Below are 57671 nucleotides of genomic sequence, written 5' to 3'. Positions count from 1 at the left end.
AATGACCGCGAGCGGAATTGTCGCCAGCACGATGGTCGGGAGAATGAGGTAACTGACGGCCGAGGCGAAAGCCCCCTTCTGGCCCGACAGCAGGCTGTCGACGAGCATGAACCCGGTGACCGGCTTGAAGAAATACATCAGCGAGATGCGGCCGGAAACCGGCGTCCAGCCGAGATAGCCGGAGAAGAAGATGATGAGCAGCAGGCCCCACCAGAAGATCGGCATGGAATAACCGATGAGCGCGACACCCATCACGCTCTGATCGAACCACGTGCCTCGCTTGACGGCCGCAAAGACGCCGGCGGGCACGCCAAGACAGACAGCGATGATGATGGCACAGAGCGAAAGCTCCAGCGTTGCCGGGAACAATGTAAAGAACTCGCCGAGAACGGGCCGCTTGGTGACGATCGAAGTGCCGAGATCGCCGTGCAGCACTTTTACGAGATAATCGAAATACTGCACATATATGGGCCGGTCGAAACCGAGATCATGCATGATCTGGGCGTGACGTTCCGGCGCCATCACACGTTCACCCGACAAAAGCATGACGGGGTCGCCGGGGATCATGCGGATGAACGAGAAGGCTATAAGCGAAACGCCAAGGAATGTCGGGATCAGCACCGCGAAGCGGCCGATGAAAAAACGCAACATAGCAGGTTTTCCAATAGTTTCCGGCGGTCAGGGGAACCTGACCGCCGGCCGCACCCGGCGTTGACCGGGTAGTTTACAGATTTTTTATTATTCGGAAATGTCCACACCGTCGAAGCGGTGAATTCCGAGCGGATCCATGAAGAAGCCCGAGACCTTCTTGCTCATCGGAACGAAGACCAACGAGTGGTCGAGTGTATTCCAGGGAGCTTCCTTCTTGAAGATCAGCTGAGCCTGCTCATAGGCCTTCGTGCGCTCGGCGACGTCGGCCGTCAGCTTGGCCTTCGTCATCAGATCGTCGAATTCCTTGTTGCACCACTGAGCGCGGTTGTTGCCGCCGACAGCATCACAGCCAAGCAACGTATCCATGAAGTTGTCAGGGTCGCCGTTGTCGCCGGTCCAGCCAAGGATCACGGCACCGTCGCGTTTCTTGTCGGAGGAGAGCTTCAGATATTCGGCCCATTCATGGGTGACGATTTCCGCATCGACGCCGACCTTGGCCAAGTCGGCCTGCATCAATTCTGCGGCGCGGCGCGCGTTCAACATGTACGGACGCGAAACCGGCATCGCCCAGATCTTCATCTTCAGATCCTTGACGCCGGCATCTGCCAGCATCTTCTTCGACGCATCGGGATCGTACTTGTCGTCTACGACGGCATCGTTATAGGACCACATCGTCGGCGGGATCGGGTTCTTGGCAACGGCCGCGGCACCCTGGAAGACGGCGTCGACGATCGCCTGCTTGTTGATCGCCATGTTCAGCGCTTTGCGGACTTCGGCCTTGTCGAAGGGAGAAATCAAGGTGTTGTAGGCAAGATACGAAACGTTCAGGCCGGCCTGCTCGAGCACGGTCAGGTTCTCGTCCTTCTTGAGTTCGGAGACGTCGGCCGCATTCGGATAAGGAATGAGGTGGCATTCGCCAGCCTTCAGCTTCTGCGCGCGCACAGCAGCATCAGAGGTGATCGCGAAAACCAGATCGTCGATCTTTTCCTTGCCCTTGAAATAGGTTTCGTTCGCCTTGTAGCGGATGACGGCATCCGGCTGGTAGGCGACGAAGGTGAACGGGCCGGTGCCGAGCGGCTGCTGGTTCATCTGCGCCATCTTGCCGTCGGCAGCAAGCTTGTCGGCATATTCCTTGGAGACGATCGAGGCGAAGTCCATGGCGAGATCGGCGAGGAACGGCGCTTCGGGATGATTGAGGACAAACTTGACTGTGAGGTCATCGACCTTCTCGATCGACTTGATCAGCTCCGGGAAGCCCATGCCGGCGGCGTATTCGTAAGAGCCGCCCTCGACATACTTGTTCCACGGATTGTCAGCCTTAAGCTGACGCTCGAACGAGAAGATGACGTCGTCAGCATTGAAATCGCGCGTCGGCGTGAAGAAGTCGGTGGTCTGGTACTTGACGCCAGGATGAAGCTTGAAGGTGTATTCCGTGCCGTCGGCCGAAACGCTCCAGCTGTCGGCCAGGCCCGGCTCGATCTCAGTCCCGCCATGCTTGAATTCGACGAGGCGGCTATAGACCGTGCGCGACGACGCGTCGAAGGTCGTGCCTGCCGTATAGAGGCTCGGGTCGAAGCCTTCCGGCGAGCCCTCGGAGCAATAAACAAGGGTCTTGGACCAGGCCGACGTCGCCATGACGGAAATCAGGGCCGTCGCTGCCAGCAGGACAGAGATCTTTTTCATAATATTGTTTCCCGGTTGTTCTTTTTTGATGTTTGGAGACCGTAGATTGGCATCCCGGTCGACGCTCGATGGAACGATATTTATTTACTGAAAGCAACGGGCTACGCAGAAAATTTTTCCACCTGGACAATTTTAGAAATTTTCCGTCAAAAATCAGCCTCATTCGGAAATTTTCGCACAAAAAAGACCGAAATTTTGTCGCATTTGGTATAAAAACGCGCCCATCGCGACATGCCGACGGCATTTCCCCGTATGCCGGAGACCAACTAGACACCCACAAAAACAAAAACCGCGGTTGCAGGGGCAACCGCGGTTCAGAAGCATATTCTGCTCTTTAATTCAGGCGGCGGGGGCAACGATCGCGGGTTTGCGATATGCTGGCTCGCCGGTGATTCCGAGAAGGAAATTGATCTGCGGACGCGCCTTGACGAGGTCGTCGATGGAATATTCCGACAGCACGGCGAAGAAGGCGTTGAGCGCCTTGCGCAGCGCCGAATTCAGACCGCAACTGTCGACCAGCGGGCATTCGACCTCACCGTCATCCTCGAAGCATTCGGCCATGGCGAAGCTGTCTTCCGTCACCCGAACGACGTCGAAAAGACTAATGTCGGCGGCCGGTTTGCCCAAGCGCACGCCGCCGTTGCGACCGCGCACGGTTTCGACCAGACCCGCCTTGTTCAGCGGCTGAAGGATCTTGAAAAGAAAGAGCTCGGAAACGCCATAGGCCCTGGCGATTTCCGGAATCCGGCTCAAGTGCCCGTCGTTGGCAGCACAATACATCAACATGCGAACCGCATAGTTCGTCTGCTTCGTCAACCGCATGCCGATCTCCTGACTCGTGCCTGTTCAGACCTATATAGGCGGTTTGCTAGTTTTGAACAATTCCAAAATATGAAATTCGCATTCAGCTTATGAGGCCATTTGCCGCGACGTCAATCCCGCTCCAGGATCCCAACGTCATCGAGGATCGCCCGCCTGCGCTCGGGCGTACCTTGCACATCAGTTTGACCTCGGCACTGGGAAATAGGAGATGGCGAGCAGACCGCGCCCTTGTCTCAGGACATCCTCGACGCCGGAGCGATATCGCCGGCAATCAGCATGACGAGGAAAAATTCGGGAGCCAAATGGCCCCCGAATTACAGATTTCAGATCGGAATGTCGTGACGATCACTTCATCGTCGGCATGACGAATTCGGCGCCGCTCTTGATACCGGAGGGCCAGCGGGCGGTGACGGTCTTGGTCTTCGTCCAGAACTTGATCGAATCCGTGCCGTGCTGGTTGAGGTCGCCGAAGCTCGATGCCTTCCAGCCGCCGAAGGAGTGGTAGGCGAGCGGAACCGGGATCGGAACGTTGATGCCGATCATGCCGATATTGATGCGCGAGGCAAAATCGCGGGCGGCATCGCCGTCGCGGGTGTAGATCGCAACGCCGTTGCCGTATTCGTGCTTCATCGGCAACGACAGCGCTTCCTCATAGTTGTTGGCGCGAACGACGGAGAGCACAGGTCCGAAGATCTCGGTCTTGTAGATATCCATCTCCGGCGTGACGTGATCGAACAGGCAACCCCCAACGAAATAGCCGTCTTCATAGCCCTGGAGCTTGAAATCGCGGCCGTCGACGACGAGCTTGGCGCCTTCCTCGATGCCGCGGTCGATCAGGCCGCGAACACGGGTATAGGCTTCCTTGGTGACGAGCGGGCCCATGTCTGCCTTGTCGTCGGTATAGGGGCCGATGCGCAGAGATTCGATCTTCGGCGTCAGTTTCTCGACGAGGCGGTTGGCGGTCTCCTCGCCGACCGGAACGGCAACCGAGATCGCCATACAGCGCTCGCCAGCCGAACCGTAGCCTGCGCCCATCAGCGCGTTGACGGCCTGATCAAGGTCTGCATCCGGCATGATGATCATGTGGTTCTTGGCGCCGCCGAAGCACTGGGCGCGCTTGCCGTTCATCGCCGCGGTGCCATAGACGTAGCGGGCGATCGGCGTCGAGCCGACGAAGGAGACGGCGCCGATATCGGGATCGGTGAGGATCGCGTCGACGGCACCCTTGTCACCATTGACGACGTTGAGGATGCCGGCGGGCAGACCGGCCTCGATCATCAGTTCGGCGAGGCGTATCGGCAGGGAGGGATCACGCTCGGAGGGCTTCAGGATAAAGGCGTTGCCGCAGGCGATCGCCGGAGCAAACATCCACATCGGGATCATGCCGGGGAAATTGAAGGGGGTGATGCCGGCGCCGATGCCGACCGGCTGGCGGATCGAATACATGTCGATCGCAGGCCCGGCGCCCTCGGTGAACTCGCCTTTGGCGAGATGGGGAATGCCGCAGACGAATTCGCAGACTTCGAGGCCGCGAATGACGTCGCCCTTGGCATCCTCGATCGTCTTGCCGTGCTCCTTGGAGAGGATTTCGGCAAGCTCGTCCATGTGCTTGTTCAGGAGTTCGACGAACTTGAAGAAGACGCGGGCGCGGCGCTGCGGATTGGTGGCAGCCCATTTCGGCTGAGCAGCCTTGGCGTTTTCTACGGCGGCGCGCAGTTCCTCAACGCTTGCGAGTGCGACCGTCGCCTGCACTTCGCCCGTCGCCGGATTGTAGACGTTGCTCACGCGGCCGCTGGTGCCGGCAACCTGCTTGCCGCCGATGAAATGACCGATCTCACGCATGGGATGTTCCTCCTGTTTTTCGATGGCCGACAATCGCACTTCAATTTGCACAAATCAATGCGCTGATATAAGCAACCGTTGTGCGTAAATTATAGCCATACCATTGCATCAGGCGCTGTGGCTGCTTCCAAACTTGGCACCGCACGCCAACAAGTCAAACCCCAAGGGGAGGTCAAACCGATGAGCCGAAAACCCATCGTCAGAATGGCGGAGCTGGAGATCGATCCGGACACGCTTGAAACCTATCGCGCATTGCTCACGGAAGAAATCGAAGCATCCATAGCGCTGGAAGATGGCGTCCATTCCCTGAGCGCTGTTTCCATCAGAGACAACCCAAACCGGATCCGTATCCTTGAAGTCTATGCCGACCAAGAAGCATACGAGGCCCATCTGCGAACACCACATTTCCTTAAGTACAAGAACCAGACGGCGCACATGGTGACATCGCTGACCCTTATCGAGGTCGATCCGATCGCAATGCGTGCCAAGCTATGAACTGGGACGATGTTCGTATTTTCCTCGCCGTCGCCCGCACCGGGCAGATCCTTGCCGCCTCGAAGCGGCTGGGGCTCAATCACGCCACGCTCTCACGTCGGCTGACTTCGCTGGAAGAGGCGCTGAAGACGCGGCTTTTCATCCGTCGCACGAATGGCTGCGAGCTGACGGCCGAAGGCGAAGTGTTCCTGGCATCCGCAGAGCGGATGGAAACGGAAATGCTCGCAGCACAGGCCAGCCTCGGCCACACAGATACGGCAATTGCCGGGACTGTGCGCGTCGGCGCGCCCGACGGCTTCGGTGTTTCCTTTCTTGCGCCGCGCATGGGCAGGTTGATCGAGCGCCATCCGGAGCTGAAGATCCAGCTCGTACCGGTGCCGCGCTCTTTCTCGCTGTCGCAGCGCGAGGCGGATATCGCCATCACGCTGGAGCGACCCGAACAAGGCCGGCTCGTCTCCTCCAAGCTCACCGACTACACGCTCGGTCTCTATGCCTCACGCGACTACCTCGCCTCCCACGGCACGCCAAGCGATATCGAGGCGCTGAAGGCGCATCCGCGCATCGGTTACGTCGAAGACCTGATCTTCACCGCCTCGCTGAATTTCTCCGGCGAGGTCATGCGGAGCTGGGATGCCAGCTTCGAAATTTCGACGGCGATCGGGCAGACTGAAGCGGTACGATCAGGCGCCGGAATCGGCATCCTGCATGATTATATTGCCCGGCAGTATCCGGAACTTCAGCGCATCCTGCCCGAGGTTTCGATCCGCCGCGCCTACTGGACGACCTATCACGAAACGGCGCGCGACCTCATGCGCGTCAGGAGCGTTGCCGATTTTCTTCAGGAGCTCGTCAGCGCTGAACGGCACATCTTTTTTTAAGTCTCGAAAGTGTGTTTTGCCGGTTCGTCGTTCTCGTCAGGATTCGGAACCGGCGCCTCGTCGGGCAGCCTGTCCGGCTCCGGTTCCTTAATCGGAGGCACCGGCTTCCAGCCGGGCGCGGGCATCGGCGGCTGGTCGGGAATGGGTTCGTTGGGCACGGACATGACCGCCTCCCTTTCATGATCTTGGTTCTACACAACGTTCGGAGTTATTTGTCCGGCTTCAGCGATTCGGCAGCGCGCATCGGCATGCTGTCGATAATGGCGAAGAGCTCACCATTGGTGATCGGCTCGCTGAGCTTGAGCTTGACGGTGCCGTCCTTGCCGAGAAGGAAGGCGGCGAATTCGCCCACCTCCGGGGCCTCGAGATCGCGGCGGATCGCTTCGCCGTCGAGGCCATCAGCCGCACCGAACAACGGTCGAACGCCGGCGCCGGAAATCTTCAGCACCACCAGGTCGCGCTCATCGAGGGCCGAGCGATCGGCCAGCAGGTGATTTTCCTGGTGGGCGGCGCGAGAATTATCCCTGTCGGCGAAAACCACGAAGACGCGGTTCCTCCACTGGAACTGGGCGAGGCTTTCGACCGGCGCATAAGCGCTGTTTGTCTCGTCGATCTTCGTCGCACCGTAGAGAAGGGTTTTCGACATGCGTATTCTCCCGTTAACATGCAGAACGACCCGGTGCGGCATGGGTTCCATCGAAACTTCAGGAACCGAACTTTTGGTCTCGCGTCCCAAATTCATCAGTTCGTTTGGCACTACGGAGGCTTTCGTGAGCGTGGAATTCTCCTTCAACGATTGCCAGGTGACGCCTGGACTCACTAGAGGGGTTGGCTTGTCGGTATCAGGTCGGCGCCGTTCTTGCCGTTCGGACGATCAGGGGTGACGATCCGCAAGGGAGCGCCGCCTTCGCTGGTGACCCACCTTCTTGCGTCCAAACCCCTCCTCCGTCAGTGGTCTTTGCGTGGTCATCAGATGGATATGCGGATTACCGTCTTTGTCGTGATAGACCCAATCCGCGACCATTCCCTTCGAAGTGAGATTGTCACGCACGAACTCCCGCACCAGCGCGATGTTCTCGGCCCGCGTCAGTTCCTCCGGCAGCGCGATGATAAGCTCACGCGCCAGCTGCGCGTCTGCCCGTTTCTCAAAGGCGTCGACCGCATTCCACAGCACTTCGCTGGCGCCGGCAACGGAACGACCGTCGATCGCCGTCCGCAGTCAGGTCGGCATATAGTCCGGCAGAGCCAGTTCCTCATGGACGAGTTCGGAGGCCCCGCCCCTGTAGCTGAAGGACGTACCGGCCTGTTCGTCCATCATCCGGGCGCGATGACGATAGGCGGCGGCCGAGACGATGCTCCGTCCAGCCCCCGCTGATCAACTGCGCTCTGACGAACATGATCGCCACTGCCGTCTCCAGATCATCCGAACACATCGCGATAGCGACGTATATTGCGCCGTCAAACCGATCGGACCGCAGGGCCGATGCCGCTTTTCCGGAAGACGGCCATCGGCCGAAATTCCGTCTCAACGTTTTGGGCTTCTGCAAAATGGCGCATTTTACTATCGTTTTTTAGTTAGTATAATCGTCGTCGTTGCGACCGCACCAAATAGGGAAGGAAATAGAAATGGCTGTAAAATCATCGATTTCTGATCTCGATGCGCAGATGGAGAAGCTGCGAGAACGTCGGCGACTTCTGATAGTCAAATCGGCCGAGCGGTTTGCCCGCGCGGCGACGAAGTCCGGGCTGGCGGAAATGGAGATCGCCGACGAGGAGGTCGAGCGGATCTTCGAAGAGATCGCCGCGCGATTTCGCAAAGAGGAGAAGAAAGGGGCTAGTGCCGCATCTCCTCAAACGCGTCGACCAGCAGTTGGTGGCGCTGGATCGACGTCGGAGGTTTCACATGACGGCTGACCGCAAGAAAGAAGCACGCGAGAAATTCCTGCTCGGCGGCATCGTCATGAAGGCTGGCCTGTCGACGGCCGACCGGGCTTTTCTGCTCGGTGGCCTCATCGAATTGGCGAGGGTGATAGCGGGATCGGCCGAACATAAGCGGTTGCGCGATATCGGCAAAGAGGCGTTCAGGGCCCCTTCGCTCGATCCTTCTTCGCCGCGCGTCGAGGAGAACGCCGCATGGCGCTGAAGAGTCGATTGCATCCGAGCCTGCTGCTGGTCTTCGTGCCGGTCGTCGTCACGGCCGTCACCGCCTACGTCGTCGGTTGGCGATGGACGGGACTGGCCCACGGCCTATCCGGCAAGACCGAATATTGGTTCCTGCGAGTAGCCCCCGTGCCGGCGCTGCTGTTCGGGCCACTCGCCGGACTTCTGACCGTCTGGGCGTTGCCGCTGCATCGCCGGCGGCCGATCACCGTGGCCAGCCTCTTGTGCTTTCTTGTCGTCGCAGGGTTATACGCGTTGCGCGAATATGGACGCCTCGTCCCATCGGTGGAGCGCGGCATCGTTACCTGGGACCATGCGCTTTCCTACGTGGATTTCATTGCCGTCATCGGCGCCCTGGCGGGCTTTATGGCCGTGGCGGTCGGTGCCCGGATCTCCGTCGTCGTGCCCGAGGCGGTCAAACGGGCAAGGGGCGGAACCTTCGGCGATGCAGATTGGCTCTCAATGTCGGCGGCGGCAAAGCTCTTTCCACCCGACGGTGAGATCGTCGTCGGCGAGCGCTACCGCGTCGACAAGGAAACCGTCCACCAAGTGCCCTTCGATCCGAAGGATCGCAGCACGTGGGGACAGGGCGGCAAGGCGCCACTCCTCACCTACAGCCAAGACTTCGATTCCACCCATATGCTCTTCTTTGCCGGATCGGGTGGATACAAGACGACCAGCAACGTCCTGCCGACCGCACTGCGTTATACCGGCCCTTTGATCTGCCTCGATCCTTCCACCGAGGTCGCGCCGATGGTGGTCGAGCATCGCACCCGCGTTCTCGAACGCGAGGTCATGGTGCTCGATCCGGCCAACCCGATCATGGGCTTGAATGTCCTCGACGGAATCGAGCATTCGAAGCGAAAGGAGGAGGACATCGTCGGCATCGCCCACATGCTTCTATCCGAAAGCCTGCGTTTTGAATCCTCGACCGGCTCCTACTTCCAGAACCAGGCGCACAATCTCCTGACCGGACTGCTCGCCCATGTCATGCTGTCGCCGGAATATGCCGGCCGTCGGAACCTGCGCAGCCTGCGCCAGATCGTTTCCGAGCCGGAACCCTCTGTGCTCGCAATGCTGCGCGACATTCAGGAACACTCGGAAACTGTCTTTATTCGCGAAACGCTCGGTGTCTTCACCAACATGACCGAGCAAACCTTTTCTGGTGTCTATTCGACGGCGTCGAAGGATACGCAATGGCTCTCATTGGATAGTTACGCCGCGCTCGTCTGCGGCAACGCCTTCAGGTCGAGCGATATCGTCACCGGCAAGACGGACGTATTCCTCAATATCCCGGCGTCGATCCTGCGCTCCTATCCCGGCATCGGGCGTGTCATCATCGGCTCTCTGATCAACGCCATGGTCCAGGCCGATGGCGGCTTCAGCCGCCGAGCGCTTTTCATGCTCGATGAGGTCGACCTACTCGGCTACATGCGGGTGCTGGAAGAGGCGCGCGATCGCGGTCGCAAGTACGGGATCAGCATGATGCTGCTCTATCAATCGGTCGGGCAGCTGGAGCGGCACTTCGGCAAGGATGGCGCGACGTCATGGATCGATGGCTGCGCTTTCGCCTCCTACGCCGCAATCAAGGCGCTCGATACGGCGCGCAATGTTTCTGCCCAATGCGGGGAGATGACCGTCGAGGTTCAGGGGCGGTCGCGCAACATCGGCTGGGACACGAAAGGCGGCGGCACGCGCAAATCCGAGAGCGTCAATTTCCAGCGCCGGCCGCTGATCATGCCGCACGAAATCACCCAGTCGATGCGCAAGGACGAGCAGATCATCATCGTTCAAGGCCATAGCCCGATCCGCTGCGGCCGGGCGATCTATTTCCGACGGAAGGATATGGACGCACAAGCAAAGGCTAATCGCTTCGTGCGGACTTGACGATCTCACACGTCGCAAGGCTATCTTTCGGAAGCGTGCCGGCTCCTATTGGAAAGCTAGGATCGAAGCCTTGCTTGAGGAAGATCATACCTATCGCGAGGTTAAAGAGCTTAAGCCTTCTCCCCTTGATGAGAACCGGGTGGACCGATCGCTGCGGCCCGAAAATAGATCTCGGTCACCCGAAACCGACCATCGATGCGTTTGCACTGGACGATGACGTCGATCGCGATCTTCAGCATCTCGCGTATGTCGGTTCGCTCCAGGTCCCGCCCGCCTTCGGATTCCTTCACCAGCAGTGTCAGTTGTTCGAAGGCAAGCCTGGCCGAGTCGGCGTGGACGGTGGTGATCGAGCCCGGATGACCTGAGTTCACATTGCGAATGTAGTAGAACGCGGTGCCGTCGCGCAGCTCCTGCAGAAGAATGCGATCCGGTCGCATGCGTAGGCAGGATTCGAGCAGATCTTTTGCCCCGACTTTTGCCAGCCCTTGACCCCCCTTGGAGTAGAAGAGGCGGACATGGTTCGGCTGCGGGATGACGAGCTCGGGCGTGTCTTCGATGGAGATGATGCGTTCGCTGGAAGGAATATGGCGGATCAACGCCTTCGAAAGCGTCGTCTTGCCGGATCCTGTCGCCCCGGAGATGATGATGTTCTTGCGCGCATGGACAGCCTCTCGAAGAAATGCCTGGTATGACCCGGTTCGATGGAGGTCTAGGAGCGTACGGTCGATTGCAGAGACGTCCGCCTCTTCCCTTGCCACCTCGGCGAACAAGCCGCCTTGATCAAGATCGTTCAGGCTCAGAGACACCGACGACGGCTTTCTGATCGTGATGCTGACGGTTCCCTTTGTCGTCGCCGGCGGGATGACGATCTGGATCCGCTCGTCGCCCGGCAGCGTGGCCGAGAGGATGGGCCGGGTTTCGTCGATTGCCTGGTTGGAATAGCTGGCGACAGCCCGCGCGAGACGCATCAGCTTGTCGAACGACAGCTCCGGCAGATCGTGGGTTTGCCACCCGGCCGTGCCCTCGGTGACCACCTGAGTTGGCCAGTTGATGATGATCTCATAGAGAGACTTGTCACTCAGAAAGGGCGACAGCGGTACTAGCAGCTCGCGCACGACGCCGGAGTCGGCTCCCTCCTTCATGAGTGGGCCTATTTCGTGACCAGGGTCGAGGCTTGACGGAAGTCGCCAAGAACCGCCCGATCGTAGATGCGGTTGCGCGGTTCGGTCACGCGAAGCCGATAGACGCTAGAGAAATCGAGATCACGCGCCACGAAGATCGAGACCAACTCTCCTTGATGTTTCAACAGGGTCGGCGGAATATTGATCGACTGCTCGACGGCGATGGTCGCCGCCTGCTTTCCGGCACTCGTCGTGTTGTCTGCCTCGACATCGCTATCCTGCAGCTGGCTGTTGGCATAGGAGCTCGCATCGCCGACGATCGACAACAGGATCGCGCTGCCGAAACGCTCCCACCAATGGGTATCGACGTAACCGTCGACACCGGCACGCCCAAGGGCATCGGTTGCCGGTGACGCCAGGGTGATGATCACGCCAGTCGGTGTCTTTGCGCGGTTCCAGAGCACAAACAGGCGTTTCTGGCCGCGGCGAAGGCCGCCACGATATTCGCCGACGACCTGCGTGCCCTTGTCCATCAGCACGACGCGGCCGTTGTCCGACAGGACGTCGCGGTTGATGACACAGCTGGTGAAGCCGGGTTGGTCGGAGGACAGCGCCGTCTCCAGGACGCATGGAATGGAGGTCCCCATGGCGACGATGAAGTCGCGATTTCCAAGAGTTCCTGCACGCGAGCCCTGCAGCTGTGTCGGCGCCAGCATGCGATTGAAGCGCTGGTCCTCGTTTTCCGCCTCGGCACTGAGGCCGCCCGGCCTGTTTGCGAGCGGAACATAATTCGACGCGACATCGACGCTGGCATTCTGGTCTCGAGCATGAGGCTGGCGGGACTTTTCACCACCATAGGCGATGACCGGCGCGCGGCGGGCAGCGTCGAGAAGCTTCTCATCCTCGCCCGCCTGCTCGGGCAGTCCGGGCGTCGGCAGGATGGTTTCCGGCGGCGTGGCGACCGGTTGGGCCGGCTCCTTCGCCGGCTCGAAATCCGATGTCTGACGGATGACGACGCGTTCTGGCTGGACCCCGTCGGCTGGCTTCTCCTGGCCGCGCATCGACCAGAGCGCAAAGCCGACGAAGGCGATGATTGCCAGCGCCACCGCGCCACGTCTCACCGTCGGATTGTTGTCGAGACCGCGGCGGGTCGTCGTCTCGGCGCGCTCACCCGGAATGTGGGTGCTGTCTTCCCCGGCCATGACGTCCTCCTATTGTCCTGTCGCAGCCTGCGTCTTCACGACGCGCTCGACTGAGGGTGAGGTGGTGTTCGTATCGGGATTGATGCCGATACGATCATAGGCCTCGTTGAAGACGCAGAGGACGTCGCCTCCCCTGCGCAGGATAAACTTGCGGCTGATCGCGTGCACGAGCACCAGGTTGTTCTCGACGGACTTCGGCACCAGGCTCTCGCTGCCGTCGGAATTTTCCATGTAGATCGCCGGCATTTCCTGGTTGCCGGCAAAGACGAAGGTGGTGACCTTGCCGTTGTCGTAGACTGCCTGCGGTTCAAGTGACGCTGACCCTTGCGCCGAATAGCGCCAGTTGCGCGGCCCATAGGCTTCGTGAAGAGCAAGAACCTTGTCCGCTTCGCCGGCCTGGGCCGCCTGCGCACGAGCAGCGGCATCGAGCCTCCGGCGTTCGGCTTCGTCGGCAGGATAGCGATACTTCACATAGAAGTAGGTGTTCTGCCCGGCCTCGACGGTGCCGTCGCGAACCGTGAGTTCCATCTGATAGCTGCGTGTGGAGCCGTCCCGCCTGGTCGTGACGACCGAGATGTTGGTTACGGGCTGGTTTTCGCGGGGTTTCAGGAACAGGATATTGCCGGCAGGAGCCACTTCCCATGCGACGCTATTGCCGAGCGCGACGTGGGCAATTTCCTCATCGGCGGCAAACTCGATCTGCACCGAGGACCGCAAGGTGCCGACGATCTTCGTGATGTTATAAGGCTGGTAGTCGATGAAGCGGACGCGGGTATCCTGCGATGCACCGCGCGGAATATCGAGTGCGTACGCCGTCGTGGAGAGGCCGGCGACCATGGCCAGGGCGATCAGGACACTCTGCTTCAATTGATGGCCTCCGGATCGGCGCGATATTCGCTGACGGCGAAACCAAGCGGATTGGTCAGCCGGTCGGTCGAGGACATCGGCGCGTTGACATAGGAAAAGGTGAGCGTTGCCACCCAGTGGGTGGTCCTGACGTCGTCACCGCGGGTGACGGTCCTGGTATAGCGCACCGATACGACATTGGCGTTGATCAGGGAGATCGAGACGACGTTGATCCGCGACGTTGCACCGCGACCGTAGATATTCTGCGGAGAGTCCGGATTACCGCCCCGATAGATCGCCGCAAAACGCGTCTGCTCCGGCTGGGTCGACAGCAGGGCGACGGTGCGAAAATTCTCCTCGGCTTCGCTCCAGACGTAGGCTTCCCGCGCACGCACATATTTGGCCGCAAAATACTTGGTCACCGCCTCGTCATAGCTGCCGGCGGTCGAGGTCAGCGCCGAGACGACGTCGACGATGCCGGTCGAATTGTCGACCCGAACGACGAAAGGTTCGACCGTTTTCAAAGGCGTGAGGCCGGCAACGGCGACGATCGAGGCGGCGGCAAGCACGCTCGCGGCGATCGCGATGAACCAGGCGATGCGCGCCGACCGTTCCACCTGGACCAGCCGATCCTGATCGAAGCGGCGCGCTCTTTCGAAATAGCCCTTCATACTGTCCGTATTCACCATCTCACCCCTCCTGGCACGGCCGATAGGAACCCACGGCATCGAAATGCGAAAAGGCGGCCGGCTCCTCCGCCAACGGCTCTTCGCCATAGGAAGACACATGGCCGGTCGCCGTCGGCTGGACAGCGTCGGAACCGTCCTGCCCGGTGGGCTTGTTGTCCTCCCATTGCCACATGGAGCGGTTGAGCGGCCGGCGCGAATAGCCGTCGCATTTGGGCAAAGGGTGGGACATCGAAGCACAACCGGTGAGGTCCATGGCAAGGAGAAGCGAGACGATGATGCGGATCATTTGAACGCAAACCTCCGAAACGTTTTTCGTGGAGAAGGCATCGTCCGGCCCCTCAAGTTCTGAGGCGGCGGCTGACGAAACGGGCGCCTCGCCCAACCGCTCTGGTGCCATGCGAGGCGGCCCAGGCAAGCGTGCTTTCATGGGCGTCTCGGCTGGCACTATAGCCGTAGGTCAGCGATGCTCCGCCCGCCGCAAGGGCGGAGGCAATGCCGGGCAGCTGGTAGAAGACGTAAAGGGCGGCGAGGCAGATGGCGCAAAGAGCGACCGGACGCATCATGACGTCGGTATAGCTTTCGATTGCCGTGAAGGTCGTGTCGATACAGCTGATCAGCAATGAACCGATCGCAACGACCAGGACCTGGAGAATGACGAAATTGGCGAGCTGACCGATCCAGGATTCGGTGAAACGACGGGTGGACTGGAACATCGCGAGCGCGACGAAGATCGGGCCGATCGCCAGCACGATAGCGAGCGCCAGCCGGGCATAGAGCGAGACGATATAGCCGATCGCCGCCACGGTGAAGCTCGCGCCGATGGCCATCATTCCGCCAATGCCGGTGACGATGTCGGCGGGCCAAGTCGCCCGCGCCCAGATTTCGCGCGCGCATTCCTGGCCCTTGTCGAGGAGGCTGTCGAAGGTGGAAGCGCTGGGTGCCGTCCCCGAGTTCAACGCCTGCGAGATCTCGCGCGGCAGCGTCTCGAAGAAGATGTTGGTGACGTAGGTCTGATAGTCGCTGGCGTTGCGCACCAGCATGACGATGATGGCAAGCTTCATCGCCCGGAACGCGAATTCGAGAATGGGCTCCTGGACCGAGCCCCGCAGGACAAGGTAGCCATAGAGCACGACGTAGAGCGTCAGCGCCGCGGTGAGCGGGCCGCCGATCCAGCTGGCGATGTTCGAGGTGCCCGACGAGATGAAATTTTCCAGCGGTGCCTTGAACTGGCCGTCGACGAAGCTGAAGACCTGGTACATCACTCAGCCTCCTGGCGATTTACGCGGGAGATGAAGCCGAACCCGCCAGTCCGCCGCCTCGGCGTTTTGGCAATTGGGCGTCTGACGCAAGGCGCCGGGGTTGTTGCGGCATTCACTTGTGATCTTCGCCAGCAGGACCTCATCAGCCATCAGCTCGTCGACAGTGTAGATCCTGTCTTCCTCGCCGAAGCAGCCAGAAAGGGTGAGCATGACAATGCCAAGCAGGAGATGTTTCATTTGAGGGCCTCTCCCATGGCATCGAGGCGCTTGCGCCAATCCTCGGCCTTGCGCTGGTCGTCGACCTGAACCTCAGCCTGCTGGACCATCTGCAGGGCCTGCATGCGCAGCACGTCGGTTTGCAGAAAGGCGGTTTCGGCCTGCAGCCGTGCTTGAAGATCGGCGATATCCTTGGCATCTGCGGCACCCGAGATCTGCTGGCGCAGCTGATCGATGCCGTCAATGCGCTTGGTGGCGGCATCGTAGATCTGCTGGCCGAGGCTCATCTGGCCGGCATTCTGGTTCTGGGCGCGGGCCAGTTCCTGCGCATAGAAATCATTGGCGTTGGTGCGATAGGTCGAATTCTGTTCGAGGAATTTCGAGGCGGAATTGCCGAAGACACCGGTGCCCGCTCCCTTGAGCAACCCTTCGATGTCTTTGAAATCCTGCGGCAATGCCTTGCGGATTGAAGGGTCGTTCAGCACACCGGCGATATCGGCCATGTTGGTGATCTTGTTCAGCGATGCGTAAAGCTGCTGGGCCTGTTGGACCTGTTGATTGAGCGTGTCGAGCTGGGATTTAAGCTGGGTGATGCTCTCGATCTGCTTGGCGATCGCCGTCTCATCGATGACCGGAATGCCCTGTGCGAATGCCGTTCCTGCGGGCGACAGCGCAGCCATCATCGCCAGCGCAAACTCTATTCTGACCCTTTCCATCAATCCGTTCTCCTTCTTTGCTGAAACACCGGTAGCCAATCTTCGAGCCGATCGCCGACCTCCGCCCGGATCGCCTCGGCCAATTCGACGCTGGCGGTGCGGCCGGAGAGAATGTCGAGCTCGTCGTCGAAACCCCTGAGGTTCAGTTCGGCAACGACGCTGTTGTGCCCCTGTTTGACGATGAAGCGGCGGCTCTCCACCGGAAGCTCGCGGGAGAGAAGCTCGAACTCGCGCTCCGTCAGTTTGAACCCGTCGACATAATCGGCATGATCGCCGCGCGGATTGGGTAGGAAGATCTGCGTGGGGCACTGCTCGATGATCGTATGGGCGATCGGCGAGACGATCGCATCGCGCGGGCTTTGGGTCGCAAACAACATCAGCCCGTTCTGCTTGCGGATCGTTTTCAGCTTGTTCTGGGCGAGATCGCGAAAGCCTTCGTCCTGCAGGGCCTTCCAGAACTCGTCGATGACGATGATGATGCGGCGCCCATCGATCAACTGCTCGATGCGGAAGAACAGGTAGGCCATCAGCGGAGCGCGAATTTCCTCGTTGTCGAGGAAGTCGGTCATGTCGTAGCCGATGAACTTGGCACCGATCCCGATGTCGTCGGTCTCGTTGTCGAACACCCAGCCGAGCGGCCCTCCCCTTTCCCACCGCCTGAGCCGCGAGGCGATGCCTTCGGGGTCGGTGTTGTTGAGGAAGGTGCGCAAGGCGCCGATCGAGCGTCTTTCGACCGGAAGGTCGGCCAGGCCATCGATGGCCGAGGCGATGTCGCGCAGCTCCAACACGGTCAGCTCGCGCTTCGCCGACCCGACCAGCTGGCCGATCCAGCGGGCGAGGAACACCTTGTTCTCCGCGGTTGGTTCAAGCGCCTTCAACGGCGCGCAGCCGGTGGCAACACCGTTTCGAAGCGGCAGGTAAGTGCCGCCCGCAGCCCGGACGAACAGGTCGGCTCCCCGATCCTTGTCGAAGAAGACCATGTGGGGATCGTGTTTTTCGAGCTGGGAGAGCATGAAGTTCAACAGCACCGTCTTGCCGGTGCCCGACGGGCCGCAGACGAAGGTGTTGCCAAGGTCGCTGTGGTGGAAATTGAAATAGAAAGGCGAGCCGGAGGCAGTCTTCAGCATGGCGACGGCCGGTCCCCATTCATTTCCGTCCTTCTTGCCTGTGGGATAGGAATGATAGGGGGCGAGTGCCGCGAAATTTCGCGAGGTGATGGCGCCCGATCTTGCGCGATAGCGGAAATTGCCCGGCACCTGCCCCCACCAGGCCGCCTCGAGCCCGAGATCCTCGCGGGCGACGACCGCGCCGCCGTTGGTGACGAACGCCCGTGCTTTCGCCATATGATCGGTCAGCTCCTTCACCGAAGGCGCAAAGACCGACAGCGCCAGATGGTGCTCACCAAGCACAAAGCGGTTCGATTCCAGGTCGTCCATGGCATCGCCCAGTTCTTCTATCTGCGACGCCGCCTTGTCGCCGGCGCTCACCATCTGGTTCTGTTTGCGTCCCATGATCGTGCGCGCATCGGCTTTCGAGACGAAGGAGAAAGACTGCGTCAGGATGAGCTCGAACGGCGCCTTCAAAATGCCGTCGAGCATGCCGCTACGGGTGGTCGCCGGATATTCCTTGAACCCGAATATGCCGGCATAGCGACTTTCGGCCTCATGGCGGATCTCGATGGTCTCGCGCCCGAAGATCACCCGATCCGAATAGATCGCCGAGGAGATCCTGCCCCCCGTCAGTGGAATGCGCTCCCGCCGGCCGCCGACGATCTGATGCAGGACCTCGCTCGGTTCGGAAAAGAGGATGCCGTCTTGCTCGTAGAGGGAGAGCACCCGAGGCTCGAAGCGTTTCAGCCCTGCGGTCACGTCCGATACTTTGTCCTGCAGGTGCTTCAGGGCATCCTCGTCGACTTCGACGCCGGTGCGGCGCGCCTTGCGCAGGCGTGAAAGAAGGTTGGCCGCTTTTTCGGCGGGGCCCCGGCCCGGTTGCCAGACAAGCGAGAGGTACAGATCGTTTCGAAACAGATCCTCTGCGATCATGCGGTCGCGGTATCTTGCATTCAGCCCCTGCGAAAAACGATTGGCGAACTCTCCGTCCGGATAGTCGTTGTCGCGGCGGCGAATGACATGTGTCCAGAGCGCCAGGCGCTCGTCGGCGATGTTGCGGTAGAGCGTATTGAGGTCGCGGTGCAGACTGTTGAGATCCAGGACATCGGCGGTCTCGAAGGATATACCATCGAGCGCGAGCATCATCATCAGCGCCCTGGATTCGAGCGCGATCGTTGTCTCGTCGACGTGACGGACGTGCGGAATGAAGGTTTCCGGCCCGAGTTCACGCAAGCGAAGCGTTGCGATGCTAGGCAAGGCTCAAATCCCTTTCGTCATAGCGCCGGATGAGGATCAAGGGTGAGAGTGTGGCCCCACCCCAATAGGCGGCGTTACGCGACCGGCCGCGCGTCTCGATCCAGGCGATCAGGATCCGGAACATGTTATGGTCGTGTTTGACGAGCGTGCGGAATATGAAGTGGAAGACCACGCCGACCAGCGCGTAGGCGATTGATCCCGCGGTGATGTAGAGGATCGTCGTCAGCATGACGTTCACGCCCATCGCCTCCATCGTCACGCCGGCGATCATCGCCGGGCGGGTGCAGGCAAGGAACAGGATATCTTCCTCGATCGCGGCGGTGATCGGCATGATGATCAGCTTCCAACGATCGTATTGACGAGTTCCGTCGCGCCGAAAATCCCGCCGATGCCGATGATCCAGAAGCCGGCGCGGCGAAGATCCATGTAGCCGAACATCCAGGCAATGCAGATGATGATGACGGCGATGACCGCGAGCAGCCGGGCGATGTTGCCGGTCAGCATGTCGACGATGTTCTGCAGGACGGTTTCGATCCCGGCTGCCTGGGCGAAAGCCGGCTCCACCAGGCAGGCGACGATGGCTGCTGCCATCAGGAGAGAGGCCGCGACAGGGCGAAGGTTTATTTTTGAGATCATTCACTTTGCTCCGATTGATCATTCTGAAACACGAGAACCTTGGATGACCGCCGGGCGTTGAAGACGTCCCACGATGCGGCTTCAGCGGATTGCGGAAGGAACTGTTCGGCCGGGGATGTCTCCCGGCTGGCTGGCCGGTCCGCGCGAGGGGCATCTTCACGAGGCTCGGCGATAGCGAGAGACGCCAGGTCGGAAGGCAGGCGGACCATTTCCTGGCGGACCTGCTCGTCATATTTGATCATTTCGCCAACAGACGGATCGTCACGCCCGTAGTAGGACTGAAGCATGACGCTCTCGGCTTGCCTCGCGTCAGCGCCGGAGCCCAAGGCCAGGCGATAATAGCCGTCGAGCAGGGTGGCCGTGGCCTTGAGGTTCAGGCAGGGATCGAACGCATCCGAAATCGAAAGCTTGAGCCGGCGCAACTCCGCCTCGCCAATGCCGCCGAGGCCGATCTGGATGTCCTGCCGATCGGCAACAAGGGATGTCGCCAGTTCGATCGCTTCGGCCTTCGACGCGGGTTGGCGCTCGAGCGACGGGCCGCTGTTGATCCGAATGGCGAAGGGGCTGAAACCACTCTCGAGACTGATGACGGCGGCGAGCGTCCTGACGTCCACCATGGGTGCGCAGTGCTGGGCGAGGTCCATGAAAACGACGGCCATCGATCAGTACCAGACCCGCTGCGTCGCCGCCCCGTCGATCGTCACGTCGACATAATGCGGCTGCGATCTGACGTTCGGGCGGGCGGTCGGGTAGCCCATGCATTGGCGCCGTCCATCCAGCAGCTGCCATCGCGGGGACCGCACCGAACCGTTGCTGAAATTATACTCGTCCCCAACATGAGGGCAGAATGCATCGCTCACCGGCTGGAGGGCTGTCGACACGCAGGTTGTTTCCTGCCCGCGCGGACCATAATCGCTTTCCAGCCGATATCCGGTTTCGCAGTAATACGGCTCATAGCCCGGGCGCGAACTGTGGAAGGTGGCGCCACTGCATGTCGGGAACGAATGCCCCTCGGCAAGCTCGCGCCACAGCTTCTGGATCGGCGGCCGGCATTCCGCGAACTGCGTCGGGCCTCCAGGGTTGGAGAGGCACAGGATAACTTCGCAACCCCAATCATTTGCTTGCGCCCTGCCAGGTGAAGTAAGGTAGGGTGGCAATATGCAGCAGACCGCCACGACTGAGTTGAGCAGAAGGTTTTTCATGAGCACGACCCTTCAAAGGACATCCCATTGCGGAAGAAGTGGTTTGCCTGTAGAGCAATTTATACTGAATTATATAACACAGTAAAACAGCATGACAAGAGCACTCACGACCCAATGGCGGAATCTGGCCTTCTCAGGTCTCATCCTGCATGAGATCCTCGATCATCCCCTCGAAGACGAGACGCCTCAGGCAAGGCTGAAGCAGGTCGGCATGATGACGATCCTCTACAGCATGAACCAGGCGCATCAGAAGCTAACCCTTTCCAGTATCATGGAAATTACGGCTCTGACGCGCACTGGCGTCAAGGAGACGGTCGATCTCCTGGTCAAACGGGGGATGTTGGACGAGACGATCGTGAAGAACTCGATGGGTCGCGGAACGGCGCGTCAGTTCGAGATTTCGGAGGAGCTTCTAGAGAAGCTGAGCTCGTTCGGAGCTGCGTGACCAAGGAATTAAAGCGACGAATTTCCCGAGTCGTTGAATTGCAATAAACGGCCCCCCCCCCGCAAACCCGTCAGAGACCAGGATATGCGGCATCAATGGTCGTGGTAGTCAAGAACGTAACCCGCCCCATAAACGGTGCGAATCCTCAGATTGCGGAGTCCTGCAAACGCTTTTCGGAGCCGGCCGATATGCACGTCAACCGTCCGGCTTTCCACTGTGTGCGGATCGGGCCAAACCGCCTCAATGAGTTGCTCGCGGGTACTGATCTGGCCCTGCCTTTCTAATAGAAATCTAAGAATTTTCACCTCCATAGGCGCAAGCGTTATTATCTTGCCTGAAACCACGACGGCTTGCGGACCAAAGACAATGTCGGCGGCGGCAGCAAAGTTTGGCAGAGTCGAAGCCTCCGACCGCGGGCTTATGCCGTGGAGAAAGGCGAGAAGCTTTGAGGGCGACAAAGGACGCGTGATGCCTTCGTCCAGCCCGGCCTTGATCAATTGCAAGTGCTGTGCACGTGTGTCCTCGCTGACAAGTGCACCTACCGGAAGCCCTGAATCCTTCAAAAGAGCAAATAAGGGCGCAACATCACTCGGCCAGCCTGCACAATCCAGGACGACAGCGGAAAGCTCTGCTGATGCGCAGGCGTCCACGACATCGTCGTCATTTGCAGCAAGACGAGTCTCGAAACCCTCACCACGCAGAACGTGCGCGAGGAGCAGATAAAGCTCGGCGTCCTGCGAGCAAACCAGAATGATCGGAGCCATGTTTATCGCCCTTTCCCCCGTGACGAAACGGCAAGCTCAGCTCGGCACGAACTCGCCACCGTTGACATCTATGATGGCTCCGTTGACAAACCCGGCATCCTCCGATGCCAGGAACGCGATCACTGCGGCGACGTCGTCCGGAGCACCGAGCCTGCCGGACGGGATGCGGGCGAGCGCGTCGATGTTTATCTTGCTTTGCGGGGAGCCTGTCAGTGGCGTCACGATGCGACCTGGCGCCACGACATTCGACGTTATGCCATAGCGGCCGTATTGAGAGACCAGCACGCGGGACAATCCTGAAAGTGCGGCTTTGGACGTCGCATAGCTCGCGCCGGCGATCCGCGGTCTCGTCCGGCCCGCAAGAGACCCAACGAAGATGACGCGTCCATAGCCGCTTTCCTTCATGGCAGGCAGAACGGCCCGGCAGCACAACATCGTCCCTGTCAGGTTGACGGCGAGCACGTCGTTCCACTCTTCAAGGGTAAGGTCGGCGACGTGAAGAGGGCCATCGGGACCCTTCGGCGAGATCCCCGCGTTGCAGACGAGGATCCCAGGTGCGCCCAAGACACGGGCGACTTCGCCGAAAAAGGAAACGACTGCCGCCGGTTCGCGGAGATCAACTTTTCTCGCAAGCGAGCGCTCTGGTCCAAAAGCCTCGGCAAGCGCGGCGCCCGCGGCGATGACGCTTGCTTCGCCGTGGCTGAAGACGGCAACCCGATGACCCGCCTTCAGCAGGCGAAATGCGGTGGCAAGACCGATCCCGGTGGTGCCACCGCTGATGACCGCAACATGTGGGCTGCGGTCAGCACTCATGCCGCGTGATCCATAGCAGCAAACAGCGAAAGGGGTGGATGGGCGCCCGCCTCTGTCATGACCTCAATCAGCAAGGGCCCTTCTCCAGAGAGACCACGCTCGAGGTATCGAAGAAGATCGGCGGGATCGGAGATGCGGACTGCCGGGCAGCCGCAAGCTTCGGCAATCCGCCGATGATCGACGTCGGCGAAGCTGCAGGCAGTCGTGAAGCTGCCGAACTTCGCAGTTTCAGCATCACGTTGGAAGCCAAGGACCCCGTTGTTCAAAACGACGATGAGTATGGGTAGCTTGCTCCGCACCATGGTCTCCAACTCCGCCCAGCTATGCGCGAAGCCGCCATCCCCCACGATGGTGACAACTGGCTTGTCCGGCTTCGCCGCTTTTGCGCCGAGCGCAAGTGGTAAGCCCCACCCGAGTCCAGCAAGGCCGCGCGGCGACAGGAAGCGCATACCGGGGGAAAGAGCCCGCAACTGGCCGGCTATCCACATCGAAGAATAGCTCGCATCGGAAACAACGGTCGTATCTGCCGTCAGCACTTTTTGCAGGTCGGACATGACCCGCTCGGGACGGATCGGACTTTTCTCTGAACGAGCAACAGATTGGCGCTCCATGTCAAACGAGCGCCAAAATCCAGCGATACGAGCCGTCAACTTATCGCGCTGCGATGCGCGGTGCGACAGATCGCGTCGGGCAAGCGTGCTACGCAGCGCGCTTATAGTTTCGGCCGCATCGCCTGCCAATCTGATCGCTTCGTAGGTACGTCCGATTTCGGTGGGATCGACATCGATGTGGATGACTGACGCGGACCGAGGAATTTGGCGCCAACTATCGGTGCCATTCTGGTTGGTTCGCGTCCCGACCAGAATGACGAGATCGGCTTCCTCGACAAGGGCAAGCGTGTGCCGTCCAAGCGATCTCGGCCCGACGAGAGCGCCGAGAACGCCTGCTGACAGCGGGTGGTATTCGTCGACCGCGCCCTTTCCCATATTGGTCGTCAGGACGGCAAGCGAGGCTTCGTCCTGTAGTGCAGAAAGCTCGCCGGCGGCATGGCTTGCGTGGACGCCTCCTCCAGCGATAACGATGGGTGCGTGGGCTGCGGCGATCATCGAGGCCGCGCGCTCGATGTCGCTATCGCGCGGACGCAACCGATCGAGCGGCCAGTGGCCTAGCACAGCCTCACGACGAAAGGGCGAAGGGGCTATCTGCTCCCGCAAGAGGTCGGCGGGGAGCAGGAGAGCTGCCGGTCCTGGCCGGCCCGAGGCGGCTGCCGTGAAGGCCGCATCGACATAATCGTCGATGCGCTCCCCTACGAGCACCTTTCGCACCCACTTCGTGCAGGATTGGAATAGGGTAAGATGATCGAGTTCCTGGAATGCATTACGATCGGCCTGGTCTCGCTCGACATCCTGGACGAGAGCAACGAGCGGAACGCTAGCCTTCAGCGCTTCGGCCAGCGGCGGAACGAGAAGCGTTGCGGCTGGTCCGTTCTGCGCTGCTACCACACCGACCTTGCCGCATAGGCGAGCGTAGCCGTCAGCCATGGTCCCTCCCATGTTTTCCTGACGGTAGGCGACTTGACGGATGCCGATTGCTTCGGCCGCAAGGATAACCGCCGAAGGCAGGCTCTGAGCAAAGATATGGGTGACGTCGTGCCTTTTCAGGGAAAGAGCGATCCGCTCGGCGACGGTTGTATGATCAGTTGCCATGGTCACATGCCTGCTTCGGTTGGAGTTGCTTCGAGGATTGAAAGGAAGTCTGCGAAGACTGCGATGACCGCATCACCGTCAGCTGTCGTCATTGCCGTCGAAAGGCACGCCGCAGCGCCATTGGGAAGTAGGATGCCGCAATTGAGGAAATGTCTGGAGAGGCGGCCCATCAACTCGGCCTCGTCCGGCGCGAGATACGCTTCGCGGAAGTCCGTTGGCTGCTTTCCTTTCGGATGGATGCGAAATAAGGACGCCGCCCCCGTCACGCTGAAGGCTGCGCCGTGGCGCTCGATTTCCTTTCGAAGCCCAGCCCGGATACGGTCGCCGAGGCTCTCGAGTGAAGCGAATGCGCCATCCGTCATCGCTTCCATAGCGACCCGGCCTGCGACCATCGACACGGGGTTTGCCGAAAACGTGCCGCCTTGCGGCAGCAGCGGCTTGCCGCTGTCGCTTGCGAACACCCGCATCACGTCCTTGCGCCCGCCGATCGCCCCGACGGGAAAACCGCCGCCGATGATTTTGCCGGCGGCGACCAAATCGGGGTGAAGACCATAGCGCGCCGACGCCCCCACATATGACTGCCGCAGATTAAGGACCTCATCGGCCACGATGAGAATCCCGTATTGCTTCGCGATCGCCTCGACAGCGGCAAAAAAGCTCGGTTCGGGAGCTATCAGCCCGGCGCGGCTCGGCATCGGATCGATCAGGATACAGGCCAGTGAAGGGGCCGCCGAAGCAATCCGGCGCTCCAGATCCGCGATGTCGTTGAAGCGGATAACCGTCACCTCCTCACCTACCGAAGAGGGCATACCGCGATAGGCTGGTACGGCTGGCGACCGCAGCGGGTCATTCCATATTGCCGGCGACACTGCCTGCCCCGTTTCCGCCCAATCATAGGCGCCGTGATAGGCACCTTCTATCCGTGCGATGCCCGGCCGGCAGGTGAAGGCGCGGGCGGCCTTGATCGAAAACATTACCGCCTCGGTCCCGCTGTTGACGAAACGAATATGTTCGATCGCCGGAATGCGCTCGATCAACAGCTCGGCCAGAGTGATCTCGTGCTCAGTCGGGTTGGAGAAACACGTTCCGCGATGAAGCAGATCCGCAACCGCGTCGGCAACGGGAAGGAAGCCGTGGCCGTGTATCAGCGTCGTGAAATTATTATTCAGGTCGAGGAGGCGATTGCCGTCGACATCGATGAGGTAGGCTCCCTCCCCGCGCGAAATGTAAAGCGGGCTGGGCTCGTGATCTACCGTGACCCGCGTGATCCCGGTCGGAAACACGCGGCGACCCTTTTTGAAGAAATGTTCGGACCGCGACCGGGGAAATCCCCGGCCATTGCGCAAGATATCAGGGTGAAACATTCGATCTTCTCCGGCAAACGGGTCGCGGCGCAACCCTTCATAATTTTGTTATAACAAAAATCATGAACCCGAAGAAGTTGCAACAAAAAAATCCGGCTGCGATGTTATTGCCGCTTGAGACGCTGCTGCGCTGCTTTCTTGAGGCGCCGATAGCCGTCTCGAATATCGTTTTCCATTGCGGCACGGACCGCAGAGGGGTCTCTATCCACCAGCCCTTCAATCGCGGCCAGGTGGTTGTGGACACCGTATTTTGCTTCCGCAAACTCTGGATAGAGGTCGTGGAATGAAGCGCCGACCCTTAACCACAGAGCCTCAATGGTCGAAAGGAGGTGCGGCATCTCGCACAACCGGTAGATCGTAAAGTGGAATTCCTTATTATCGTGAAGAGCATCGCCGTAGCGCTTTTCGTCGAGCGACAGTGTGATTTTCTCCTGCAGCGCCAAGAGCTTGTCCGCTATATCATCGGTCGAGCGAAGCGCGCCTTTCTCCGTCGCCAACCCTTCGAGCGCAAGCCGCATCTGCGTGACTTCGTAAAGTGCCGCAAGATCGAGATGCGGAACGATGACGGTTTTAGGACCCACCATGACGAGCGCGCCCTCAAAGACCAGGCGGTTGATTGCCTCGCGCGCCGGTGTTGCACCAACGTTCAGCATTTCGGCAACCGAACGGATCGGTAACTTGTGACCGGGCTTGTAAGCACCCCGCGCGAGCTGCTCCTTGATGGATGAATAGGCGAAGTCGCTAAGGCGCCCAGACTGCAAATCCGACGCCGACAATTCCTGTCCAGTTGTATTTTCGTTCAAAATTGACCCCCACGCGTTGACACCTTCACATTTTTGTTGCAACAAAAATGAATTACACGAAAACTGATACCGTAATGTGACATCATAACGGTATCGTGAATATTAGCAACGCCTTGGCCCCGGACGGCCATGCCCGGAACAAGCTGCCGGTCTTGCCGGCATGACACTCACAGCACCTGGCGCCGCACGAGCGGAACCGGGAGGGTTCAATGCGTGGCAAAGCACGCAAATGAGGAGATATCATTTTGATTGGTGCGCCTGTTTTCATCGATCGCATAGGCAAGATCTACGGCAGCCAGACTGCCGTTGGCGCAGTGACCCTGGATGTTCCGGCAGGCGAATTCCTGTCGATCCTCGGTCCCTCCGGATCGGGCAAGACGACGCTTCTGACAATGATCGCCGGTTTCGAAAGCCCGTCTGCCGGACGCATCATCATCGACGGGCGCGATGTCACCGCCGTATCGCCCGATCGCCGCAATATTGGGATGGTCTTCCAGCGGTATGCCTTGTTCCCGCATTTGACCGTCGCCGAAAATATTGCCTTTCCCCTGAAGATGCGCGGCATCCGCAAGGACCTCAGAGCAGAACGGGTTGGCCGGGCGCTCGACCTCGTCCAACTCCCGGACTATGCCAAGCGCTATCCCCACGAACTTTCCGGCGGCCAGCAACAGCGGGTGGCGGTCGCGCGCGCAATCGTGTTCGAACCGCCTGTCCTCTTGATGGACGAGCCACTCGGGGCACTGGACAAGAAGCTGCGCGAATCCATGCAGATCGAGATCAAGCAGCTGCAGCGGCGCCTCGGTGCAACGGTCATCTACGTGACGCACGATCAGGAGGAGGCGTTGACGATGTCCGACCGGATCGCCGTTATGGCAAAGGGGCAGCTGGCGCAGCTCGGAACCCCGGCGGACCTTTACTGTAATCCGCAGAGCGCCTTTGTGGCCGATTTCATCGGCAAGATGAACTTCCTGACTGGAGAATTCCTGGGCGAGACCGCTGGCCGCCAGACGATCAGACTGGGTGACGACGTGGTCATTGATACACCCGGTGCTGCCCATGGCTTCGAGGGTTCGGCAAGGATAGGTGATCGCGTTCGGCTCGCGCTACGGCCCGAGCGCCTTGGCCTTGCAGCACGTGGCGCAGGGGGACAGAACGCCCTCCCCGGCCGGATCGAAACGTCGGTCTTTGCCGGCTCCTTCGACCTTCATCTCGTTCGCTCCGATTTCGGAAGCGGAGAGATCATTCAGGTCCAGATCCCTGCTGATGGAAAGAGGGTGCCCTTTGCAATGGGGGCACTCGTGGATGTCATCGCCGAACGCGACGGCCTACGGCTCTTTGCGATCGCGGAGGCATGAAATGACCATGGCCGTCGATAATCTACCCCTTGCACCAACCCGTCCAGCAAGCTGGATTTTCTCACGCTCGGCGCGCCAGTATTCGCACGCGCTGACGCTCCTGCTTATTGCACCGTTGATGCTCTTACTGGCCGGAGGCTTCATCTATCCAATTGGGCGGCTCGTCTCTTTGAGTCTAATGGCGCCAGGATTCACGCTAGAGCATTACGAGCGGATCGTCACCGAGCCACTCTACATAGAAGTCCTGCTTCGCACGTTGCAGACGGGTGCAATCGTAGCAGTGGCGAGCCTGCTGCTCGGATATCCGGTTGCCCTTCTCATGGCGCGTGCCAAAGGCAAGATTGCGATGATCGTATCGGCCGCGGTGTTCGTGCCACTATGGACCTCAGTGCTGGTGCGATCCTACGCCTGGATCGTGCTGCTGCAGCGAAACGGCATCGTTAACGGTCTGCTGATCGAGAGCGGCCTCATTAGCAGTCCGTTGAAGCTTATCTACACCGAAGGCGCGGTGATCCTTGCGATGACGCATGTTCTCATGCCCTTCATGATCCTGCCGGTCTACAACGTTCTTCGCACTATTCCTGCTGAGTACGCCCAGGCCGCCCGCAATCTCGGCGCCGGCCCGATCGGCGCGTTCCTGCGCGTGACCTTGCCGCTCAGCCTGCCCGGAATCTTTGCCGGATGCGTCATGTGCTTCATCCTCGCGATCGGTTTTTATATCACGCCGGCACTCGTCGGCGGGCCTGGAGCATTGATGATGGCAACACTCATCGGCCAGCAAACCACCGTTCTGCTTGACTGGCCGTTTGCCGCAGCGCTCGCGACCGTCCTTCTGACCACGACGCTGATCTTTGTCCTTGTGTTCCGCAAGGCGCTTTCCATTAGCAAAGGAATGAACAGTGTCAATTGAGCCCGCAGTCACCGCCTCATTCGCCCCCTCTCCCGTCAACAGCACCCATCGGCCTTACGGCAAAGCGGGATTGCGGCTCCTTGGGGGTTTCCTGATCGGAGCAATCCTGTTCTTCCTGGTCCTGCCGACGTTGCTCGTCATCCCGATTTCGCTGAACGACAGCAGCTATATCGAGTTCCCGCCGAAGGGCCTGACGCTTCGCTGGTATATCGACTTTCTATCTGATCCGGACTGGCGCGCGGCAACGATCTTCAGTCTGCAGATTGCGCTGGCGACGACGGTCGCTTCGACGGTTATCGGGACATTGGCCGCCATCGGGCTCGTTCGCGGCAATCTGCCGGGAAAGACCCTTCTGCAGGCGTTGTCGCTGGGGCCAATGATCGTTCCCCATGTCGTCTTTGGCGTCGCCCTTTATCTGGTTTTTTCCCCGCTCAGCCTGACCGGCAATTTCGCTGGTTTCTTGATCGCGCACACCGTGCTTGCTGTTCCCTACGTGATCATCACAGTGTCGGCAGCACTCGAGCGCTTCGACACATCCCTCGAGCTTGCCGCACTGAATTGCGGAGCAAGCCGGAGCCGGGCCTTTTTCAGCATTGTGCTTCCGAACATCGCGCCGGCGGTGGCTGCGGCTTCGGTCTTTGCGTTTCTGGCGTCGTTCGATGAGGCAACCGTCGCGTTCTTCATTTCCGACACCGGCGGAAAAACGATCAGCCGCAAGATGTTCGAGGACATCGATTTCAATCTCACCCCGGTGATCGCGGCAGTTTCGACGCTGCTCGTCGCGGTATCGCTGCTGCTCATGGGGACCATTCATCTCATTACAGGTCGCCGGGAGAATTAACGTGACCATATCAATCGGACAGAGGTAGAACCGATGAAAAAGCGAACGAAAACCAAGTCACTGCTTGCGGCTTGCCTCATGCTTGCTGGTGCGGGGTCGGCGCAAGCCGAGGAGCAGGTCATCATTGCGACCACTGGTGGCGCCTACGATGCGGCGCTACGAAAATTCTGGTTCGAACCGTTCACCGAAAAGACCGGCATCAAGGTTGTTTCGGTCGCGGCAACGAATGCCGAGATGCGGGCGAAAGCTGCGGCCATGGTCAAGACCGTCAACGTGACCTGGGACCTTTATCCGGACGGCGAGATCCAGGCGAGCGCTGAAGCGCATCGGCTGACATCTGAAGACTTGACCGAGTTTTGCAAGTCTTTCCAGGGTCGGCCAGACCTGGTCGAGGATGCCTGCGTCAGCGCCGGGGCCAGGCTTTTTTCGACCGCAACGCTGATGGCCTACGACCCGACTGCCTTCAAGGATGGGAATCCCTTGAGCTGGACCGATATGTGGAACCAGACAAAATTTCCCGGTGGTCGCTCGTTTCCAAATTTCGACGATCCGTGGCGGGTCATGGCTGCCGCGCTCCTCGCCGATGGTGTTCCGCGCGATAAACTCTTTCCGCTCGACGTCGATCGCGCCCTCAACAAGCTCGACGAGATTCGCCCGGCGATATCGCTCTGGTGGAAGACCGGTGATCAGAGCGTTCAGGGCTTTCGCAACGGCGACTACAGCATCGGGCAGATCTGGCTGACGCGCGCAAATACACTGAAGGCGGAAGGACGCCAGATCGCCTGGTCCAAGCAGGCGTCGTTCCTCGTCGGCGATCGCTTGACGATCATCAAGGATGCGCCGAACCGCGGAAATGCGTTGAAGTTGATCGGCTACTGGCTTGATCATCCGGAGGCGCAGGCCGGGGTGTGCGACGAACTCCTTTGCACGCCGCCGAGCCGCAAGGCGATCGATTTGATGTCGCCGGCCGCACGCGCGGCACTGCCGAGCGACGAGGACGTCCGGGATTACATCGTCATCCCTGACGCCCAATGGATCAACGACAATGCCGCGATGATGCTCGAGCGTTGGAATGCCTGGATCCGATGACGATCCATCTCCGGGCGGCCTTGCCGCCCGGAGATGTTGAGACGGATCTTTATCCCTTGAGTGCACGGTTGATGGCAGTTGCGACGTCGCGCACTTCGGAAGCCGTGTGGCCGGCAGTCGGGCATATCCGCAGCCCTGCCCTTCCCTTGGCCACTGTCGGGAAAAAGATGGCCGACGTATAGTAACCGGAATCAAGCACCAGTCTGGCAGCGCCGATTGCCGCAAGCTCGTCACCGACGACGACGGTTCTGATCGGGAGTCGGGACCCTGCCTGTGCGGTCGGCACCAGTTCGTCGAAAAGAGAGATGTGTTCTGCGAGTGCCCTTTGCCGCACGCCGAGTTCCGATGTGCGATGGAGCGACTGAGAGGCGAGGGCTGCGCCGATCGCGGCAACATTGATGGAGGCCGAGAAGGCGTGCGCGAGAGCAAAGCGCCGGAAGATCTCTTCCTGGGACGCAGTTGCGAGCATCAGCATGCCGCCAGACGCTCCGAAGCCCTTCCCGAGCGAGGCTGCGATGATCGTGCGTTCACCGAGACCTTCTGGCATTTGCGAACGGGCAAATCCCTCGCCTCTTTCCCCGAAGATCGATATGCCGTGAGCATCATCGATGTAAAGGAAGAGGCCGTATCGCTCCTGAAGCTCCCGCAACTCCTTGATAGGGGCACAGCCGCCCATTGAATACACACCGTCGCAAACATAGGCGACCGTCTCGTTCTGGCGGCAAATTTCTTCGAGCGCCTGAAGATCGTTGTGGCCTATGGTTCGGACCTCACATTCTTCGGCAACGACGGGCTTATTGAAGGCGAGCGTTGCATGCGCGAGACGATCGAATACCATGACTGGTTTTTTGCCGCCCGTCAGAACGCCGGACGCAATCAGCGGAAGCGCGCTTACGTTGGCGGCAAGCACTGTTGTGTAGGTGATCACCCTCGCGCCGAAGAGATCAGAAAGAGCATCCTCGAGGTCTCCGAGGACTGCAAAATTGAGCCGCGTCCGGGCGCAGGACCAGTGCAGTGTTCCGTAGCGCCGAATGGTCTCGATTGCGCCTTCGATGATTGAGGGGTGATTGTCGAGGCCGAGATACGAGCAGCGGACGAAGTCGACGACGCGCTCCGATCGGTGCTCCGAAACCGGCAGCTCCACCGCTCGACCGTCAGAGGGATGGACATAGAGGGCCATCAAACCGTCGAGATGGGCGGCGGCAAAGTGGGGACTCGCGTGGCTGATCAGGCCCGCGGTGTTTCTGTGGGATGTTTTCGCCGATCCGGCACCCGAAACTGCCTCTTGCATGTTGTGCTCCCAAATGTTCAACGGAGTTCACGCTATGCGCGTGATCGTCGTTTATGCAACAAAGGCGACAGCAAATTTTCGAGACGTTTCGGTGAAGATGTGAACGTGGCGAAGTTCACATGCTTTAGGAGATGTCGAACGCGTATCCTTCCTTCGGCACGGTGCGGATCACATCGCGGCCAAGGACGCGCTTCAACGCACGCCGGAGGCGGCCGATATGAACATCGACTGTTCGCGGCTCGACGAATACCGGCTGTGGCCAGGCAGCGGCTATCAGTTCCGCACGGCTGAGAACGCGCCCCGCGTCACCCACAAGGGCACTCAATAGACGGAACTCGATCGGGCTCAGATTGACCGGCGTACCTCGCACCAGAACACGCCGGCTACTGACGTCCAGCTTCACATCGTCAAATATCGGAGTAAGGCGCCGAGCCGTATCGCCAGAGTAATTGCCTATTGCACCGTGAAGGTAAGACAGAAGCCGTTCTGGCGGCATTGGCCTTGTAAAGCTCTCATCTACGTTGGCTTTCAGGATGTCGAGATAGGCGGCCTTTTCGGCGACGAGCGCTATGAGCGTGACGTTGCTGGCAAGTCCCCTTCCCTTCAGACCCGACGCGATATCAGCCAGAATTTGTGAACCCGGCTGGCAGTCGACGATGATGGCTGCAGCGTCACGCTCCGCCGCGGTGGCCACGGCCTCGCTCGGAATATCGACGAGCATCGTCCGGTATCCGGCTCCCTTCAAGATGTATGACAGCATTAAATAATAGTCAGCGTCTTGGGATACGATCGCCAGAAGTTCGCTCATCGCCTCGCCTCACCAGTTGCTGACCTCACCGCGACTACTTTTGATACGACAAAACTCTCAGAGAAGTGGCTCATGTTGATTGGAACCTCACGCCATGGCTTGTACAAATGCGCAATAGAATCGTAAAATCGCTATCACTGCGGGTATTTTTATAGCTTGCCTTTCCTTTTTGTTACAACATAATGTAGAGAGCGCGAAGAATCTCGCGCAAGAGCGCATATTTGCCAGGGACGGCACGTGATCGTGGCCCACTCGGTGGGATCGACGTCCGGCACAATTTGATGGCCTGTTTCCGGACGGTAACGGGGCTTTTAATGCGCGAAATGATCAAAAGGTTCTCGACCGGCAGCGCTGCGGCGACACCGGATTTTTGGAGTGATGCAGATGTTGGGGACATAAGCACTGCTGCCCGATCGCTTTACGGACGACATGCGAAAACAGCGGCTGCCTGGTGCGCACTATGCGCGCGCTACGACGGCCGCTCAGGTGACTTCAAATTTTGGGTCCGAATTTTCCAACATTTGGAGACAGAGGAGGTTGTGGAAATTCGAAAACCAAGGTGTGGGTCATAGGCTATGAACGCTTTGTCGGACGCATATCTCGCAGCTCCTATAGGTCAGCCGGTTTCGCGCTGATCATGCACGCTCGAAGCCGATATCGAGGACGGGACGCATGGGCGTGGGGCAGACAGACAGAGGGGATCTCCGAAGCGAAGGATCATGATCCAAGCAGCAAGCGCAGGGGGACTGGTTTTCTTGGAATACGATGGCTAAAAGTTCTGTCATGAAAGATGCCCGCCTCCGATGAAATCCAGCCTCGACCATCTGCCCGAGCGTAAACAGCGCGAGTTGGCCCGCGTTGTCGATATCCTGCACTTCAGGACGCGCTGAGGTAGATCTGCTCGGCACCAACCCCCATTCGGCTCCTCGGCCCGGCCGGATCCTTCGGTTCTTCGATGGACTTCAAAGATCGATGCCACGGCCACGGCTGACAGCCCGCTGACGCCGTTCCGAAATGATCCGCTCACCGCTTTCCCTGCGGACGGCCTGTTGCAGGACCTTCAACTTTTCCTGCATCGCTTCGAAGGCATTGTGCTGTGCGTGTGGCACGCGGGTGATGGGATCCTTTTCGCCGCGAATGATGGCACCACGGCCGAAGCGCTCGTCGAGCGCGCTGCTGACTGCGGCGAACTCCCGGCGAATGCTCGGATCAAGAGAAGCGGCATATGCGCTCATCTTGCGGCCATCGTTCTTCGCCTCAGCGGTCAGCCGCATAAGCACGTCTTCCGCCGCCTTCGACAGACCGGGAATGGCGACTGCCATGCGCCGACGCTCCTCGGCAACAACCCGGCGTTCGGCATCGAGCACATTGACATAGGCCGAACCGAGCGCGCGCAGGCGAGCCCCGGCTTCAAGCACCCCCTGCGCCGCCGCCTTCCGTTCCCGGCCGGAAGCCAACAGCCGGTCCATCAGGCGATCGGAACCGCGCAATGCGCCGTAGGCGGCCGGATCGTTGGTCACCGCGGTCGCGATGCGCTCGCCAGCGAAACCTTTGGCAAGCAGGTCTTCGATCTTGCCGACGGCGCCGGCTGGATCGCGCCAGATCGTACTTGCCACTGCCGCCAGCGCGGCGCGCTGCTGGCGATAAAGAGGATCTGAGAGCACACGAGACCTCGCCTCCTCGTCGACAGGGGTCTTGAACTCGGTGACGGCGGCAAGCATGGGCAGCACGGCGGCATTCTCCTTGTCTGCCTCCATCCCCTGATCGGCACTCGCCGCCGCGACGATCTTCGAACGATCCCGCCGCTCGACAAGATGCTGCTCGTCGGCAAAGCGCTTCACGGCCCCGAACAGCCGGGTCAACTTCTCGCCTCTGATGCTCGCGAGGTCTTCCGGCATACGCTCGATCATCTTGCGTTCGGCAACCGCATCGGCCTTCGAGGTGAAAGCGCTCCAGCCGAAGCGGGCGCTCAGCGCCTCGCTGACCGCCTTGACCTCCTGGACGATCGAGCGGTCTAAGGCGGCAAGCGCAAAGGCGGTCTTGTAGGCATCATCCCCTCCTTGCCTGCGCACCGCCTCGATCTCCATGAGACGTGTCATCGCCTTTTCGGAGAGTGCCGGGATTGGCAATGACATATGGGAGCGGCGCTGCTGCTCGCGGCTTTCGAACCGCTCGGCGTTTCTTCGGAACTCCGTCGCATGGGCGCGGGCGAGCGGCAGCAGGTCCGCCAAGGCGGTGATCGCGGCATTTCGTTCGTCGCGTGCCGCACGACCATCGACGATGAGATCAGAACCACGCAGGCGGCCGAGCCGCTCCGGTGCTGCGGCGAGATCGTCGGCAAGCCTGCGCGGTTCGATGCTCGTATCCGATGCCAGGGCGTTCAGGGCGACAAGTGCTGCATCCGGGTCACGATAGATCTTTGCGAGCAGTGGCCGAAGTATTTCCTCCCGCTCCGTCCACGCTGGCGACGAACGCTGCGCCAGCCTCGCATCCTCCTCCACGCTCCTGGCGAAGCCTGTGGTGGATCGGATCAGATATCGGCCACGAACACCGTCTGCCTCCAAGACGGGTTGGGGTTCAGCCCGTTCCTCGCTGTAGGCGACCCGTCGTTCCCGCTCGATGATGAAGCCGAGCGCCACGCCCGCCCGCTCCCAGAGCTTTGCCAGCTGCTCGCGCCTCTCGGCAATCCCGGCCCACCGCCGGGAAAGGCTTTCCCCAACCCCGGCTGCGGCAAGCGAAAGATGATCGAGACCACGGCGCCGCGCGAAGTCGTCGGCATGCTGGCGATAACCAGCCTCGCTTTCAAAATCGAGCGTCGTGGTCTTGGCGCCGGAGCGTGACAGGCGTAGGGCGAGCTGCTTGAATAGGTCAGGCCGATGACTTTCCTGCTCGATGCGTTGCTGGCGAGCATCGGCGGTTTCGATCAGCTTGGCGGTCCAGACGTTGCGGTCGACCTCTCTTTCCTCGAACCGCTTCTGGCCAGTTTGTTCGTCGAGAATCACAACCTTGACTATGACCCGCTCCACTCCGTCCTTGCGCAGGGTCACCGTGTCGCCTTGCGAGATGCCACCTTCCTCGAGCGCCTTCGGCAAGCTGACGCCCCAAAGACGATGGACGGCTCTATCATCGGTCTTGACGTCGGCATAGGGACTATCGTCTGCATCCTCGTCATTCGGCCAGAACTTGGCTTGTCCCGTTTCCACGAGTGCGCCGGTGACGCCGGCAGCATGATCGACATGCGGCTTTAGTCCCCATTCCGGCTTCGCTTCGAAATCTTCCTTTGCCGCATAGAGATCGGCGCGGTCGCGATGCCGGGTCATCGACACATAGGTCAGGTGCTGGTCCATCATGCCGGTGGCGAGCACGAAGGTTCGGTCGACGGTAGCACCTTGTGATTTGTGGATGGTCACGGCATAGCCATGATCGACATTGCGATAGCTGTCCTCGCTGATGACGACATCACGGCCATTGTCGAGACGGACCGAAAGAAGTGTGTCGCCGCGTTTGTCGCCGGTGGAAACGACCGTGCCGAGCATGCCGTTCTTGACATGTTCCGGACCAAGACGGGGAGCACGTGGCTCGAGGAAACGGGCATTTGCGAGGAAGATGATGCGGTCACCGGCGGCGAAGTCCCGCGCACCACGTTCGGTTTGGAATGCGCGGCTCTCACCCAGCGCGCCCTCGCCTGTCATCACCGATCGCAGTGCTTCGTTCAGACGCGCGACATCCTCGTTGGTGTGGGCGAGTACAAGAAGCTCGTCGCCGCGAAGACGACCGTCATTGCCTTCGCGGACAGACGTTTCGATTGCCCGTTTGCGCGCTTGGCTCCAATCGGCGACGATCCGATCGATCGTTTCCGCTCGTGTCCCAGCCTCGACCAGGTGGCCATGTCGGGCATAGGCGTCGAGGCCTTGCTCCACCTCGCCGCGCGCAAAAAGCCGTGACGCCTCGCGCGCCCATTGCTGGTGCTGGCGGCGCACACCGGCAAGTTCGGCAAAACCGATGCGTTCGGTGATCGCCCGGAACGCTGCACCCGCCTGGATCGGCTGCAGCTGCATCGCATCGCCGACCAGCACGACTTTCGCCTGGGCTTGCTCTACGATGTCAAGCACGCGGGCCAACTGCTGTGACGACACCATGCCGGCCTCGTCGATGACAAGCACGTTGCCGCGTTCGGGCAACTCGCGTCCATTGGCCCAGGCGAGTTCCCAGGCGGCCAGTGTCCGCGACCTGATGCCAGAACTGTCTTCCAGCCCTTCGGCGGCTTTCCCGGCAAGGGCAGCACCGATCACCCGGCGGCCATCGTGTTCCCACGCGACACGGGCTGCGGCAAGCAGGGTCGATTTGCCGGCGCCGGCAAGACCGACGACGGCGGCAATGCCATTGTCCCGCGTGACATGATGGACGGCGTCGACCTGCTCCGGATCTAGCTTGAAGGGTTTTTCCGGATCGTCGGTTTCGACGTTCCTGATCGCGGCTGCAACCACCCGATCGGAAACGGCAAATCCGCGGCACTCCGCCAAAAGCTGCGCCGACCGCGCCATGTCATATTCGATGCGAAGGATCGCGCGCGTGGTGAAGACGGCGGGTTCGCTCGCCTTACCCGTTTCGGCATCGATCTGCTGCGGCTTCAGCATGATGAGATCGTCCGACGCCATCAGCCGCGCGCGGATATTGGCGAAGACGGCGGGATCATCGACGTATCGATGCAGCGCCTTGGCGATATCGCGCTCATCGAAGGTGGAGCGTTCATTGCTCAACTGCTTCAGCAGGAGCGCAGGATCGGCAAGCAGCCGGTCGGCCATCTTCTGGCGACGGGCAAGATCAGCCGGCGCAAAATACATCTCGGCACCCCTGCGGGAGAGTGCTGCCTTCTCCGGACCGAGATGTCTTTGCGCGATGCCATCAAGACCCTGTTCGGCATAGGAACGGCCGTCGAGCCGGATCTCGTGGCCGGCAAGCGCCAGATACCGGTTGGCCGTCTCCGCCCAGGCGATCTTCCACGCCTGCAAGGTTTCCTTGTCGCCGCCCCAGGACTTATAGACAATCCGACCTGTGGGCCGCAGGGGCGTGACAAAACGCAATGGCTCGCCATTCTCTCCCAAAACAGGAGCGTTTTTCGGCCCGAAGCCCTTCTCTGTCAGCGGTCTCACGGTCGTCAGTAGATGGATATGCGGGTTGCCGTCCTTGTCATGGTAGACCCAATCGGCGACCATTGCCTCGGAAGTGAAATTATCACGGACGAACTCGCGCGCCAGCGCGATGTTCTCGGCCCGCGTCAGCTCTTCCGGCAGCGCGATGATCAGCTCGCGCGCCAGCCGCGCGTTTGTCAGCTTCTCGAAAGCTTCAACAGCATTCCACAGCGCTTCACTGGCACCGGCAACGGAACGCCCCTCGACCGCCGACCGCAGCCAATCCGGCGTCTGATCCGGCAGGGCCAGTTCCTCGTGCACCAGCTCGGAGGCGCCGCGCCGATAGCTGAACGACGTGCCGGCCAGTTCGTCCATCATCCTCGTGCGATGACGATAGGCGGCGGCCGCGACGATGTTGCGTCCCGCTCCCCGGCTGATCACCTGTGCTCTGACGAACATGATCGCCATGATTGTCCTCGCATATTCGGAGAAGTGGCACCAACGAGCGACATCGCTCTTTCGCAGATAGTCGGACCGAACGACTGACGCGCTCCGCGCTTGTCTCCGGTCGTTTTCGCGCCGGTCCATATCCCTGCGACAAATAAGCGATTTAACTGATTTATTCAAGATAGTATAATTGAAAATCTCTTTCACGCTTTGTTCGCCGTGGGGCACAGCGTTCCAACTACTCAGAAATCAGACGATTTTTGTCGCTAAGCGCTTGAAGCTTTCCATCAATCCCCAGCGTGGGTTGGCAACCGGACGGGACGTAAGGGCAAAACGGGAGTCGAGCAGTGCTAAAATTGCCAGTAGACGATATTGGATCTTTCGCCTATCGATTGCCTATGAAATCGTCGCTTGAACATATGCCGCTTCGCAAGCAGCGAGAACTCGGCCGGGTTCTCGAAATCCTCCACGAGGAATTCGAAGATGCGCTGAAAGAAGGCACGGCTGATTTCAAGAAGCGCGGCAGGATCCTAAAGATCATCCTGTTCGGCTCCTACGCCAAGGGCGGATGGGTCGATGAACCCTTCACCATGAAGGGGTATCGCTCCGATTTCGATCTGTTGATCATCGTCAACAACCGCAAGCTCTGCGAGTTCGCCGAATACTGGCACAAGGCAGCGGACCGGCTGATCCACGAAGCCTCAGTCGAAACGCCGGTGAGCTTCATCGTCCATTCCAGACGCGAGGTGAACACCTACCTCAAGGAAGGGCAGTATTTTTTCTCAGATATTCGCAAGGAAGGCATCGTCCTTTATGAGCTCGACGATAAGCCGTTGGTCGAGCCCGAGCCCCTTTCGAAGGAGGATCGGCTACGGCTGGCGAAGGAGCATTTTGAGCAAAGGTTTAACGAAGCCAGCGCTTTTCTTGCAACAGCTGAATTTCAACTCAGCAAGTCGGAAAGGACCGGGGACGCCTGGTCAAACCTGTCCTCATTCAGCCTGCATCAAACACTCGAACAAGCCTATTCCTGCGTTCTGCTCACTCTGACCAATTACGGCCCGCCATCGCACAACATCAAGTTCCTGCGCTCACTCGCCGAGGAGCAGGACCGTCGCCTGGCCGAAGCCTTTCCGCGTGATCAGCACAAGGAACGCGCTTGGTTCAACACATTGAACGAGGCCTATGTGAAGGCTCGCTATTCAAAACATTACGAGATCAGCGAGGAGGCTCTTGGCTGGCTTGCAGAACAAACTGCGTTACTGCTGAGGCTGGTCAAGACGGTTTGCAAAGGGCACCTGGAGATCCTTAGGAATAATTGGCAGCGACATAACTAAGCGAGTTTCGCAGTCATGCTGTTGACCTGCTGCGTGAGTGGATTCACAAATCGTGGAACCCCTGACGAAAGTTTTCATCATGTCAGCAGCCTAAACGCTTGCGTTTTGACGTAACGCAAATCGGAATGGTTTGGAACTGGGCCCATATGACACCTACTCCAATGAGATCGATATCAGCCAAAGTTCAGATGGCGCGAGACGTGGCCAGGACAAGGACATCAGAGTTTCACCGGTTCGACGGCGAAGAGTCTTTCGGCCGCATTCAGCCTGACCAAACGAGCGACGGCAAGTCGGGCGTGTGGAAGTGGAACGCCACCCACGTACGTTGGGTCAGAGAGCACTTATTGCCTTACAACGGATAGGAGGAGACCTCGCGCGAGGCATGCCGGAGGGTCGAGAAGCATTATGACAAGCTGCTGGAATTGCATGGCCGGCAGGGAAATGGCCCATAACGGACTAAGGCGGCGGCATCATGTTCTCGACCGAAGTGCATGACAAGAGTGGCATTACTCTACCATTTCGCGCTGAACACGACCTTCGCCCCGATGGCGTTGCTGCCGCCAAAGTCCTTGAGGCTGGTTCGGGCAAAGGCTTCGCCGTTGACGGCATAGCGGTCGTCCGCCCAACTGAGCGAGCCACCCATGCCAAGGCCGCCCCACAGCGCCTGGTTCTCGCTGACGAGGCTGGTCCCCGAGACATCGACATCCGAGCCGTCGAGGAAGTTGTAATAGAGATTGACGATGCCGTAGAGCTTCGAGCGGCCGATCTTTCCGGAGGCATCCTTCCAGTCGCTGTCGTAATCGGCCGAGATGCCGAGGCGGCCGGTCAGGCTGTCGCCATCATCAAGCGATACCGCAGCGCCATATTGATCGGTGAAGTCGTCGAACCGCACGGAGGAATAGGCGAGCTGCGCCTGCGGCGTCAGCGACCACCGGTTAGACAGCGCAATCTTCTGGCCGGCTTCGACACTCAGGCCATAGCCAAAGCCGTCATTGTCGTCGGCAAGCGTGGCGTGAAGCGTCGAGGATTTGAGATCACTGCTGTACCAGGTCACGCCAGCCTGAGTATCGATGTAGAAGCCGCTGTTCCCGTACCAGGTCAAGGTGCCTTCGAAGCCGTAGCCTGTCGTATCGATGTCGCCCTTGCCAAAGCGCGAGGAGACGTCCGCCGAGGCAGTATCGACAAGGAAGCTGAGCCCGCCGATCAAGACGCCCGCCCCGCTTTCATGCAGCATTCCGTCGACGCCCGCCCGCAGCGTCCAGCTGTTGACGTCGTATTCGGTGCCCGTTGTCGAGGTCTCCGGCTCGAGATGCGAGTGACTTCCGTCGATGCGTGTCCAGATCCCCTTGATAGGGTCGTTCGCGGCGGCGGCGGATTGACCATCGTCCACCTCGCGCCCGCCGGTGCGCTGGCGCAGCGTGCCGAATTCGTTGAGGCTCTGCAGCACGCCAGCATAGGCTTCGTAGAGCGGCACGGCCGGCGCGAGAACCGCTGAGCGCAGATACCAGTCGCCGTCAGCGGGGTTGCTGACGCCACCTTGGTAAAGCCGATAGGCATAGGCACCGGCGACAACGGCCTGGTCCCCTTCGAACACATAGTCGCCGAGCAGCGAGAAGGAGCCGGCCGAAGTGCCGCCGACATCAACGATTTTAATGCCTTCGACGGTCTGCGCTCCAACGCCGCCGAGGTTGATGACCTTGACATTGGTCGTGCCTGATGTGTCGCCAGTAACGACGAGACGATCGGTGGGGGAGGTGTCGCCGCCGAGCACGCTCTCGCTTTCGAGTGTGCCGCCGCTGCCGGTATAGTCGCCTGATATCGTCAGCGTTCCGATCGAGTTGCCGGGCGCGATGGTGCCGGCGTTGTCGGTCGTGCCCACCTGACCGCTGCCCTGGAGCCGTCCGCCCAGCAGAACATCCAACGTACCGCCGAGGATACCATTCACCGCCAGCGTGCCGGCTTCGACGATGGTGTTGCCAGCGAAGGCGGAATTGTCGGCGCTCAGGATCGTTCTACCGGTGCCGACCTGGCGGATGGTGCCGTTGCCGAAGATGAGATTGTCGAAAGTGAAGACGTCCGAGCGGTTGAAGGCGAGCGTTGCATTGTTGGTTATATCACCGAGGATGCTGCCGTCGCCGATCTGCAAGGTTCCGTCCTGAATATCCCAGTCCGTCGCAACCGTGCCGGTTCCAATCAGCGACCAGGTGCCAGTGCCGGTCTTCTCGAAGGTATCGAAGTTCCGGTATTTTGGGCCGATTTCCGAAACGTCGAAACTGTCGGTGCCGCTTCCGCCGAGCCGCAGCGTGTCGTTGGCCGCGGCTGCATTGCCGACGACCTCGCCGAAGATTTTCGAGCCGGCCTGAAGTTCCAGCGTGATGCCGTTCGTGGCACCCGGCGTCAGCAGGATCGCAATCTCTTCCCTGGGGCCCGATACGATTGTGCCTCTGTTGATCAAATTGAGGCTGACGGCAGCTGAGTTGGCGAAAATTGCGACTGACCAGTCTCCGCCATAAATAGTTCCGGTATTGACGATTGCGCCGTTGGTGGCAGAGGCGACCACAATACCGTTGCCGCCGAACGGGTTGCCGTCCCCGCCTCGCACCGTTCCATTATTGATGAAGGTCACGCCCGGAGCTGCGCTCACATCAATGAATACGCCGTCTCCGCCATCGTTGTCCGGGCCGAAACCGCCCGTGATCGTGCCGTTATTGATCACACTTGCGCTCTGCTCGAGCCTTACGCCGCTGCCTCCTTCTCCCTGCAAAGGAAACGACCCTTCTCCGCCCACCACATTACCCACGAGCGTGAACGACCCGCTTCCTCCTTGAAAGAGAGGCGTGAGGCCGTCGCCGCTCGGGTCGACGGAGCCGGACAGCGAGAAGCCCTGGGTGTCTATGGTGATCGGCTTGCCGGGTGCATTGAGTGCTGCGCTTGAAACCGAGAAACTCGTGGTCAGCTGGATCGTCGCGGTCGGGTCGGGGTCGGCATTCGCCGCCGCGATAGCAGCGTTGAGCTGCGCCTCACTGTTCGCCGTGTAAGTCGCCGCCGAAACCGGAGTAACGAACGGACAGCCGAGGGTCAGCGCCGCCAAGCAGATCCCTGAAAGAAGCTTCCTTTTCCTCGTTCTGTGAAACACATTGCTCGCCCGCATGAAGCCGCCCCTACAAATGCTCTTTCAGATTGACTTTAAGATGCAATTCAATCGGATTTGACAACTACATCGCGATAAGAATTGACGAGTGTCAGGAATTTACCACAGTGAAATCCCGGTGCGCCCCTTGCCGTTGGCGCGGTCAAGCGCCTGGCGCTCGCGGGCGAGGACAGCGATCAGCGCCTGGCTTTCCTCGACGGGTGCGTGGGCTTCCTCCTTGCGGAGATCATCAGGAAGCGGCGGAAGACAATGCCGGCTTGCGCCTGCCCTTTGAGGGTAGCCGCACGGTTGAGGCGCTCAGTGCAGTGACAGCGCAAGCGCAGTTCTTTTCCGAATGCTGAAGCTCATAGGATTGGATCTCGATTTCGAAGGTGTCTCTGCAGCCTGCTCGGCGGCGGCAAGGCGCTTGCGGTGCTCGTCGCTAGCCTGGGCTGTCCCGTTGCGCTGGCGTTCCATCTGAAAAGCTCTGGCCTCTCCTGCAGTCTTTTCGGCCACGAGGAAATATCCTGCCCTCGCTTCGCGCGCTGCGCACGGATAGCCTATCGAGACAGCATGGAGGGATACAGTAGCGCCCAGCGGCCCCGCCTGCCCCGAGCTTGAGCGCATCAAGGATGCCCATCATAAGAACTCAATGCAGAACTGACTTTCTTTCTGGCTGCGCCTGGTTAAACCGGGAAAGACGATGCCGGCGGCACTGTTCCACTTCAGAAGGGCTTCGCAGACTTCAGCAGTCTTGCTCTCGTTGATGAGTTTGACCGCGCTGAATCCACACGCAGCTTCGACACCGACATTATAGCTGAACGAGGTCAGGGCGACAAAACGGGCATCCGGCAATGGAACCTTGACGCACTTCTCTATCCCGGCCACATAGGCCTGCAGTTCCAGAGACATCAGCGCGCCTTGCACTGCTCCACTGTCTTGTAATCCCCCGGCTAGAAGCCATTGGTGCTGCCATAGCAGATCGCCCATGGCTGTCCCTGCGTTGCCGGATCGCGATAGGCATTCTGGCGCAGCCCCTCAAAACTTGCGCCCACCGCAACGGCCATGGCCGCGGCGGCACTACGCTTCTGCAGGCGGTTTGCCACTCAAATCTCCTGAGATTTTTTGCTGGAAGACGATGCGCGCCACAACGGCGGCCGCGGTAAGAAGGCCGGTGACCGCTGACATCACGAGTTGGATATAGATGTTGTAAGAAACCCAAGCCTCGGCAAAGAGAGGTAGACGGCCTCTAGAATGATGATAAGCAACGCCGGTGCCACCAACCGCACCGACCAGGCCGCTTCAGCACCTCCCGCCAGGTATGGACGAGCATGGACGTCTCCCGTTGTAAGTAGTGGGAAACGACCGCCGACCGGTTGACCTATCGGTGCCTACTATGTATTCCCGCCTTGGCTAATTCTCGGAAAAGCGAATGCTGTTTTCATCGCCCGTATTCGTCAGCTTTTTTCTTCCGCTAGCGATCTTCAGTTACTTTTTGCTGCCGTTCCGCAGCGTGACGCTGCTGATTTTAAGCTTGGCGTTTTATGCCTGGGGCGACCCGGTCATGGTTTGGCTTCTGATCTTTGTTATCGTCTTCAACTATGTCTTCGGCCTTTCGATCCATCAGTCAGGTCGTTACAAGCGCCTGCTCCTGGGAATTGGCGTCGCGGTCAACCTCCTTGTGCTCATAATTTTCAAGTATGCCGCGTTCATCGTGGACAACTTGGATATCCTGCTGAGACAGGTGAGCCTGCCGGAAGTGCCCGTGCCCCATATCTTGCTTCCGCTAGGTGTATCGTTCTTCACATTCCAGGCGATCAGCTATCTCGTCGATATTTACCGACGAGACGTTCAGCCGGAACGAAACTTGATCCGCATGGGAGTGTTCAAAGCATTCTTCCCGCAGCTGATCGCCGGCCCGATCGTCCGTTACAAGGAGATAGCTGGGGATCTGCGAGATAGAACTGTAAGACTTGAGAGCTTTTCGGCGGGCGCCGAGCGATTTGTCATCGGCTTAGCCAAAAAGCTCCTGATTGCCGATCCGCTGTCCATCCCGGTCGACGTCATCTTTCGCACCGATGCCGGCGACCTCAGCAGCCCGCTCGCTTGGATGGGCATCGCATCATTCGGGCTGCAGATCTATTTTGATTTCTCCGCTTATTCTGATATGGCGATCGGCCTCGCCAAGATGTTCGGGTTCCACTTTCCCGAAAATTTCGACATGCCCTATACGGCGTCAAGCGTTCAGGATTTCTGGAGGCGTTGGCACATGACGCTATCGAGGTGGTTTCGCGACTATCTCTATATACCGCTCGGCGGGAATAGGTACGGCCAGGTGAGGACCACCATCAACCTTTGGATTGTCTTTGCAACAACTGGTATCTGGCACGGCGCCAATTGGACATTCTTAATCTGGGGCCTCTGGCACGGCGCCCTTCTGACGCTGGAGCGGACCAAAGTGGGCAGGTCCATTGAACGCTGGCCACTTGTGGTTCGTCGTTCCTACACAATTGTTGCCGTGCTGATAGGATGGGTATGGTTTCGATCCCAAAACGTCGATCACGCAACCGGCTATCTCTATGCGCTGTTCTTCGGAGGCTTTGATGGGGCGCCTGCAGACATACTCCGGCTCTACAATCCCTTCCTCCTTTCGGCTTTTTGCATTGGAGCAGCGCTTGCCATCGGAGCATATCCAAAAGTGACAGGAATATTCGGTTGCCGTGTGGCCTCTGGCGAGGCATCGGACGTCCTTGTTGCTAGCTCTCTTCAGGAGGCAACGAGAAACTTGGCGTTGGTCGTTGTAGGTGCAATAGCCCTGTCAGCCGCCGCCGCCAGCACCCTGCAAGCCTTCCTCTATTTCAGGTTCTAGGCCATGCGCGTCGCTCTAAAACTCCTACTTCCATCTGTCTTATTGACCGCGTTGACATGCAACGCCGCTCTCACCTTCATGGGATGGCAGGCCCCGTCGAACGTTGATGAAAACAGAGAGATGGCAAAGCCGCCGGCGTGGAACGACAGCCTTAGCGCCTATGTGAGAGGTCTTGACGCATGGCTCACGGATAACTTCGCTTTTCGAAAGCCTTTAGTTTTTGCCTTCAATAAAGCGCTCTATTCCGGCTTCGATTCCACGCTCGCCCGCAACGTTGTTGTTGGCAGGGACGGCTGGATATTCGGCGCCGAATTCGATGGGCAGGGCTCGGTCGGCCCGCGTACGCTCAGCGACGAATATATAGCCAAGGCAAAGCAGGCCCTTATCGAGCGAAAGGCTTGGCTCGACAAGCGCGGCATTCATATGCTCGTCCTCTTCATGCCTACGAAAACGGCGATCTACGGCAATAGATACATGCCCGAGAGCTGGCATTTCGATGAAAACCTTCCAACGGAGTCGGAGCAACTCTATAAAGCGCTCAACGACATCATGCCGGAAAGCATTGTCCCGGTTCGACAGGCTATGATACAAGCCTCGCAGACCGCCGAACTCTACTATCGCACAGACCCGCATGCTACCCAGCACGGTACCTTCGTGGCCTTCCAGCAGCTGGCCTCCCATATTGAGCGATACTTTCCGCAAATTGCCCCATCTGCCTTCCCTCCCTACAGCCTCAAGATCGACTATTACCAGCCAACCGCCTTCGGGAGGATGATGGGGTTGCCGTTTCAAGATGCAAGTTGGGTCCCCGTTCCGGACGGTGAATATCGCTTCACTTCACCGCCGCCGCCAGCGTCAACGGCCCTGCTGCCGGTGGGGAGTCGCCTCACTTATTACGAAAACAGCCACGTCCGAAAGGTCAAAGTGGCGCTTATGGGAGATTCGTTCACGAACAGGATGGCGGCGATCTTCGGCGAGGTTTTCAGTCAGTCCGCCACGGTCAACTTGAACAATGTTTTCGAGGACCCGGACGACAAATTCCCGGCCGCCTTTTTGGATGCCTATCGACCGGACTTTGCTGTTTTCCTTTTCGTAGAATCCCGCCTCGTCGAGTGTTCGCAGGGCTGCGGCGAGTTCCCGATCATAAACCCGGATGTCGTCCGGTCTGGCGAGTAAGGCCGCTAGATCGATCCGTTCTGCTGGCCGGTGACATGGTGACAGAACTTATTGTCGTTTTCCGACCGCTGCACATGTGTCGCGCCGTCCCAATGAATGTCATAAGTGTAGCCAGCGCCGGCCCTCGACGGGCCCGGAAACGGCGGCTCCGGAGCGGGCGGATCAACGATCACCGCTGCAAATTCTACCGCATCCTCAGGCGCGGGCAGGACAAGCTTGCCCTGCCGCGCCATTGTTCGCCAGGAGGACAGGTGGTTCGGTTTTAAGCCATGTCGCTCCGCGACCGCATTCACCATCGCGCCGGGCCGAAGGCTCTCAGAAACGATCTGCGCCTTCACCTCATCCGGCCAGTGCCCGTGAACCTCACGCCCAGACTTCTTGGTCGTGAGAATCTCCAATGTATTCTCCATGGAAAAACTCCCTTCGGTCATCCATGGGAGGTCGATCACAGATTAAAGCGGACAGAACAACGTTAGGGCGGAACATCGGTTACGCTGAATCGGGGGGCGCTCTGGATAGGCCGGAGCCTTGCCCCACGCTTAGTGAGGGCGAACCGTGGAAGATGAGAGCGTAATATTTATCGGCGTGGATTACATCAAAGCTGAAGATATCGGTGGCGACATCTCTTCGGAGCCGGCATCGGTGGCATCGATGATCAACAAGCTTTCCAAGCGCGGAGCCAAGCTTCACTTTTGCTGAGGCCGGTACCACGGCTACGGCCTTTATCGCCAGATTGTTGAACTGGGGCATAACTGCGTGGTGGTGGCGCCCTCGCTGGTGCCCAGCGCGCAGGTTACCGGGTGAAGACAAACCGCCGGGATGCCATGAGCCTGGCGCGCCTGCACCCAAACCACGGACAACCGGTTCGGCTCGAGGTTATCACCCATCGACTCAGGGACGATCTGTTACCTATGTCTTCGGTATGGACAAAGGGGGAGATGGTACGGTTGGGGGGTCTCGAACCTCCGACCTCAGGTGCCACAAACCTGCGCTCTAACCAACTGAGCTACAACCGCATAGATCGCGCTTGGCGCGACGGGGGTCACATACGAGGACTTGGCGACGAATTCAAGTCCCATTCGTCGTCAATATACAAAAAGGCTGGACAGGAGGTCCAGCCTTTTATCTCCGATCGGTAAAGACCGATCAGGCGACCTTGAAGGAAGCCATGGCCTTTTCGGCGGCGTCCTTGGAGGGCTTTGCGAGCTTCTCGGCCACCTGCTTGGTGGTTTCCTGGATCGACTTCGCCTGCTCGACTGTGAGTTCGGCCTGCTTGCGGATGAACGAGGTCTGCAGCTCGAAGAATTCGGCAGGCGACTTGACGCCGAGCAGCGCTTCGAAGTGCGACAGCGAGTTCTCGGAATTGATGCGCAGGATGTCGATCGCCTTCAGGCCGATCTCGACGCTGCCGGCCTGTGCCGTCTGGACAGTGGCTTCAAGCGTCTTGCCGGCTTCCTCGCCAGCGGTCTTCAGCTTGGCATAGGCATCCTTCGACTGCTGAGCGCCCTTTTCGGCGAACTCACGGAAAGATTCGGTGAACTTCGACGGGTCGAAAGAAGCAATTGAAAAAACGTCGTCGGTCTTTATGGTAGCCATGGGTCGCATCCTTTGGGTTGAGGCAGCCGCTGCCTGCGTTAGTTGGATGATGCTTATATAAGACATTTCATTGTGCGTTGCAACAATTATTGTGCAATGCACAAGACGTTAACCTTTCCGGCCGAAAACCCCCTCCTCTGCTGGACCGGCATGCGCCCCGCAGTTATTAATAAGCCGTTAATTTAAGAAGGCCGACAGCGACAAGGTTCGAACATGCCCGCAGTCCAATATCCGTTCATCGACATCGCCGTGCATGCACGGGTGCGGGAACGCTTTTCACGCGGCGAGGCCATGGTGCTGTTTTCGGCCGATCTTGCCCGTCTGCTCTGGGCGAACGGTGCAGGTGCCGAGCTTTTCGGCCATTCGGCGGTCTATGATCTGCTCGATCAGGGGGTCGACCGCGCCGACATCACTTTCCGCCAACTGGAAACGGCGGCGCGCCAGCTTACCGATATCGGTGACAGCCGCAGCCTGATGATCCGCGTTGCCAAGGGCTTTCAGCGTGCACAGGTACAGGCGGCTGCCGAACTGATCCGCCTTTCCCAGGGCGAAAAGGCCATTCTGTTTTCGGTGCCGGTCTCGGCAAAGCCGCTCGCGTCAGGCGCATCGGCGGCCCAGATGCTGCAGGGACTTGATGATCCCGATACACATATGGCGGTGATCGGCGCCAATGGCGAGGTCATCGCGGCTTCGCCGGGCTTTGCCTCGCTCGGGATCTCCGAGCAGACGGCAAAGACCTTGATCAGCCTTGCCGGCGCGCATCCCGACCGATTGGTGAAGCGACCTGTCGCCACCGGCAGAGGCAATCTTCCGGCCGCGGTCGGCAAGCTCAGCGACGATCCGGCGCTCAATCTGCTCTTTGCAGTGGAGACCGCGATCGGTCTTCTCGACCCGCTCGACCCGGTCGATGCGCCCGCACAGGAAGAAAGCGCGCCACCGGCCGAAGCGCTTCAGGACGAACCTGTCGCCGCCGCAGGCTTCACCGAAATCATCGACGCGGTTTCGGGGATCGAAGAGGTCGAGGAGACGCTCGAGGAGATCGCCGGGGAAAGCGAACAGCCGACGGAGACTGCGGCGGCATCCACAGACGAGGCGGTTGAAGAGACGCAAACTGCAGGACATGCGGAGCCGGATAACGACGGCGGCGTGATCGACAGTGGCGCGGATGAGGCCGAGGAGCCCGCCGCGATCATCGAGGACGACTTGGCCTCCGTTGCGGAGACGGCGGAAACAGCGGCGCCGGCGGAAGCGCCTGTCGACACCAGCGAAACGTCTGTCGAAGACACGGAAGCGGTCCACGAAGAACCCATCATGGCAACGGCTGTGGTCCCCGACGCGCGCCCTGCCGTTGAGCTTGCGGCTGAGCCCGGCTTCGTCTTCAGGCCGAACAGCCGCGCCACCCGTTTCGTCTGGAAGATCGACGCCGAAGGCCGGTTCAACGAGGTCAGCCACGAATTTGCCCAGGCCGTCGGTCCGCATGCGTCCGACATTATCGGCTCTGCCTTCGGCGACGTCGCTGCCCTCTTCAATCTCGATCCTGACGGCAAGCTTTCCGAGGCGCTCGCCCGCCGCGACACGTGGTCGGGCAAGACGATCCTCTGGCCGGTCGAAGGCACCAGCCTCGTCGTTCCGGTCGATCTGGCGGCGCTGCCGACCTATACCCGCAACCGTGACTTCGATGGTTTCCGCGGCTTTGGCGTCGTCCGGCTTTCCGATGCACAGGAAGATCCGCTGGCGCTCGGCCTGACACTCGGCCCGGACGGCATCGGCCATGATGCAGCGAGCCTCGGCCCGCCCGCCGAGACCATTACCGAGGTGGCACACGAAGCGGAGACAGCGCTTGAAGCGGCCCCGATCGAGCCCGCCCTGACGGACGGGATCGAGGACCAGGCGCTTACGACAAGCGAGCCGCCGACAGAGCCAGCGCCGGAAGAGATCGCCACCGAAGAGGCGACCGTCGAGGCATCTGCCCCGGAAAGTGCTGCGGAAAAAACGGAAGGCAGCGCACAAGCCGGCGACGTGTCTGCCACCGAGCCAGCAGCGGAGTTTTCGGACGAGCCGCCGGCGCTTCGGATTTCGGAAACGCCCAATCGCCGTTTCTCCGACAAGATCGTTCAGCTCCACAACAGCGGCGCCGGACTGACGGCTGCCGAACACGCCAATTTCCGCGAGATCGCCAAACGTCTCGAAGCCTTCGGAACCCGCAAGGAAGAGCCTGTCGCCCCGGCGCCGATGGAACCCAGCGCCGCGGCGTCGGCGGAACCCGCCGTCACGGAAACGGCGGGCTTCGAAGAGGCCTCCGGACCCGAAGAGTTCGAGGCCGAAACTCCCACCGCCGACAAGGCGGAAATACCGTCGATCGAGGAGATCGCGCCGCAGGAGGCGATCTTCGAGAATGCCGTCGAGGTGCAGCGCGAAGACGACGGCGCCACCGAAGAACCGGCTGTCATCGCCGAGGACGAGGCGACGGAAGGGCTGGAGGAGACGGTCAGCCAGATCGAGGTTCTCACCAGCTTCATCCCGCCGCGCGTCAAGATGACGGACGGGCTGTCGATCGGAACGGTCGACCTACTACCTGTTGCCGTGCTCATCCATGTTGGCGATTCGCTGCTCCACGCCAATCCGGAGTTTATGCGGCTGACCGGCTACAATTCGCTCGAGGCATTGCGTGAGGTGGGTGGCATCGAAGCCCTGCTGCAGCGCCGCGAACTCGAGGAGAGGGCCACCGGTTCCAGCACCATGATGCTCGTCAAGGCCGATGATACGCTGGCGCCGGTAACCGCGCGGCTGCAATCGGTGCGCTGGGAAGATGCCAACGCCCTGATGCTGGCGCTGATGCCGGTGGAAGGCAAGGACGATGGCCGTGGCGAAGCAAGCCGTTCCGAGGGTCGTTCCGAAGGCCGCCCCGAGCGGATGGTCGAAAAGGTCGCCAAGCTTCAGGTCGAAGTGGAAGAATTGCGCTCGATCCTGGAAACTGCGACCGACGGCGTCGTCGTCATCGGCACGGAGGGTGACATCCGCTCGATGAACCGCTCGGCCAGCGCGCTTTTCAACTACGACGAGCAGGAGACGCGCGGCAAACCCTTCGTCATGCTGTTTGCCCATGAGAGCCAGAAGGCGGTCATGGACTATCTGAACGGCCTCTCCGGCCATGGCGTGGCAAGTGTGTTGAACGACGGGCGCGAAGTGATCGGCCGCGAGGCCGCCGGCGGCTTCGTGCCACTGTTCATGACGATGGGCCAACTCACCTCCTCCAATGGCTATTGCGCGGTAATCCGCGATATCACCCAGTGGAAGCGCACCGAGGACGAACTGCGCAACGCCAAGGGTGCGGCCGAAACCGCCAACGCTCACAAGACCGATTTCCTCGCCCGTGTCAGCCATGAGATCCGCACACCGCTCAACGCCATCATCGGCTTTTCCGACATGATGGCGGGCGAGCGTTTCGGGCCTATCGGCCATCCGCGTTATATCGAATATGCCAACGACATCGGCCGCTCCGGCCGGCACGTGCTCGACATCGTCAACGACCTGCTCGACATTTCGAAGATCGAAGCGGGCGAAATGGACCTCGACTTCGCCGCTGTCGGCCTCAACGAGGCAGTCTCCGAGGCCGTGGCGCTGGTACAGCCGCAGGCGAACGGCCAGCGCGTCATCATCCGCACGGCCCTGTCGCAGGCAGTGCCCGAGGTCGTGGCCGATCTGCGCTCGATCAAGCAGATCGCCCTGAACATCCTGTCGAACGCCATCCGCTTCACCCCATCAGGCGGGCAGATCGTCGTGTCCACCTCCTATGAGGCGAATGGCAGCGTCGTCCTCAGGGTCCGCGATACCGGCGTCGGCATGACGCGAAGCGAACTCGACCAGGCGATGAAGCCGTTCCGGCAGGTCTCCTCGACCCAATCGCGTCATCGCGGCGACGGCACCGGGCTCGGCCTGCCGCTGACCAAGGCGATGGTGGATGCCAACCGGGCGACATTCTCGATCAATTCGGCGCCGAACGAGGGCACGCTCGTCGAGATCACCTTCCCGTCACAGCGAGTGCTGGCCGGCTAAAGCACCGTGCGTCGATTCAAAAAGTGTTACAGCGTCCTTTGCGCGCATAACAGAGACCTGCTGCGGTGTAAGCGCCATAAAGAAAAGGCAGCCAAAGGCTGCCTTGAATTTGGTGCTGTTCAACAAGAGCTCGGTGAATCAACGTCATGTTTCGGAGGCCAAAAGGCCTCAGGCCGCCTCGTTCATGTGCGGCCCCCAAGATAGCTTCACATTTGACAAACCTTTCTTAACGAAAGGTTTCCATGACAGGATATTGATAAAGGGTGAAAGCTTGTAATCTACGATCGCGGTCAATCCTTCAGTTCGCTTAGCCCGGCGAAGAGCCGCAGCGCCTCAGGATTGGCAAGCGCTTCCTGGTTCTTCACCGGCCGGCCGTGAACGACCTCCCGCACAGCAAGCTCGACGATCTTGCCGGATTTGGTTCGGGGAATGTCGGCAACCGCGATGATCTTCGCCGGCACGTGCCGTGGCGAGGCGCCGGTGCGGACACGCGTCTTGATCGCCTTGACGAGATCCTCCGTCAGCGTCACATCGGGGGCAAGGCGAACGAAGAGGATGACACGCACGTCGTCGTCCCACTCCTGGCCGATGCACAGCGCCTCGGCCACCTCCTCCATCTGCTCTACCTGATTGTAGATCTCGGCCGTGCCGATGCGCACGCCGCCGGGATTGAGCGTCGCATCCGAACGGCCGTGGATGACAAGGCCGCCATGCTCCGTCCATTCGGCGAAATCGCCGTGGCACCAGACATTGTCGAACCGGTCGAAATAGGCGGCGCGATATTTGGCGCCATCGGGATCGTTCCAGAACATCACCGGCATCGACGGGAAGGCCTTGGTGCAGACGAGTTCACCCTTCTCCCCGCGCACCGGTTTGCCATCATCACTCCAGACGTCGACCGCAAGGCCGAGGCCGGCCCCCTGGATCTCACCGCGCCAGACCGGCTGCAGCGGATTGCCGAGCACGAAGCAGGAAACGATGTCGGTGCCCCCTGAGATCGAGGCGAGCTGTACATCCTTCTTGATGCCCTCATAGACGAAGGTGAACCCCTCAGGCGACAGCGGCGAGCCGGTCGAGGTCATCAGCCGGAGGCTGGAGAGATCGTGGCTCTCACGCGGCGTCAGCCCGCCCTTGCGCACCGCATCGATATATTTCGCCGAGGTGCCGAAGATGGCGAATTTTTCGGCCTGGGCATAGTCGAACAGCACGTTGCCGTCGGGTGCGAAGGGCGAGCCGTCGAACAGGCAGAGCGTTGCGCCGCTGGCAAGGCCGCTGACCAGCCAGTTCCACATCATCCAGCCGCAGGTGGTAAAGTAAAACAGCTTCTCGCCCGCCTCCAGGCCGCAATGCAGCCGCTGCTCCTTCAGATGCTGCAGCAGCGTTCCGCCGGCCGAATGCACAATGCACTTCGGCACGCCCGTGGTGCCCGATGAAAAGAGGATGTAAAGCGGGTGCGAAAAACCGAGCCGTGTGAACTCGACCTCCCTTGCCTCGTAGGGCGCGACAAAGGCTTCGAGCGTTAAAGCCCCCGGGGTCTTGAGCGCCACCGCCTCGGCATCGCCGGCGTAATGGACGATGATCGTCGGGACATCCAGGCTTTTTGCGACCGCAGCGACCTTGGCGCCGACATCCTGCAGCTTGCCGGAATACCAATAGGCATCGCAGGCGATGAACAGCCTTGGCTCAATCTGGCCGAAGCGGTCGAGCACACCCTGCTCGCCGAAATCAGGCGAACACGACGACCAGATGGCGCCGACCGAGGCGGCGGCGAGCATGGCGGCGACGGTCTCCGGCATATTCGGCATCATCGCGGCGACGCGGTCGCCCTTGCCGATGCCGAGTGCTACAAAGGCCTGCTGCAGCTTCGAGACCAGCGCGCGCAGCCGGTCCCACGACCAGCGGTCCTCGGCCTTGTCCTCGCCGCGGAAGATGATCGCATCGCCGTCACCGCGGCCAGACAGCAGGTTCTCGGCGAAGTTCAGCGTCGCATCAGGAAAGAAGCGGGCTTCCAGCATGCGGTCGCCATTGGCAAGCACCTCTGCGCCACGCTCCCCCTGCACGCCGCAAAAATCCCAGACGGTCGACCAGAAGTTCTCCCGCTCGGCCACCGACCATGCATGCAGATCCTCAAAGCCCGAAAGAGAAAGCCCGAAGTCGGCATTGCAGCGCTCCATGAAGGCATGGATCGGGCTCTTTGCAATGGCATCCTCCGAGGGCACCCAAAGTGGTCTGTTATCCTGCATTCAATCCTCCTCCCCAATGCCGTCCTTATATCATGCTGCATTGCATTATAAAGCGTGGAACCGACGCGATCCGACGCCTAGAGTATGATGTCGAAAAGTGTGAGCGATTTTCGGACGACATCATGCTCCAACTATTCAATTGAAAGTGCTACAGCGTCCTTTGCGCGTCTGAAAAGACGCGCGGCGCTGTAGGGGATTTGCATATGCCTGATATTTCCTATATCCGGCGAAATCAGCGCATAACGGGATGACCGGCTGAATTTGCCGGCGGAGATCATGAGCACGTCAAGACATCGCAGGTGGCGCAGGAAGATCGGACCCGTTTCGCGCTGGCTTCCGGCCTTCGCCCGCCTGTCGACGGTATTCCTGCTGATCGCGCTGGCGCTTTTCGTGGCGCTCAGGGTTGCCGCGCCCTATCTCATTTCGACCGGCTTCGTGCGCTCCGGCATCGAGGACGCGCTGTCGAAATGGACGGGCTACCATGCCGAGATCAAGGGTAGTCCGGTTCTCGAATTCTGGCCGACACCGCGCATCACGCTGAACCAGATCACCATCCGCCAGCCGCGCGAAAGTGGCGATAAGCTGCTCGGCAGCATTGAAAGCCTGTCTGCCGATTTCAGCCTCATCGATGCGTTGCGAGGCCGGACGAGCTTCCACGAATTCCATTTGGTGCGCCCCAACCTGGCGCTGACGCGCGACGAGAAAGGCCTGATCGACTGGAGTTATGCCGGCCTGCTCGCACGCGCGATCAGCGGCGTACGCTACGAAAACGGCGCTGAGGTGCTCGATCCTGATCTCGATGCCGAGATCGGCGCAGTGACCGTCGAGGACGGCACGCTTGTGGTCACCGACGTCAAGACCGCCAAGGCCTATCATTTCGGCAGCGTCACCGCAGATATCGCCTGGCCGAGACTTTCCGGCGCGATCTCGGCGGTCGTCATCGCCCGCATCAACGGCGAGGATTTGAAGGTCGATTTCGCCTCACGCCAGCCGCTGCTCGCCTTTGCCGGCAGGAATGCCGAGACACGGACGTCGCTCACATCAAACCTTTTGACGGCGCACTTTCAGGGGATTGCCAGCATCGCCAGCCTTTCGGCCCTTTCCGGCAATATCACCGCCAGCATTCCCGATGTGCCGGCGCTGCTGACATGGTCGGGCAAGTCGATCCCCGGTATCGCAACGCTGAAGAGCGCTTCGCTGGAATCCGACATCATGTCGTCGGGCAACGGGCTGCGCTTTAACAATCTCAGTCTCTCGTTGAACGAAGCGAGCGCCACCGGGGTGATGGACCTTTTCACTCAACCCGGCAAACGACCGAAAATCGGCGGCACGCTCGCCTTCGACCAGATGAACCTCAAGCCCTTCCTCGACGCCTTCGCGCTGAGGCTCGCCGCCGGCGAGGCAGAGGAAATCTCCGCCGGCATAGGCGGGCCGCTGCAAGCGCTCGATGTCGACGTCAGGCTTTCGGCGCGGCGCGCCCAGATGGGGCTCTTCGAGCTTTCCGACGTTGGCGCCAGCATGATCGTTGCCGGCGGCGAGGCGAAATTCGATATTGGCGACAGCCAGTTCGAGGGCGGCGAGATGACCGCACATCTGGAAGCGACGCAGCGCGACTTCGACGGCGGCGGGAAGCTGCAGCTGTCGATTCGCAATGCCGACTTCGCAGCCCTTGCCGAGCGCCTCGCGCTGAAGGGTCCGCTGCCGCTAGCAACAGGATCGCTCGATCTCGACCTGCAGTCGCCAAAGGCGATCTGGACGACCGGTCTTGCCGACGTCACCGGCAAGCTGCACTTCTGGACGGGCGAAGGCACGATTCCCGGCATCGATGCCGCTGCACTCCGGACGCAGGCGGCCGACAAGCCGTTCTTTCCGCTGAGCGCGGCAGCAGGCGGCGCCTTCGCCTTCAACCAGCTGAACCTTCAGGCCGATTTCGCCAACGGCACCGCCGAGATGCACGACGCCCATATCGCCGGCGCCACGCAGACACTGACGCTTTCCGGCGTCATCACCTATCAGTCGAACGGGCTGGCGCTTTCCGGATCGCTGGAGGCAACCGATCCGGCCAAGGCCGCGGAGCTGCCGCTTCTGCCGTTCTTCATCGGCGGTTCATGGCCGAACCCGGTGATCTCGCCGGTTCCGCTTTTCGGCAATACACCTCACGCGCAATGAAGCATGTCGCGCAAAAGTGTGCAGCGGTTTTGCGATAACGACATGCGTAAAATAGAGACATAAAGCGCGAGGAGCACGCGCTTTAGACCTCATGCGCCGGCCGCGGCGGCGCGCTCGTCCCTCTGGCGCTGCGTTTCGCGGCGCTTGGTGATGATCGAGGCGCAGATGACGCCAACCGCGACGATGCCGATCAGGATCGTGCACACCGCGTTGATCTCGGGCGTCACGCCGAGGCGCACCTGGCTATAAATCCTCATCGGCAGCGTGGTGGCGCCAGGTCCCGACGTGAAGCTCGCAATCACCAGATCGTCGAGCGACAGGGTGAAGGCAAGGATCCAGCCGGAGGCGACGGCGGGCGCGATGATCGGCAGGGTGATTTCGAAGAAAGTGCGCACCGGCGGCGCGCCGAGATCCTGGGCCGCTTCCTCGATCGAATGATCGAAACTCAGCAGGCGCGACTGCACGACGACGGCAACGAAGCACATGGTCAGCGTCGTATGCGCAAGCGTGATCGTCCAGAAGCCGCGGTCGAGACCGATCGCGACGAAGAGCAGCAGCAATGACAGGCCGGTGATGACCTCCGGCATGACGAGGGGGGCATAGACCATGCCCGAAAACAGCATGCGACCGCGAAAGCGGGTGTAGCGCACCAATGTCAG

The 57671-nt window shown here is 60.1% G+C and carries 47 protein-coding genes, 1 tRNA gene and 6 pseudogenes (2 of these 54 running past the window's edge); 17 read left to right on the top strand and 37 right to left on the bottom strand.

Annotated features, from left to right (window positions below; genetic code table 11):
- The 4 genes from J3P73_RS04685 to J3P73_RS04670 form a co-directional block, all read right to left on the bottom strand.
- Positions 1-651, bottom strand: partial view of an ABC transporter permease subunit gene (locus J3P73_RS04685; protein WP_018497415.1) — the 5' portion only. The gene continues 354 nt to the left of window position 1, outside the view; the window shows 651 of its 1005 coding nt (coding positions 1-651); it begins with the start codon at positions 649-651; its stop codon lies off the left edge, out of view.
- 87 nt (positions 652-738) lie between these two features.
- Positions 739-2334 (bottom strand): ABC transporter substrate-binding protein, encoded by a 1596-nt coding sequence (locus J3P73_RS04680; protein ID WP_130716766.1) that lies wholly within the window; start codon positions 2332-2334, stop codon positions 739-741.
- Between the two features lie 339 nt (positions 2335-2673).
- Entirely contained in the window at positions 2674-3156 is a 483-nt protein-coding gene (gene rirA / locus J3P73_RS04675; protein ID WP_003545647.1) for an iron-responsive transcriptional regulator RirA, read from the bottom strand.
- A gap of 345 nt (positions 3157-3501) precedes the next feature.
- The gene (locus J3P73_RS04670) at positions 3502-4998 is read right to left on the bottom strand and encodes a CoA-acylating methylmalonate-semialdehyde dehydrogenase (protein WP_018070268.1); all 1497 of its coding nucleotides are present in this window, start codon (positions 4996-4998) and stop codon (positions 3502-3504) included.
- 180 nt (positions 4999-5178) lie between these two features.
- On the opposite strand from J3P73_RS04670, the gene J3P73_RS04665 reads away from it, so the two are divergent.
- A complete protein-coding gene (locus tag J3P73_RS04665; protein WP_130697251.1) occupies positions 5179-5493 on the top strand; it encodes a putative quinol monooxygenase in 315 nt (104 codons plus the stop codon).
- Complete coding sequence (locus J3P73_RS04660; RefSeq protein WP_130689373.1) at positions 5490-6371, top strand: LysR family transcriptional regulator; 882 nt, start codon at positions 5490-5492, stop codon at positions 6369-6371. Before J3P73_RS04665 ends, J3P73_RS04660 begins: the two co-directional genes overlap by 4 nt.
- Here the strand turns inward: J3P73_RS04660 and J3P73_RS04655 are convergent.
- From J3P73_RS04655 to J3P73_RS04645, 3 genes and pseudogenes are all read right to left on the bottom strand, one after another.
- A complete protein-coding gene (locus J3P73_RS04655; RefSeq protein ID WP_012756116.1) occupies positions 6368-6535 on the bottom strand; it encodes a hypothetical protein in 168 nt (55 codons plus the stop codon). The two genes, J3P73_RS04660 and J3P73_RS04655, sit on opposite strands and share 4 nt — an antisense overlap.
- A 44-nt stretch (positions 6536-6579) precedes the next feature.
- Positions 6580-7017 carry a DUF4174 domain-containing protein gene (locus J3P73_RS04650; protein WP_130716764.1) on the bottom strand — a complete coding sequence of 146 codons (438 nt, stop codon included), beginning with the start codon at positions 7015-7017 and terminating at the stop codon, positions 6580-6582.
- Between the two features lie 212 nt (positions 7018-7229).
- A pseudogene (locus tag J3P73_RS04645) lies at positions 7230-7777 on the bottom strand (MobA/MobL family protein); the annotation flags it as partial.
- 220 nt (positions 7778-7997) lie between these two features.
- On the opposite strand from J3P73_RS04645, the gene J3P73_RS04640 reads away from it, so the two are divergent.
- The 3 genes from J3P73_RS04640 to traG are packed head-to-tail and all read left to right on the top strand — an operon-like array spanning position 7998 to position 10418.
- Positions 7998-8285, top strand: coding sequence for a TraC family protein (locus tag J3P73_RS04640; protein ID WP_130689371.1), 288 nt, complete (start codon positions 7998-8000; stop codon positions 8283-8285).
- Positions 8275-8514, top strand: coding sequence for a conjugal transfer protein TraD (locus tag J3P73_RS04635; RefSeq protein ID WP_130684886.1), 240 nt, complete (start codon positions 8275-8277; stop codon positions 8512-8514). Before J3P73_RS04640 ends, J3P73_RS04635 begins: the two co-directional genes overlap by 11 nt.
- Positions 8505-10418, top strand: coding sequence for a Ti-type conjugative transfer system protein TraG (gene traG / locus J3P73_RS04630; protein WP_130689369.1), 1914 nt, complete (start codon positions 8505-8507; stop codon positions 10416-10418). Before J3P73_RS04635 ends, traG begins: the two co-directional genes overlap by 10 nt.
- A 110-nt stretch (positions 10419-10528) precedes the next feature.
- Here traG and virB11 read toward each other — a convergent pair whose 3' ends face one another.
- Genes virB11 through J3P73_RS04565 form a run of 13 tightly spaced genes read right to left on the bottom strand, consistent with a single transcriptional unit; the run spans position 10529 to position 20671 of the window.
- Positions 10529-11560: a P-type DNA transfer ATPase VirB11 gene (gene virB11, locus J3P73_RS04625; RefSeq protein ID WP_130760527.1), complete on the bottom strand. Its 1032-nt coding sequence runs from the start codon at positions 11558-11560 to the stop codon at positions 10529-10531.
- A gap of 8 nt (positions 11561-11568) precedes the next feature.
- Complete coding sequence (virB10, locus tag J3P73_RS04620; RefSeq protein WP_130771133.1) at positions 11569-12741, bottom strand: type IV secretion system protein VirB10; 1173 nt, start codon at positions 12739-12741, stop codon at positions 11569-11571.
- Positions 12742-12750: 9 nt separating this feature from the next.
- Positions 12751-13578 carry a P-type conjugative transfer protein VirB9 gene (virB9, locus tag J3P73_RS04615; RefSeq protein ID WP_425328903.1) on the bottom strand — a complete coding sequence of 276 codons (828 nt, stop codon included), beginning with the start codon at positions 13576-13578 and terminating at the stop codon, positions 12751-12753.
- A gap of 26 nt (positions 13579-13604) precedes the next feature.
- Positions 13605-14276, bottom strand: coding sequence for a VirB8 family type IV secretion system protein (locus J3P73_RS04610; RefSeq protein ID WP_130666528.1), 672 nt, complete (start codon positions 14274-14276; stop codon positions 13605-13607).
- Between the two features lies 1 nt (position 14277).
- Positions 14278-14562: a hypothetical protein gene (locus tag J3P73_RS04605; RefSeq protein WP_130666527.1), complete on the bottom strand. Its 285-nt coding sequence runs from the start codon at positions 14560-14562 to the stop codon at positions 14278-14280.
- 52 nt (positions 14563-14614) lie between these two features.
- Positions 14615-15535 (bottom strand): TrbL/VirB6 family protein, encoded by a 921-nt coding sequence (locus tag J3P73_RS04600; protein ID WP_130666526.1) that lies wholly within the window; start codon positions 15533-15535, stop codon positions 14615-14617.
- Positions 15536-15538: 3 nt separating this feature from the next.
- Positions 15539-15772: an EexN family lipoprotein gene (locus J3P73_RS04595; protein ID WP_130666525.1), complete on the bottom strand. Its 234-nt coding sequence runs from the start codon at positions 15770-15772 to the stop codon at positions 15539-15541.
- The gene (virB5, locus tag J3P73_RS04590) at positions 15769-16467 is read right to left on the bottom strand and encodes a P-type DNA transfer protein VirB5 (protein WP_130666524.1); all 699 of its coding nucleotides are present in this window, start codon (positions 16465-16467) and stop codon (positions 15769-15771) included. Before virB5 ends, J3P73_RS04595 begins: the two co-directional genes overlap by 4 nt.
- Entirely contained in the window at positions 16467-18833 is a 2367-nt protein-coding gene (locus J3P73_RS04585; protein WP_130771131.1) for a VirB4 family type IV secretion/conjugal transfer ATPase, read from the bottom strand. Before J3P73_RS04585 ends, virB5 begins: the two co-directional genes overlap by 1 nt.
- Entirely contained in the window at positions 18826-19164 is a 339-nt protein-coding gene (locus J3P73_RS04580; protein WP_130660253.1) for a VirB3 family type IV secretion system protein, read from the bottom strand. The genes J3P73_RS04585 and J3P73_RS04580 overlap by 8 nt, the downstream gene beginning before the upstream one ends.
- A 5-nt stretch (positions 19165-19169) precedes the next feature.
- On the bottom strand, positions 19170-19469 hold the full coding sequence (locus J3P73_RS04575; protein ID WP_130666523.1) for a TrbC/VirB2 family protein: 300 nt from the start codon (positions 19467-19469) through the stop codon (positions 19170-19172).
- The gene (locus J3P73_RS04570; protein WP_207579780.1) at positions 19466-20128 is read right to left on the bottom strand and encodes a lytic transglycosylase domain-containing protein; all 663 of its coding nucleotides are present in this window, start codon (positions 20126-20128) and stop codon (positions 19466-19468) included. Before J3P73_RS04570 ends, J3P73_RS04575 begins: the two co-directional genes overlap by 4 nt.
- Before the next feature lie 3 nt (positions 20129-20131).
- Positions 20132-20671, bottom strand: coding sequence for a hypothetical protein (locus J3P73_RS04565; RefSeq protein WP_130771129.1), 540 nt, complete (start codon positions 20669-20671; stop codon positions 20132-20134).
- A gap of 91 nt (positions 20672-20762) precedes the next feature.
- On the opposite strand from J3P73_RS04565, the gene J3P73_RS04560 reads away from it, so the two are divergent.
- A complete protein-coding gene (locus tag J3P73_RS04560; RefSeq protein ID WP_130771128.1) occupies positions 20763-21116 on the top strand; it encodes a MarR family transcriptional regulator in 354 nt (117 codons plus the stop codon).
- Between the two features lie 92 nt (positions 21117-21208).
- On the opposite strand, the gene J3P73_RS04555 is transcribed toward J3P73_RS04560, so the two are convergent.
- The 5 genes from J3P73_RS04555 to J3P73_RS04535 all read right to left on the bottom strand — a co-directional run bounded on the left by J3P73_RS04555 (position 21209) and on the right by J3P73_RS04535 (position 26566).
- Positions 21209-21880, bottom strand: coding sequence for a response regulator transcription factor (locus J3P73_RS04555; protein ID WP_130666519.1), 672 nt, complete (start codon positions 21878-21880; stop codon positions 21209-21211).
- Positions 21881-21916: 36 nt separating this feature from the next.
- Positions 21917-22693 (bottom strand): 3-oxoacyl-ACP reductase FabG, encoded by a 777-nt coding sequence (fabG, locus tag J3P73_RS04550; protein ID WP_130690865.1) that lies wholly within the window; start codon positions 22691-22693, stop codon positions 21917-21919.
- Positions 22690-24399, bottom strand: a complete 1710-nt coding sequence (locus tag J3P73_RS04545) for an acetolactate synthase catalytic subunit (RefSeq protein WP_130771127.1) — start codon at positions 24397-24399, stop codon at positions 22690-22692. Before J3P73_RS04545 ends, fabG begins: the two co-directional genes overlap by 4 nt.
- Positions 24400-24401: 2 nt before the next feature.
- Positions 24402-25763 (bottom strand): aspartate aminotransferase family protein, encoded by a 1362-nt coding sequence (locus J3P73_RS04540; protein ID WP_130771126.1) that lies wholly within the window; start codon positions 25761-25763, stop codon positions 24402-24404.
- A 104-nt stretch (positions 25764-25867) separates the two neighbouring features.
- Positions 25868-26566 (bottom strand): GntR family transcriptional regulator, encoded by a 699-nt coding sequence (locus J3P73_RS04535; RefSeq protein WP_130771125.1) that lies wholly within the window; start codon positions 26564-26566, stop codon positions 25868-25870.
- A 245-nt stretch (positions 26567-26811) separates the two neighbouring features.
- On the opposite strand from J3P73_RS04535, the gene J3P73_RS04530 reads away from it, so the two are divergent.
- The 4 genes from J3P73_RS04530 to J3P73_RS04515 all read left to right on the top strand — a co-directional run bounded on the left by J3P73_RS04530 (position 26812) and on the right by J3P73_RS04515 (position 30761).
- Positions 26812-27921: an ABC transporter ATP-binding protein gene (locus tag J3P73_RS04530; RefSeq protein ID WP_130680371.1), complete on the top strand. Its 1110-nt coding sequence runs from the start codon at positions 26812-26814 to the stop codon at positions 27919-27921.
- Between the two features lies 1 nt (position 27922).
- Positions 27923-28831, top strand: a complete 909-nt coding sequence (locus J3P73_RS04525) for an ABC transporter permease (RefSeq protein WP_130690861.1) — start codon at positions 27923-27925, stop codon at positions 28829-28831.
- Positions 28832-28901: 70 nt separating this feature from the next.
- Positions 28902-29672: an ABC transporter permease gene (locus tag J3P73_RS04520; protein ID WP_130772191.1), complete on the top strand. Its 771-nt coding sequence runs from the start codon at positions 28902-28904 to the stop codon at positions 29670-29672.
- 33 nt (positions 29673-29705) lie between these two features.
- The gene (locus J3P73_RS04515; RefSeq protein WP_130723612.1) at positions 29706-30761 is read left to right on the top strand and encodes an extracellular solute-binding protein; all 1056 of its coding nucleotides are present in this window, start codon (positions 29706-29708) and stop codon (positions 30759-30761) included.
- Between the two features lie 49 nt (positions 30762-30810).
- Here the strand turns inward: J3P73_RS04515 and J3P73_RS04510 are convergent, their stop codons facing one another.
- The 3 genes from J3P73_RS04510 to traA form a co-directional block, all read right to left on the bottom strand.
- Positions 30811-32052, bottom strand: a complete 1242-nt coding sequence (locus J3P73_RS04510; protein WP_130696595.1) for an 8-amino-7-oxononanoate synthase family protein — start codon at positions 32050-32052, stop codon at positions 30811-30813.
- Positions 32053-32176: 124 nt separating this feature from the next.
- Positions 32177-32860 (bottom strand): winged helix-turn-helix transcriptional regulator, encoded by a 684-nt coding sequence (locus J3P73_RS04505; RefSeq protein ID WP_130697630.1) that lies wholly within the window; start codon positions 32858-32860, stop codon positions 32177-32179.
- Between the two features lie 962 nt (positions 32861-33822).
- Positions 33823-38460, bottom strand: a complete 4638-nt coding sequence (gene traA, locus J3P73_RS04500) for a Ti-type conjugative transfer relaxase TraA (protein ID WP_130771124.1) — start codon at positions 38458-38460, stop codon at positions 33823-33825.
- A 326-nt stretch (positions 38461-38786) separates the two neighbouring features.
- Between traA and J3P73_RS04495 the strand changes: the two genes are divergently transcribed.
- The gene (locus J3P73_RS04495; protein WP_245002710.1) at positions 38787-39773 is read left to right on the top strand and encodes a nucleotidyltransferase and HEPN domain-containing protein; all 987 of its coding nucleotides are present in this window, start codon (positions 38787-38789) and stop codon (positions 39771-39773) included.
- A gap of 165 nt (positions 39774-39938) precedes the next feature.
- Positions 39939-40225, top strand: a pseudogene (locus J3P73_RS37470) (hypothetical protein); the annotation flags it as partial.
- Positions 40226-40284: 59 nt separating this feature from the next.
- Here the strand turns inward: J3P73_RS37470 and J3P73_RS04490 are convergent.
- The 4 genes and pseudogenes from J3P73_RS04490 to J3P73_RS37455 all read right to left on the bottom strand — a co-directional run bounded on the left by J3P73_RS04490 (position 40285) and on the right by J3P73_RS37455 (position 44236).
- Positions 40285-42864 (bottom strand): autotransporter family protein, encoded by a 2580-nt coding sequence (locus J3P73_RS04490; RefSeq protein WP_245002709.1) that lies wholly within the window; start codon positions 42862-42864, stop codon positions 40285-40287.
- A 361-nt stretch (positions 42865-43225) separates the two neighbouring features.
- A pseudogene (locus tag J3P73_RS37465) lies at positions 43226-43546 on the bottom strand (hypothetical protein); the annotation flags it as partial.
- Positions 43543-44009: pseudogene (locus tag J3P73_RS04485) on the bottom strand (lysozyme). The pseudogenes J3P73_RS04485 and J3P73_RS37465, both read right to left, overlap by 4 nt.
- Positions 43984-44236 (bottom strand): annotated as a pseudogene (locus tag J3P73_RS37455) (DUF7940 domain-containing protein). Before J3P73_RS37455 ends, J3P73_RS04485 begins: the two co-directional pseudogenes overlap by 26 nt.
- Positions 44237-44335: 99 nt before the next feature.
- On the opposite strand from J3P73_RS37455, the gene J3P73_RS04480 reads away from it, so the two are divergent.
- Together J3P73_RS04480 and J3P73_RS04475 are read left to right on the top strand one after the other, a co-directional pair.
- Positions 44336-45772 (top strand): MBOAT family O-acyltransferase, encoded by a 1437-nt coding sequence (locus J3P73_RS04480; RefSeq protein WP_130771123.1) that lies wholly within the window; start codon positions 44336-44338, stop codon positions 45770-45772.
- 3 nt (positions 45773-45775) lie between these two features.
- Complete coding sequence (locus J3P73_RS04475; RefSeq protein WP_130716729.1) at positions 45776-46948, top strand: alginate O-acetyltransferase AlgX-related protein; 1173 nt, start codon at positions 45776-45778, stop codon at positions 46946-46948.
- 5 nt (positions 46949-46953) lie between these two features.
- On the opposite strand, the gene J3P73_RS04470 is transcribed toward J3P73_RS04475, so the two are convergent.
- Entirely contained in the window at positions 46954-47379 is a 426-nt protein-coding gene (locus J3P73_RS04470; RefSeq protein WP_130696579.1) for a transposase, read from the bottom strand.
- 190 nt (positions 47380-47569) lie between these two features.
- Here J3P73_RS04470 and J3P73_RS38245 point away from each other — a divergent pair.
- A pseudogene (locus J3P73_RS38245) lies at positions 47570-47790 on the top strand (IS110 family transposase); the annotation flags it as partial.
- A 97-nt stretch (positions 47791-47887) separates the two neighbouring features.
- On the opposite strand, the gene J3P73_RS04460 reads toward J3P73_RS38245, so the two are convergent.
- Together J3P73_RS04460 and J3P73_RS04455 are read right to left on the bottom strand one after the other, a co-directional pair.
- Positions 47888-47964: transfer RNA gene (locus J3P73_RS04460), tRNA-His, on the bottom strand.
- A 130-nt stretch (positions 47965-48094) separates the two neighbouring features.
- The gene (locus tag J3P73_RS04455; protein ID WP_003545621.1) at positions 48095-48544 is read right to left on the bottom strand and encodes a phasin; all 450 of its coding nucleotides are present in this window, start codon (positions 48542-48544) and stop codon (positions 48095-48097) included.
- 213 nt (positions 48545-48757) lie between these two features.
- Between J3P73_RS04455 and J3P73_RS04450 the strand changes: the two genes are divergently transcribed.
- A complete protein-coding gene (locus J3P73_RS04450) occupies positions 48758-52600 on the top strand; it encodes a sensor histidine kinase (protein ID WP_130716727.1) in 3843 nt (1280 codons plus the stop codon).
- A 290-nt stretch (positions 52601-52890) separates the two neighbouring features.
- Here J3P73_RS04450 and J3P73_RS04445 read toward each other — a convergent pair whose 3' ends face one another.
- A complete protein-coding gene (locus J3P73_RS04445; RefSeq protein ID WP_130716725.1) occupies positions 52891-54843 on the bottom strand; it encodes an acetoacetate--CoA ligase in 1953 nt (650 codons plus the stop codon).
- A gap of 276 nt (positions 54844-55119) precedes the next feature.
- Between J3P73_RS04445 and J3P73_RS04440 the strand changes: the two genes are divergently transcribed.
- Positions 55120-57012, top strand: a complete 1893-nt coding sequence (locus J3P73_RS04440; protein WP_024320920.1) for an AsmA family protein — start codon at positions 55120-55122, stop codon at positions 57010-57012.
- An 89-nt stretch (positions 57013-57101) separates the two neighbouring features.
- Here J3P73_RS04440 and J3P73_RS04435 read toward each other — a convergent pair whose 3' ends face one another.
- Positions 57102-57671: the 3' portion of an ABC transporter permease gene (locus J3P73_RS04435; protein ID WP_017967096.1), read on the bottom strand. It continues 249 nt past the right edge of the window; only the last 570 of its 819 coding nucleotides appear in the window; its start codon lies beyond the right edge, outside the window — the gene reads right to left on this strand; the stop codon is at positions 57102-57104.

Source organism: Rhizobium ruizarguesonis (assembly GCF_017357285.1).
Taxonomy (GTDB): domain Bacteria; phylum Pseudomonadota; class Alphaproteobacteria; order Rhizobiales; family Rhizobiaceae; genus Rhizobium; species Rhizobium ruizarguesonis.
This window is presented reverse-complemented; position numbering and strand designations above follow the sequence as displayed.

Excerpts from the sequence above, each read along its gene's own strand:
- J3P73_RS04515 (WP_130723612.1), top strand. The coding sequence starts at position 29,706 with ATGAAAAAGCGAACGAAAACCAAGTCACTGCTTGCGGCTTGCCTCATG.
- J3P73_RS04475 (WP_130716729.1), top strand. The coding sequence starts at position 45,776 with ATGCGCGTCGCTCTAAAACTCCTACTTCCATCTGTCTTATTGACCGCG.
- J3P73_RS04660 (WP_130689373.1), top strand. The coding sequence starts at position 5,490 with ATGAACTGGGACGATGTTCGTATTTTCCTCGCCGTCGCCCGCACCGGG.
- J3P73_RS04610 (WP_130666528.1), bottom strand. The coding sequence starts at position 14,276 with ATGGTGAATACGGACAGTATGAAGGGCTATTTCGAAAGAGCGCGCCGC.
- virB11 (WP_130760527.1), bottom strand. The coding sequence starts at position 11,560 with ATGAAGGAGGGAGCCGACTCCGGCGTCGTGCGCGAGCTGCTAGTACCG.
- J3P73_RS04680 (WP_130716766.1), bottom strand. The coding sequence starts at position 2,334 with ATGAAAAAGATCTCTGTCCTGCTGGCAGCGACGGCCCTGATTTCCGTC.
- J3P73_RS04560 (WP_130771128.1), top strand. The coding sequence starts at position 20,763 with ATGACAAGAGCACTCACGACCCAATGGCGGAATCTGGCCTTCTCAGGT.
- J3P73_RS04635 (WP_130684886.1), top strand. The coding sequence starts at position 8,275 with ATGACGGCTGACCGCAAGAAAGAAGCACGCGAGAAATTCCTGCTCGGC.
- J3P73_RS04580 (WP_130660253.1), bottom strand. The coding sequence starts at position 19,164 with ATGCCGATCACCGCCGCGATCGAGGAAGATATCCTGTTCCTTGCCTGC.
- J3P73_RS04665 (WP_130697251.1), top strand. The coding sequence starts at position 5,179 with ATGAGCCGAAAACCCATCGTCAGAATGGCGGAGCTGGAGATCGATCCG.
- J3P73_RS04510 (WP_130696595.1), bottom strand. The coding sequence starts at position 32,052 with ATGCAAGAGGCAGTTTCGGGTGCCGGATCGGCGAAAACATCCCACAGA.
- J3P73_RS04605 (WP_130666527.1), bottom strand. The coding sequence starts at position 14,562 with ATGATCCGCATCATCGTCTCGCTTCTCCTTGCCATGGACCTCACCGGT.
- J3P73_RS04445 (WP_130716725.1), bottom strand. The coding sequence starts at position 54,843 with ATGCAGGATAACAGACCACTTTGGGTGCCCTCGGAGGATGCCATTGCA.
- J3P73_RS04480 (WP_130771123.1), top strand. The coding sequence starts at position 44,336 with ATGCTGTTTTCATCGCCCGTATTCGTCAGCTTTTTTCTTCCGCTAGCG.
- J3P73_RS04600 (WP_130666526.1), bottom strand. The coding sequence starts at position 15,535 with ATGTACCAGGTCTTCAGCTTCGTCGACGGCCAGTTCAAGGCACCGCTG.
- J3P73_RS04450 (WP_130716727.1), top strand. The coding sequence starts at position 48,758 with ATGCCCGCAGTCCAATATCCGTTCATCGACATCGCCGTGCATGCACGG.
- J3P73_RS04575 (WP_130666523.1), bottom strand. The coding sequence starts at position 19,469 with ATGATCTCAAAAATAAACCTTCGCCCTGTCGCGGCCTCTCTCCTGATG.
- J3P73_RS04640 (WP_130689371.1), top strand. The coding sequence starts at position 7,998 with ATGGCTGTAAAATCATCGATTTCTGATCTCGATGCGCAGATGGAGAAG.
- J3P73_RS04555 (WP_130666519.1), bottom strand. The coding sequence starts at position 21,880 with ATGGCTCCGATCATTCTGGTTTGCTCGCAGGACGCCGAGCTTTATCTG.
- J3P73_RS04440 (WP_024320920.1), top strand. The coding sequence starts at position 55,120 with ATGAGCACGTCAAGACATCGCAGGTGGCGCAGGAAGATCGGACCCGTT.
- J3P73_RS04540 (WP_130771126.1), bottom strand. The coding sequence starts at position 25,763 with ATGTTTCACCCTGATATCTTGCGCAATGGCCGGGGATTTCCCCGGTCG.
- J3P73_RS04570 (WP_207579780.1), bottom strand. The coding sequence starts at position 20,128 with ATGGCCGTCGTTTTCATGGACCTCGCCCAGCACTGCGCACCCATGGTG.
- J3P73_RS04655 (WP_012756116.1), bottom strand. The coding sequence starts at position 6,535 with ATGTCCGTGCCCAACGAACCCATTCCCGACCAGCCGCCGATGCCCGCG.
- J3P73_RS04525 (WP_130690861.1), top strand. The coding sequence starts at position 27,923 with ATGACCATGGCCGTCGATAATCTACCCCTTGCACCAACCCGTCCAGCA.
- J3P73_RS04470 (WP_130696579.1), bottom strand. The coding sequence starts at position 47,379 with ATGACCGAAGGGAGTTTTTCCATGGAGAATACATTGGAGATTCTCACG.
- J3P73_RS04455 (WP_003545621.1), bottom strand. The coding sequence starts at position 48,544 with ATGGCTACCATAAAGACCGACGACGTTTTTTCAATTGCTTCTTTCGAC.
- J3P73_RS04565 (WP_130771129.1), bottom strand. The coding sequence starts at position 20,671 with ATGAAAAACCTTCTGCTCAACTCAGTCGTGGCGGTCTGCTGCATATTG.
- rirA (WP_003545647.1), bottom strand. The coding sequence starts at position 3,156 with ATGCGGTTGACGAAGCAGACGAACTATGCGGTTCGCATGTTGATGTAT.
- virB9 (WP_425328903.1), bottom strand. The coding sequence starts at position 13,578 with ATGGTCGCCGGCCTCTCCACGACGGCGTACGCACTCGATATTCCGCGC.
- J3P73_RS04505 (WP_130697630.1), bottom strand. The coding sequence starts at position 32,860 with ATGAGCGAACTTCTGGCGATCGTATCCCAAGACGCTGACTATTATTTA.
- J3P73_RS04545 (WP_130771127.1), bottom strand. The coding sequence starts at position 24,399 with ATGGCAACTGATCATACAACCGTCGCCGAGCGGATCGCTCTTTCCCTG.
- J3P73_RS04670 (WP_018070268.1), bottom strand. The coding sequence starts at position 4,998 with ATGCGTGAGATCGGTCATTTCATCGGCGGCAAGCAGGTTGCCGGCACC.
- traG (WP_130689369.1), top strand. The coding sequence starts at position 8,505 with ATGGCGCTGAAGAGTCGATTGCATCCGAGCCTGCTGCTGGTCTTCGTG.
- traA (WP_130771124.1), bottom strand. The coding sequence starts at position 38,460 with ATGGCGATCATGTTCGTCAGAGCACAGGTGATCAGCCGGGGAGCGGGA.
- virB5 (WP_130666524.1), bottom strand. The coding sequence starts at position 16,467 with ATGGAAAGGGTCAGAATAGAGTTTGCGCTGGCGATGATGGCTGCGCTG.
- J3P73_RS04595 (WP_130666525.1), bottom strand. The coding sequence starts at position 15,772 with ATGAAACATCTCCTGCTTGGCATTGTCATGCTCACCCTTTCTGGCTGC.
- virB10 (WP_130771133.1), bottom strand. The coding sequence starts at position 12,741 with ATGGCCGGGGAAGACAGCACCCACATTCCGGGTGAGCGCGCCGAGACG.
- fabG (WP_130690865.1), bottom strand. The coding sequence starts at position 22,693 with ATGAGTGCTGACCGCAGCCCACATGTTGCGGTCATCAGCGGTGGCACC.
- J3P73_RS04650 (WP_130716764.1), bottom strand. The coding sequence starts at position 7,017 with ATGTCGAAAACCCTTCTCTACGGTGCGACGAAGATCGACGAGACAAAC.